General features: G+C 39.0%; 59 protein-coding genes and 2 tRNA genes (1 of these 61 only partly in view). 28 read left to right on the forward strand and 33 right to left on the reverse strand.

Annotation, left to right across the window (positions count from 1 at the left end; genetic code table 11):
* Positions 1-707: ABC transporter ATP-binding protein (locus CAPGI0001_RS00005; protein WP_002665429.1), on the forward strand; the 707-nt coding region annotated here is incomplete at its 5' end.
* Positions 708-734: 27 nt separating this feature from the next.
* Here the strand turns inward: CAPGI0001_RS00005 and CAPGI0001_RS00010 are convergent.
* A complete protein-coding gene (locus CAPGI0001_RS00010; protein WP_040359132.1) occupies positions 735-1,616 on the reverse strand; it encodes an ion transporter in 882 nt (293 codons plus the stop codon).
* A 183-nt stretch (positions 1,617-1,799) separates the two neighbouring features.
* Positions 1,800-2,210, reverse strand: coding sequence for a BrxA/BrxB family bacilliredoxin (locus CAPGI0001_RS00015; RefSeq protein ID WP_002665443.1), 411 nt, complete (start codon positions 2,208-2,210; stop codon positions 1,800-1,802).
* A 162-nt stretch (positions 2,211-2,372) separates the two neighbouring features.
* Between CAPGI0001_RS00015 and CAPGI0001_RS00020 the strand changes: the two genes are divergently transcribed.
* Genes CAPGI0001_RS00020 through CAPGI0001_RS00030 form a run of 3 tightly spaced genes read left to right on the forward strand, consistent with a single transcriptional unit; the run spans position 2,373 to position 5,176 of the window.
* Complete coding sequence (locus tag CAPGI0001_RS00020; RefSeq protein WP_002665453.1) at positions 2,373-2,849, forward strand: hypothetical protein; 477 nt, start codon at positions 2,373-2,375, stop codon at positions 2,847-2,849.
* 37 nt (positions 2,850-2,886) lie between these two features.
* A complete protein-coding gene (gene ribB, locus CAPGI0001_RS00025) occupies positions 2,887-4,014 on the forward strand; it encodes a 3,4-dihydroxy-2-butanone-4-phosphate synthase (protein ID WP_002665448.1) in 1,128 nt (375 codons plus the stop codon).
* Between the two features lies 1 nt (position 4,015).
* On the forward strand, positions 4,016-5,176 hold the full coding sequence (locus CAPGI0001_RS00030) for a GlmU family protein (RefSeq protein ID WP_002665434.1): 1,161 nt from the start codon (positions 4,016-4,018) through the stop codon (positions 5,174-5,176).
* A 73-nt stretch (positions 5,177-5,249) separates the two neighbouring features.
* Here the strand turns inward: CAPGI0001_RS00030 and CAPGI0001_RS00035 are convergent, their stop codons facing one another.
* The 17 genes from CAPGI0001_RS00035 to CAPGI0001_RS00115 all read right to left on the reverse strand — a co-directional run bounded on the left by CAPGI0001_RS00035 (position 5,250) and on the right by CAPGI0001_RS00115 (position 15,193).
* Positions 5,250-5,477, reverse strand: a complete 228-nt coding sequence (locus tag CAPGI0001_RS00035; RefSeq protein WP_155813411.1) for a hypothetical protein — start codon at positions 5,475-5,477, stop codon at positions 5,250-5,252.
* 165 nt (positions 5,478-5,642) lie between these two features.
* On the reverse strand, positions 5,643-6,938 hold the full coding sequence (locus CAPGI0001_RS00040) for an NAD-dependent succinate-semialdehyde dehydrogenase (RefSeq protein WP_002665428.1): 1,296 nt from the start codon (positions 6,936-6,938) through the stop codon (positions 5,643-5,645).
* A gap of 19 nt (positions 6,939-6,957) precedes the next feature.
* Positions 6,958-7,464 (reverse strand): transposase, encoded by a 507-nt coding sequence (locus CAPGI0001_RS13230; protein ID WP_248601274.1) that lies wholly within the window; start codon positions 7,462-7,464, stop codon positions 6,958-6,960.
* A gap of 60 nt (positions 7,465-7,524) precedes the next feature.
* Positions 7,525-7,788 carry a transposase gene (locus CAPGI0001_RS13235; protein ID WP_248601275.1) on the reverse strand — a complete coding sequence of 88 codons (264 nt, stop codon included), beginning with the start codon at positions 7,786-7,788 and terminating at the stop codon, positions 7,525-7,527.
* Between the two features lie 55 nt (positions 7,789-7,843).
* Positions 7,844-8,347, reverse strand: a complete 504-nt coding sequence (locus CAPGI0001_RS00050; RefSeq protein ID WP_002665394.1) for a hypothetical protein — start codon at positions 8,345-8,347, stop codon at positions 7,844-7,846.
* Positions 8,348-8,408: 61 nt separating this feature from the next.
* Complete coding sequence (locus CAPGI0001_RS13180) at positions 8,409-8,879, reverse strand: hypothetical protein (RefSeq protein ID WP_002665460.1); 471 nt, start codon at positions 8,877-8,879, stop codon at positions 8,409-8,411.
* Positions 8,880-9,091: 212 nt separating this feature from the next.
* On the reverse strand, positions 9,092-9,562 hold the full coding sequence (locus CAPGI0001_RS13240; RefSeq protein ID WP_002665421.1) for a hypothetical protein: 471 nt from the start codon (positions 9,560-9,562) through the stop codon (positions 9,092-9,094).
* A gap of 5 nt (positions 9,563-9,567) precedes the next feature.
* Positions 9,568-9,771, reverse strand: a complete 204-nt coding sequence (locus CAPGI0001_RS00070) for a hypothetical protein (protein WP_002665438.1) — start codon at positions 9,769-9,771, stop codon at positions 9,568-9,570.
* 16 nt (positions 9,772-9,787) lie between these two features.
* Entirely contained in the window at positions 9,788-10,252 is a 465-nt protein-coding gene (locus CAPGI0001_RS00075) for a hypothetical protein (protein WP_002665459.1), read from the reverse strand.
* A 2-nt stretch (positions 10,253-10,254) separates the two neighbouring features.
* Positions 10,255-10,473 carry a hypothetical protein gene (locus CAPGI0001_RS00080; RefSeq protein WP_040359141.1) on the reverse strand — a complete coding sequence of 73 codons (219 nt, stop codon included), beginning with the start codon at positions 10,471-10,473 and terminating at the stop codon, positions 10,255-10,257.
* Positions 10,463-10,912, reverse strand: a complete 450-nt coding sequence (locus CAPGI0001_RS00085) for a hypothetical protein (protein ID WP_002665418.1) — start codon at positions 10,910-10,912, stop codon at positions 10,463-10,465. The genes CAPGI0001_RS00080 and CAPGI0001_RS00085 overlap by 11 nt, the downstream gene beginning before the upstream one ends.
* A 2-nt stretch (positions 10,913-10,914) precedes the next feature.
* Positions 10,915-11,133 (reverse strand): hypothetical protein, encoded by a 219-nt coding sequence (locus CAPGI0001_RS00090; protein WP_002665427.1) that lies wholly within the window; start codon positions 11,131-11,133, stop codon positions 10,915-10,917.
* Positions 11,134-11,224: 91 nt separating this feature from the next.
* Complete coding sequence (locus CAPGI0001_RS00095; RefSeq protein ID WP_002665462.1) at positions 11,225-11,734, reverse strand: hypothetical protein; 510 nt, start codon at positions 11,732-11,734, stop codon at positions 11,225-11,227.
* Positions 11,735-11,834: 100 nt separating this feature from the next.
* The gene (locus CAPGI0001_RS00100) at positions 11,835-12,311 is read right to left on the reverse strand and encodes a hypothetical protein (protein WP_002665397.1); all 477 of its coding nucleotides are present in this window, start codon (positions 12,309-12,311) and stop codon (positions 11,835-11,837) included.
* Between the two features lie 174 nt (positions 12,312-12,485).
* Positions 12,486-12,698 (reverse strand): hypothetical protein, encoded by a 213-nt coding sequence (locus CAPGI0001_RS00105; RefSeq protein WP_002665457.1) that lies wholly within the window; start codon positions 12,696-12,698, stop codon positions 12,486-12,488.
* 6 nt (positions 12,699-12,704) lie between these two features.
* Positions 12,705-12,911, reverse strand: a complete 207-nt coding sequence (locus CAPGI0001_RS00110; RefSeq protein WP_002665404.1) for a hypothetical protein — start codon at positions 12,909-12,911, stop codon at positions 12,705-12,707.
* A 134-nt stretch (positions 12,912-13,045) separates the two neighbouring features.
* On the reverse strand, positions 13,046-15,193 hold the full coding sequence (locus tag CAPGI0001_RS00115; RefSeq protein WP_040359144.1) for a prolyl oligopeptidase family serine peptidase: 2,148 nt from the start codon (positions 15,191-15,193) through the stop codon (positions 13,046-13,048).
* A 228-nt stretch (positions 15,194-15,421) separates the two neighbouring features.
* Between CAPGI0001_RS00115 and CAPGI0001_RS00120 the strand changes: the two genes are divergently transcribed.
* Positions 15,422-15,940, forward strand: coding sequence for a hypothetical protein (locus CAPGI0001_RS00120; protein WP_040359146.1), 519 nt, complete (start codon positions 15,422-15,424; stop codon positions 15,938-15,940).
* An 8-nt stretch (positions 15,941-15,948) separates the two neighbouring features.
* On the opposite strand, the gene CAPGI0001_RS00125 is transcribed toward CAPGI0001_RS00120, so the two are convergent.
* The 3 genes from CAPGI0001_RS00125 to mrdA all read right to left on the reverse strand — a co-directional run bounded on the left by CAPGI0001_RS00125 (position 15,949) and on the right by mrdA (position 21,467).
* Positions 15,949-18,102: a prolyl oligopeptidase family serine peptidase gene (locus CAPGI0001_RS00125; RefSeq protein WP_002665395.1), complete on the reverse strand. Its 2,154-nt coding sequence runs from the start codon at positions 18,100-18,102 to the stop codon at positions 15,949-15,951.
* A 225-nt stretch (positions 18,103-18,327) separates the two neighbouring features.
* On the reverse strand, positions 18,328-19,593 hold the full coding sequence (gene rodA / locus CAPGI0001_RS00135) for a rod shape-determining protein RodA (RefSeq protein WP_002665471.1): 1,266 nt from the start codon (positions 19,591-19,593) through the stop codon (positions 18,328-18,330).
* A gap of 8 nt (positions 19,594-19,601) precedes the next feature.
* Positions 19,602-21,467, reverse strand: a complete 1,866-nt coding sequence (gene mrdA / locus CAPGI0001_RS00140) for a penicillin-binding protein 2 (protein WP_002665408.1) — start codon at positions 21,465-21,467, stop codon at positions 19,602-19,604.
* Between the two features lie 818 nt (positions 21,468-22,285).
* Here mrdA and CAPGI0001_RS00145 point away from each other — a divergent pair.
* From CAPGI0001_RS00145 to CAPGI0001_RS00160, 5 genes are all read left to right on the forward strand, one after another.
* Positions 22,286-23,641 (forward strand): RHS repeat domain-containing protein, encoded by a 1,356-nt coding sequence (locus tag CAPGI0001_RS00145; protein ID WP_002665407.1) that lies wholly within the window; start codon positions 22,286-22,288, stop codon positions 23,639-23,641.
* A gap of 157 nt (positions 23,642-23,798) precedes the next feature.
* Positions 23,799-24,125, forward strand: a complete 327-nt coding sequence (locus CAPGI0001_RS00150; protein WP_002665382.1) for a hypothetical protein — start codon at positions 23,799-23,801, stop codon at positions 24,123-24,125.
* Complete coding sequence (locus tag CAPGI0001_RS12865) at positions 24,091-24,246, forward strand: hypothetical protein (RefSeq protein ID WP_002665416.1); 156 nt, start codon at positions 24,091-24,093, stop codon at positions 24,244-24,246. Before CAPGI0001_RS00150 ends, CAPGI0001_RS12865 begins: the two co-directional genes overlap by 35 nt.
* A gap of 498 nt (positions 24,247-24,744) precedes the next feature.
* Positions 24,745-25,248: a hypothetical protein gene (locus CAPGI0001_RS00155; protein ID WP_002665400.1), complete on the forward strand. Its 504-nt coding sequence runs from the start codon at positions 24,745-24,747 to the stop codon at positions 25,246-25,248.
* Between the two features lie 192 nt (positions 25,249-25,440).
* Positions 25,441-26,934, forward strand: coding sequence for a YfcC family protein (locus CAPGI0001_RS00160; protein ID WP_002665432.1), 1,494 nt, complete (start codon positions 25,441-25,443; stop codon positions 26,932-26,934).
* 76 nt (positions 26,935-27,010) lie between these two features.
* On the opposite strand, the gene CAPGI0001_RS00165 is transcribed toward CAPGI0001_RS00160, so the two are convergent.
* Complete coding sequence (locus CAPGI0001_RS00165) at positions 27,011-29,353, reverse strand: penicillin-binding protein 1A (protein WP_002665419.1); 2,343 nt, start codon at positions 29,351-29,353, stop codon at positions 27,011-27,013.
* 228 nt (positions 29,354-29,581) lie between these two features.
* On the opposite strand from CAPGI0001_RS00165, the gene CAPGI0001_RS00170 reads away from it, so the two are divergent.
* The 8 genes from CAPGI0001_RS00170 to efp all read left to right on the forward strand — a co-directional run bounded on the left by CAPGI0001_RS00170 (position 29,582) and on the right by efp (position 36,379).
* Entirely contained in the window at positions 29,582-30,580 is a 999-nt protein-coding gene (locus CAPGI0001_RS00170; RefSeq protein WP_040359168.1) for a glycosyltransferase family 2 protein, read from the forward strand.
* A gap of 141 nt (positions 30,581-30,721) precedes the next feature.
* Positions 30,722-30,795: transfer RNA gene (locus CAPGI0001_RS00175), tRNA-Asn, on the forward strand.
* Positions 30,796-30,939: 144 nt separating this feature from the next.
* Positions 30,940-31,491: a hypothetical protein gene (locus tag CAPGI0001_RS00180; RefSeq protein ID WP_002665442.1), complete on the forward strand. Its 552-nt coding sequence runs from the start codon at positions 30,940-30,942 to the stop codon at positions 31,489-31,491.
* A gap of 505 nt (positions 31,492-31,996) precedes the next feature.
* Positions 31,997-32,323, forward strand: coding sequence for a hypothetical protein (locus tag CAPGI0001_RS00190; RefSeq protein ID WP_040359171.1), 327 nt, complete (start codon positions 31,997-31,999; stop codon positions 32,321-32,323).
* A 218-nt stretch (positions 32,324-32,541) separates the two neighbouring features.
* Entirely contained in the window at positions 32,542-33,204 is a 663-nt protein-coding gene (locus CAPGI0001_RS00195) for a hypothetical protein (protein WP_002665411.1), read from the forward strand.
* 445 nt (positions 33,205-33,649) lie between these two features.
* Complete coding sequence (locus tag CAPGI0001_RS00205) at positions 33,650-34,183, forward strand: hypothetical protein (RefSeq protein WP_002665463.1); 534 nt, start codon at positions 33,650-33,652, stop codon at positions 34,181-34,183.
* 210 nt (positions 34,184-34,393) lie between these two features.
* A complete protein-coding gene (gene fumC, locus CAPGI0001_RS00210; protein ID WP_002665403.1) occupies positions 34,394-35,794 on the forward strand; it encodes a class II fumarate hydratase in 1,401 nt (466 codons plus the stop codon).
* Positions 35,795-35,812: 18 nt separating this feature from the next.
* A complete protein-coding gene (gene efp, locus CAPGI0001_RS00215) occupies positions 35,813-36,379 on the forward strand; it encodes an elongation factor P (RefSeq protein WP_002665415.1) in 567 nt (188 codons plus the stop codon).
* A gap of 61 nt (positions 36,380-36,440) precedes the next feature.
* On the opposite strand, the gene ybeY is transcribed toward efp, so the two are convergent.
* From ybeY to CAPGI0001_RS00230, 3 genes are all read right to left on the reverse strand, one after another.
* On the reverse strand, positions 36,441-36,857 hold the full coding sequence (gene ybeY / locus CAPGI0001_RS00220) for an rRNA maturation RNase YbeY (protein WP_002665424.1): 417 nt from the start codon (positions 36,855-36,857) through the stop codon (positions 36,441-36,443).
* 61 nt (positions 36,858-36,918) lie between these two features.
* Positions 36,919-37,959: a glycosyltransferase family 9 protein gene (locus tag CAPGI0001_RS00225; RefSeq protein WP_002665391.1), complete on the reverse strand. Its 1,041-nt coding sequence runs from the start codon at positions 37,957-37,959 to the stop codon at positions 36,919-36,921.
* 3 nt (positions 37,960-37,962) lie between these two features.
* Complete coding sequence (locus CAPGI0001_RS00230; protein ID WP_002665425.1) at positions 37,963-38,724, reverse strand: exodeoxyribonuclease III; 762 nt, start codon at positions 38,722-38,724, stop codon at positions 37,963-37,965.
* A gap of 139 nt (positions 38,725-38,863) precedes the next feature.
* Here CAPGI0001_RS00230 and CAPGI0001_RS00235 point away from each other — a divergent pair, with 139 nt between their 5' ends.
* Together CAPGI0001_RS00235 and CAPGI0001_RS00240 are read left to right on the forward strand one after the other, a co-directional pair.
* On the forward strand, positions 38,864-39,793 hold the full coding sequence (locus tag CAPGI0001_RS00235) for a sulfite exporter TauE/SafE family protein (protein WP_002665436.1): 930 nt from the start codon (positions 38,864-38,866) through the stop codon (positions 39,791-39,793).
* 20 nt (positions 39,794-39,813) lie between these two features.
* Positions 39,814-40,761: a peptidylprolyl isomerase gene (locus CAPGI0001_RS00240; RefSeq protein ID WP_002665439.1), complete on the forward strand. Its 948-nt coding sequence runs from the start codon at positions 39,814-39,816 to the stop codon at positions 40,759-40,761.
* 107 nt (positions 40,762-40,868) lie between these two features.
* Here CAPGI0001_RS00240 and CAPGI0001_RS00245 read toward each other — a convergent pair whose 3' ends face one another.
* Entirely contained in the window at positions 40,869-41,573 is a 705-nt protein-coding gene (locus CAPGI0001_RS00245) for a ZIP family metal transporter (RefSeq protein ID WP_002665423.1), read from the reverse strand.
* Between the two features lie 120 nt (positions 41,574-41,693).
* On the opposite strand from CAPGI0001_RS00245, the gene CAPGI0001_RS00250 reads away from it, so the two are divergent.
* Positions 41,694-42,725: a quinone-dependent dihydroorotate dehydrogenase gene (locus tag CAPGI0001_RS00250; protein ID WP_002665446.1), complete on the forward strand. Its 1,032-nt coding sequence runs from the start codon at positions 41,694-41,696 to the stop codon at positions 42,723-42,725.
* A gap of 191 nt (positions 42,726-42,916) precedes the next feature.
* On the opposite strand, the gene purH is transcribed toward CAPGI0001_RS00250, so the two are convergent.
* Positions 42,917-44,449 carry a bifunctional phosphoribosylaminoimidazolecarboxamide formyltransferase/IMP cyclohydrolase gene (purH, locus tag CAPGI0001_RS00255; protein ID WP_002665440.1) on the reverse strand — a complete coding sequence of 511 codons (1,533 nt, stop codon included), beginning with the start codon at positions 44,447-44,449 and terminating at the stop codon, positions 42,917-42,919.
* Positions 44,450-44,672: 223 nt separating this feature from the next.
* On the opposite strand from purH, the gene CAPGI0001_RS00260 reads away from it, so the two are divergent.
* The gene (locus tag CAPGI0001_RS00260; protein WP_002665437.1) at positions 44,673-46,868 is read left to right on the forward strand and encodes a RelA/SpoT family protein; all 2,196 of its coding nucleotides are present in this window, start codon (positions 44,673-44,675) and stop codon (positions 46,866-46,868) included.
* Between the two features lie 18 nt (positions 46,869-46,886).
* On the forward strand, positions 46,887-47,384 hold the full coding sequence (locus tag CAPGI0001_RS00265) for a PH domain-containing protein (protein ID WP_002665444.1): 498 nt from the start codon (positions 46,887-46,889) through the stop codon (positions 47,382-47,384).
* Positions 47,385-47,436: 52 nt separating this feature from the next.
* Here CAPGI0001_RS00265 and CAPGI0001_RS00270 read toward each other — a convergent pair whose 3' ends face one another.
* Positions 47,437-49,065, reverse strand: coding sequence for a S8 family peptidase (locus CAPGI0001_RS00270; RefSeq protein WP_002665449.1), 1,629 nt, complete (start codon positions 49,063-49,065; stop codon positions 47,437-47,439).
* Positions 49,066-49,215: 150 nt separating this feature from the next.
* Between CAPGI0001_RS00270 and CAPGI0001_RS00275 the strand changes: the two genes are divergently transcribed.
* The 5 genes from CAPGI0001_RS00275 to CAPGI0001_RS00295 all read left to right on the forward strand — a co-directional run bounded on the left by CAPGI0001_RS00275 (position 49,216) and on the right by CAPGI0001_RS00295 (position 52,704).
* The gene (locus CAPGI0001_RS00275) at positions 49,216-49,776 is read left to right on the forward strand and encodes an L-threonylcarbamoyladenylate synthase (protein WP_002665450.1); all 561 of its coding nucleotides are present in this window, start codon (positions 49,216-49,218) and stop codon (positions 49,774-49,776) included.
* Between the two features lie 71 nt (positions 49,777-49,847).
* On the forward strand, positions 49,848-51,122 hold the full coding sequence (glyA, locus tag CAPGI0001_RS00280) for a serine hydroxymethyltransferase (protein WP_002665396.1): 1,275 nt from the start codon (positions 49,848-49,850) through the stop codon (positions 51,120-51,122).
* 142 nt (positions 51,123-51,264) lie between these two features.
* A tRNA-Pro gene (locus CAPGI0001_RS00285) sits at positions 51,265-51,337 on the forward strand.
* Positions 51,338-51,360: 23 nt separating this feature from the next.
* Positions 51,361-51,876 (forward strand): hypothetical protein, encoded by a 516-nt coding sequence (locus CAPGI0001_RS00290; RefSeq protein WP_002665409.1) that lies wholly within the window; start codon positions 51,361-51,363, stop codon positions 51,874-51,876.
* A 12-nt stretch (positions 51,877-51,888) separates the two neighbouring features.
* The gene (locus tag CAPGI0001_RS00295) at positions 51,889-52,704 is read left to right on the forward strand and encodes an alpha/beta fold hydrolase (RefSeq protein WP_002665393.1); all 816 of its coding nucleotides are present in this window, start codon (positions 51,889-51,891) and stop codon (positions 52,702-52,704) included.
* Positions 52,705-52,781: 77 nt separating this feature from the next.
* Here the strand turns inward: CAPGI0001_RS00295 and CAPGI0001_RS00300 are convergent, their stop codons facing one another.
* From CAPGI0001_RS00300 to ftsA, 4 genes are all read right to left on the reverse strand, one after another.
* Positions 52,782-53,429, reverse strand: a complete 648-nt coding sequence (locus tag CAPGI0001_RS00300; RefSeq protein ID WP_002665398.1) for a rhodanese-like domain-containing protein — start codon at positions 53,427-53,429, stop codon at positions 52,782-52,784.
* A gap of 9 nt (positions 53,430-53,438) precedes the next feature.
* Positions 53,439-54,461 carry a UDP-glucose 4-epimerase GalE gene (gene galE, locus CAPGI0001_RS00305; RefSeq protein WP_002665402.1) on the reverse strand — a complete coding sequence of 341 codons (1,023 nt, stop codon included), beginning with the start codon at positions 54,459-54,461 and terminating at the stop codon, positions 53,439-53,441.
* Between the two features lie 13 nt (positions 54,462-54,474).
* Positions 54,475-55,311, reverse strand: a complete 837-nt coding sequence (locus tag CAPGI0001_RS00310) for a mechanosensitive ion channel family protein (RefSeq protein WP_002665469.1) — start codon at positions 55,309-55,311, stop codon at positions 54,475-54,477.
* Positions 55,312-55,411: 100 nt separating this feature from the next.
* Positions 55,412-56,790, reverse strand: the 3' portion of a protein-coding gene (gene ftsA / locus CAPGI0001_RS00315) for a cell division protein FtsA (RefSeq protein WP_002665472.1). 31 nt of this gene lie beyond the right edge of the window; only the last 1,379 of its 1,410 coding nucleotides appear in the window; the start codon falls outside the window, past its right edge — the gene reads right to left on this strand; its stop codon occupies positions 55,412-55,414.

Raw genomic sequence — 56,790 nt, forward strand, 5'->3', positions numbered from 1 at the left:
ATATTTGGTTTAAGTATGACAACGAATATGTCCTAAAGGATTTTTCTTTGGAAATTCCTAAGGGGAAAACAGTGGCACTGGTAGGACAGTCAGGGAGTGGAAAGAGTACAATTGCAAACCTGATTGCTCGCTTCTACGATGTGGATAAGGGAAGTATCTCTTTCGATGGAATAGATATCCGAGATATCAAGATTCATTCTCTTAGAGACCTTATAGGAATTGTTTCTCAGGATTCTATTCTCTTCAATGACACTATTACCAATAATCTCCTTATAGGAAAGGCAGATGCTTCTTCCCAAGAAATAGAGGAGGCTGCCAAGGTAGCTAATGCCTACAACTTTATCAATGATCTACCTAATAAGTTCCAGACCAATATTGGAGATATGGGTGGAAAGCTCTCCGGTGGACAGAAGCAACGCTTGAGTATAGCCCGTGCAGTACTGAAAAATCCTCCTATTATGATACTGGATGAGGCTACTTCTGCCTTGGATACTGAAAGTGAAAAATTAGTGCAGAATGCCTTAGAAAAAATGATGCTGAATCGTACTTCTGTTGTTATTGCACACCGTCTTTCTACTATTCAAAATGCCGATATTATTGTGGTGATGGAAAAAGGAAAAATCATAGAACAAGGAAATCACACCTCCCTGATGGCCAAAAATGGCACATATCGCAAACTTGTAGAAATGCAATCTTTTAGTGAGTGAAATCTGGAGAATGGAGGGTGAAAAGAATCATTGTTTTGCCCCACATTTATGGCAATATAAGGCATCATCGGGTAGGGGATAGGTTCCACAATGCCTACAGTAACCATGGGTGTGGCTATGGGAATACTTGGTGGGGGGAGTTCTGTGAGAATAATGAGGCTTTTGTTCCTCCTTTTTTCTATAGAAACGCGAGTACTCAGAGGTCACAATACCTGTAGGTACGGCTATGATACCATACCCTAATATCATGATGATCGAAGCCATAATTTGTCCGAAAGTAGTGGTGGGCACTACATCTCCATAACCTACAGTGGTGAGTGTTACAATACACCAATAGATACTACGAGGAATACTTGTAAAGGCCTTGTCATGGGGTTCTATCATATACATAAGTGCTCCTAAAATAACACTGAGTACCAGTACAAAATAGATGAATACCAATATCTTAGTCTGGCTATTCTTCAATGCCTTTCTTAGCTGATTGGCCTGCTGGGTGAACTGCACCAAGTCTAAAATCCTAAAGATACGTAATAGCCTAAGAATGCGGATAATAGATAAAAATTTGGATTCTGCTACAAAGAAAGAAAGGTATACAGGTAAGATAGAAATTAGGTCTATAATACCATAAAAGCTAAAGATATATCGTTTCCACTTGGGGTTACAGATGATGCGCAGGATATACTCTATAGTGAAGAAAATGGTAATCATCCACTCCAATATTACCAGTAGAGTATGTATATGTTTGTCTACAGTTTTGATACTCTCAAAAATGGTTAAAAAAACACTCAAAAGGATAAATCCTAAGAGAATAAGGTCAAAAAGCTTTCCTGCAACAGTGTCTCTACCATAAATAATGGTAAAAGCCTTTTCTTTTAGGAGTTCATATTTTTCTTTTAGTGCTTTTTTCATTTTAGATTGTATAAAGAAAGAGGGTGTCCGAAAAGTCCAAAACATTATTTTTCAAAGTTTAAATCGAATATTTTTCAAATTTTATTCTATTGAAAATCAGTTGTTTTAGATTCTGTTGTAGGGGTGATTTGCAAATCACCCTTCATGAATAAGACTTTTTGGACAGCCTCTTTAATTTCTTATTTAACAAAATTCGTTGTAAGCAGCTACTAAGTTTTCTGCAATTACCTCAGCTACACGTCCTTCTATATGGTGTCTTTCCAACATATGCACGAGCTCTCCATCCTTAAAGAGGGCAATGCTTGGAGAAGAAGGAGGAAAAGGAAGCATATAATCTCTCATTTGTGCAGTAGCCTCTATATCAAAGCCTGCAAAGACAGTCACCAAGTGATCAGGCTTCTTAGCATTTTTAAGGCTTAACACTACTGCAGGGCGAGCATTTCTTGCCGCACAACCACATACAGAATTTACCACAACAAGGGTAGTACCAGAGCGCTTAATAGCCTCATCTACACTTTCTACACTGTGAAGTGATTCAAAACCAACACTTTCAAGCTCCGCTATCATAGGAGCCACTATTTCAGGTGGATACATAATTTTTAGTATTATTTATTCGCAGGGACAAAGGTACAAAAAATTAATGATTAATGGTGAATAGTGAATTGTTAATTTTTTTAGAGAAATAATCCTTTTAAAAATGTAGGGGATTGGAAAAAAAGTTGTACTTTTGCAAGGGAAATCTTTAAAAGGGATTCTATGAGAAAGTTATTATTCTTTTTGTTGTTTCTTCCCTTATGGGCTGGAGCACAAGGTTTTGATGATTTTGAATATTGGGGAGTAAGGGCGGCCTTTACCCATACCAATCGCTCCCATAACTTGGGCTTTGTAGGGGCGTCTCTCAATACAGAGTATAACTGGGTAAGCCGTTCACTCTATGCGGGAGTACATTTGGGGGCACAAAACACTTTTACCGAAGAGGGTCGTAAGCAGTCCAAAATGGAAATAGTGCCTGAGATAGGGTATGAGTTTAGCCTTGTCCTCTTAGGAATAGGTGCTTCGCTCAATACCCATGCCTTCCAACCGCGTGTAGGGCTTTCTTTTTTCAATATTCATCAGGCCTATGTGGGATATTCGCTTCCTTTCCGTCAAGATACCGTTTTCAAGGGACTGACCTTTACACTTGTGCTTAATCTCTCTAATGCAGAAAGCAGTAATGATTTGAGACTGTGGTAATTTAAGAAAATTTCATAATAATATAAATAGTAAATTAATGAACCAAGAAATAAAGCTCAATACCATAGAAGAGGCTATTGAGGATATCAAACAAGGGAAAATGATCATCGTGGTAGATGATGAAGACCGCGAAAACGAAGGGGATTTTATCGCAGCCGCTGAAAAAGTGACTCCTGAAATGATTAACTTTATGACTCAGCATGGGCGAGGCTTACTCTGCGCACCTTTGTTAGAGAAGCGTTGTAAGGAATTGGGCTTGGACATGATGGTGGAGAACAACACCGTACTGCACCATACCCAATTTACGGTTTCTATAGACCTCAAGGGAGAGGGCTGTACTACAGGAATTTCTGTATTTGACCGAGCTAAGACGATTAAGGCATTGGTAAAACCTCAGACCAAGCCAGAGGACTTTGGTCGCCCAGGGCATATATTCCCCCTCAGAGCTAAAGAAGGTGGGGTACTTCGTCGTACAGGCCATACCGAGGCAGCGGTCGATTTGGCTCGCTTGGCAGGACTTGAACCTGCAGGGATTCTTATTGAGATCCTCAACGAGGATGGTTCCATGGCACGCTTGCCACAACTTGTGAAAGTAGCTGAGAAACATAATCTTAAGATTATTTCCATAGAAGACTTGGTAGCCTATCGTATGCGTCATGATAGTCTTATTGTCAAAAAAGAAGATTTTTCGATAGATACGGATTATGGACAATTTCGTCTTCGTGCTTATGAACAAACTACCAATGGACAGATTCACTTGGCTTTTACCAAAGGTACTTGGGCTAAGGACGAACCGGTGCTTACCCGTATTCATGCCAACTTTATCAGCAATGATATTTTGGATCTTTTGTGCAAGAAAGACAACGAACTTAATCGTATCTTCCAGCAAATAGATGCGGCTGGCAAAGGGGCTTTCATAGTCATCAATCAAGGAGCTTATTCTCAAAATCTTCTTCATCGTATCCAAACCATCAAGGAGGCTCAGGAAGGCAAGCAAGCCCCTTCGCAAGTGCCTTCTTCTCAGGTGAAGGATATAGGAATAGGTGCTCAGATCCTTATCGATCTAGGTATCTCTCATATGAAACTCCTTACCAACTCTGAGCCCTCTCGCTATATAGGAATGTCTGGCTATGGGTTGGAAATTACCGATTATGTAAACTACTAAGATGAAAATAGAACGACTTCTCTTTGAGGATAAAAACATTATAAAGGATTTCTTCCCTTTTACCTTTACCCGTCCTTCAGCTGAGTTACGTGCAGGGATCTTAACTTTTTCCGAACGCTGGCAACGGCTCTTGGGGATAACACAGGTGTCTTACCTCACTGCAGATTACCTCCAAGGAAAGTACCCTTATACAGGTGTATCAGAAGAGGTGACTCTCTCTATTTATGCAAATTTCTTGCCTACCCCTCGACTTTTAGAGCAATTGCGTTCTCTTGAGGTAGGGGAATCTATTACGTATCAAGGGAGGACCTTGGCTTTCGTGGGAAAAAGTATTACACTTTCATCTATACCTCCTATAGAGTGGGAAGAGCCATTGGTGCTTTTTGAAAAACCTACTGACCTTTTTACCTATAACGATAAGGCGATAGACTTCGATTTTAAGCTACTTACCCAAGGACGTACCTCAGCACCACTTTCGCCAACCAATGGCTTCTTGGGCGATAAGGCAGACCTCTTCATAGAAGAAGGGGCTAAGGTTGAGTTTGCTACCCTCAATTGTCAAAAAGGGAAAATCTACATAGGTAAGGATGCTGAAGTGATGGAAGGGAGTCACCTGCGTGGGCCTATCGCCCTTTGTGAGCACGCTACTGTGAATATGGGTGCTAAGCTCTATGGAGCTACCACTATAGGTCCTTATAGCAAAGTAGGAGGAGAGATTTCTAACTCTGTTATTTGGGGGTATTCTAACAAGGGACACGATGGCTTCTTAGGAAATTCTGTATTGGGGCAGTGGTGTAATCTCGGTGCGGATACCAATGTCTCTAACCTGAAAAACACTTATAATACCATACAGCTATGGGACTACCAAAAAGGGGGATACTCTTCTTCAGGATTACAATTCTGTGGGGTGCTGATGGGAGACCATTCAAAAACGGCTATCAACACTCAGCTTAATAGTGGTACTACTGTAGGGGTTTTTGCTAATCTCTTTTCTGCTGGATTTCCAAGCAAATATATCCCCAACTTCGCTTGGGGAGCTTCTGCTGATAAATATCGTTTGGACGAGGCTTTTGCCGTAGCCGAGCGTGTGATGGCTCGTAGGGGGATTGCTTTTGACCAGAAGGAACAAGATATACTCCAGTGGTTGTTTGATAACCAATAGGTAAGTTTCCCGTTTTATAGATTATATTTCCCCTTGTAGGTATGAAGGATATACTTACAAGGGGATTTTATTACTATCCTATAACCCCACGAGTCATTATATATACCCAAGGCGCGATTTTGATAATGAAAATACTGAGATATAATAAAGCATAAGTAAAGGGTGCTTTATTGGTAAAGCACATCACAAGTGCTATAGGGATTGTCAGTAGCTCCAGAGCCCCTCCATACATAAAGTTCAACCACAAAATAGTATCCCCTAAGTAGTCAGAAAGTATCTTTCCTATATCTGTTCTTCCCAAATCAAAAAGATATAATATAGAAAAGAGCAAGAAAGGACTGAGTGATAGTAGCTCTAAGATGTTTAGAAATGTAAAAAATCGCTACATAAAGTTAATGTTTGGAACAAGGGTGGGCTAAGTCTTTGTCTATAGGAAAGAATTGTTCATTATAGAATTTAGAGTCTATTATTTCACCACTACAGTTTTGATATTGGCAAACTCCCATACACCAAAGTAGGAGAGCTCACGGCCATAGCCTGAGTTTTTGATGCCGCCAAAGGGCAAATGTGGATCACTGATGAGCATTTCATTGATATATACCGCACCTTCGTCAAAGCGAGGGGCTTGTGATTTTACAAAATCTACATTCTGGGAGAAGATGGACACTCCTAAGCCGAAATCAGATTGGTTGCTCAGGGCAATGGCCTCTTCAAAATCTCGGAAGGTAGAGATAACCGCTACTGGGCCAAAGGTCTCTTCCCTGAATACCCGCATACTAGGAGTGACATCTGTAAGCACGGTAGGAGTGTAGAAAGCACCGGTACGTTTGCCTCCACAGCGTAGTGTAGCTCCCTCGGCAAGGCTCTGCTTGACCATTTCTTCTATTTCTATTGCCAAGTCTTCCCTTGCCATAGCACCTATTTCGGTATTAAGATCGTATTTGTCGCCTTGTTTGAGCCCTTTTACTTTTTCGGTAAAGGCTTCTATAAAGGATTGGGCTATGGATTCTTGCACTAAGATACGCTTACCTGCAATACAACTCTGTCCAGCATTCTGCATACGGGCATTGACGGCTGTGATAACGGCTTTTGTGAGATCTGCATCTTCACAAACGATAAAGGCGGCACTGCCTCCGAGTTCCAAAACAGATTTCTTAAGGTGCTTACCTGCACACTGAGCTACCGACCTACCTGCAGGCTCACTTCCTGTAAGAGTAACGCCCTTGATAGCAGGGTGAGCGATGATTTCCTCTACATATTGGCTTGGCAAAGATAGGTTTTTATAGATAGGAAAACCTAAGGATTCATCAAGGAAGATTTCTTCTAACAATGCTGCAGCGGTAGGGACATTGGAGGCGTGTTTTACCACTAATACATTTCCTAATAGCAGGTTGGGAATAGCTACACGGAATACTTGCCAAAAAGGGAAATTCCACGGCATGACCGCCAAGAGTACCCCTAAGGGATCTAAGCGTACATAACTCTCTGTCCAGCTGCTTTGCAGGGGTTGAGGGCGGAGAAAGTCGTCTATGTGGGTTAGGTAATAATCACATAGCGTAGCACACTTCTTGACTTCAGCGAGAGATTGTGCCAAAGGCTTATTCATATCAGTGGTGATAGCTTTGGCGTATTTTTCACTATGAGCAAGGAGCTTTTCCTTGATACGAACAATACTTTCTTTGCGCGAAGCTAAAGGGCGTGTTTTCCAAGTGTGGTAAGCGTTTTCTACTTCGCTTACAGCAGTAAGGGCTTTATTTATCATCTTTTATAATTAAACGTGTTTAAACTTTTTTGAGGAACTTGGAGATAAACCCTAATAGGAGCATTCCTATCCAAGTTACATCAAGATACTCGTATCTCATTATCAAACCTTTATATCTGTCAAGCCAACCATTTGCTTGTTCAATCTTAAACCTATTTTTGTACAATTCTTCATCAAAATAAACATCTGGTTGCTCTCCATTTCGGGGATTAGGTTTAATATTTGCTATAATTTCTTTGCTTTCTAAAAACTCTCTAAGAGATTTGCTATCAAATCCCGCATCAGCATTGAGAAACAGACCTTTATGCTCTATTGCTGCTTCTTCTAACAAAGCTAAGATTTCTTTTAGTACTACTTCTTCTATTTCATATAAGTCATTGTGATTTCCTGCTTTAGGGCTTCCCATTGCTATCATTTGCCCTTTATTATCACACAAAAAAATACTATTGGTGGTTACAGCTTTTTTCCTTGCTTGATAACCTGCTGACGCTCCTTTTTGGCGACAACGTGTATGACTACCATCCAATTGAATGCAAGATATATCTAACTTTCTTTTCTTCGTCCTTAATAGATTCAACCATACTCGCTAAAAGCTACCATCTTTACTCCATTTGTTGAAGTAGTAATAGACATTTTGCCAAGAGATTTCACCTTTTTCAAAATAACTCCCAATAGGAAGTTCTCTCCATTGCACCCCTGTTTTTAATCTCTTGAGAATCAATAAAAATATTGAAGCCAAATCAAAATTACTTTTAAATCCTCTTTTTCCTACACTTAAAAAGGGAATAATCCGTTTATTTATTGTATCTTTGCCCAAAGTTCTTGAATTTTGGTGTTCTTTTTTTCTCAAACACAAAATTACTAATTTTCGGGAACTTTTACTTCTCTAAAAAGTTTAAACAGTTTCAGTATCTACTTTTTAATCTGAAAATGAATTCATATGTATCAATATTAAAAAAATAATGATAAATACACGGACTTCGTTCATCTTCCCAAACCCACACCTCTAAATGATTCTCAAATTCTCTAATAAAATTATTCTTATTTGAAATTATCTTATTTATTTGTAAAAAACCTCCTCCTTTTTTACCATTAGGTAATATAGGCGTTGTTAGTACCTTCTCTATTTCTGCTGTAGGAGTGTATATTACAATGTTATTTGGAGCAGGAAAAGATGCTTCTGCCGTTTGATATTGAATAAAAATCTTATCTTTTTCTATAAGAACATCCCCAAATTCTTTTCTTTGAAAACATATCTCATATTTCTTATTCTTATAATTCCATTCAATAGCATCGATTGCCATTCTATTGCCAAATCGTAATGCTTGATCTTTTTCATTAGGATTTTCATAATTGAAATAATAATCTTTATTATTTTCTTTTTTCCTACATAATACATTAGTAATCATATTATTCTAAGATTTTTAGATAAGGTTCTCTCTATTGTATTATTTATTCACTTTTTCTGCTCTAATGTTCAACTAACCAGATACTATTTTTCTTGAGATAGAGAATAGGTTCTTCCTCAAATTTAAACCCTTTTATGGGAGTTCTTTCTTCCCATACATCGGTAACTTCAGTTACAAACTTATCATAGGGAACATCAACACTATTGTCGTTATAAATATGAAAACCTATTTTACGTTTTGTTTCTAAATCTGGAAATAGAATAACTGTGTTATCTGCAATATTAGATAAATCATATTTCCCATCTTTATAATTACAGTATGTTCTCACTCTATAGGCTGGATAATCATATTTTTTACCATACTCTAATTTTAATACATAAGCATTATAATCTCTCACAAATCCTTCCTTCAAAAATTTAGAATTACTTGTATAAATATTCCAACAAGGAGGATCTTGTATATGACTATAACAAAGGTTCATCTTCTCTTGATCAAATGAAATGAATTGCCCATTATTTAGTTTTAACTGCATAAATTATTTATTCTATAATTATAAAACTATTATTTTTATAAACTCCTCTTAATCTTTGAGCCCTATCATTAAACACTTCCCAAATTTCGTCGCCATCTGTAAATTTAATCTTTTCAGGAAGATTCCATTCAGGAACACTTAATATACCATTATTCCCAGAAGTAAAAGGATAATTCCACAGATAAGGTAGACTCGTAGTGCATTTCCTCTTTCTAATGTTCAACTAACCAGACACCATTTTTCTTGAGATAGACAATAGGTTCTTCCTCAAATTTAAACCCTTTTATGGGAGTTCTTTCTTCCCATACATCGGTAACTTCACTTTCTTTTATTTCGTATATAGGGTCATAACCTTGCTTTGGAAAATCATTAAAGAAAATCATAGCTTCCTCTAAAGGACGTAATATAAATATATCATCTTCTATTACATTCTCTACAAAAAACTTTAATCTTTTATAAAAGACAAAGAAAAATACAGAATAAGCATTGTCAATTTCCTCATAAGAGACCAATTTATACATTTTATCTTTTAAATTATTGTCTTCATATTTTTTAAATTGTAACCTTTCTAAAATCTCATTATCAAGCAGTGTTTGCAAATGATACTTCTCTTTAGATTTCCAGAATCTACAACATACTCCAAAATAGTTAGTGTAATCTTCTAATGATTTTATTCTAATCATAAATCCTATTTTTTGATTTGTACAAATTTTTCTTGCTCTTTTTCAAAGATAGCTATTAGTTCCTCAGTTTCATCTGATTTAATTCTCCAAATCTCTGATCCTTCAGTCGGTTTTACGAATATTCCTTTTTCAAAAACATATTCTAGTATACCTAATCTGCCATTATTCCTTAAAATAAAAGGATAATTCCACAGATAAGGTAGACTCATAGTGCATTTCCTCTTTCTAATGTTCAACTAACCAGACACCATTTTTCTTGAGATAGACAATAGGTTCTTCCTCAAATTTAAAATCTTTTATGGGAGTTCTTTCTTCCCATACATCGGTAACTTCAGTTACAAACTTATCATAGGGAACATCAACACTATTGTCGTTATAAATATGAAAACCTATTTTACGTTTTGTTTCTAAATCTGGAAATAGAATAACTGTATTATCTGCAATATTAGATAAATCATATTTCCCGTCTTTATAATTACAGTATGTTCTCACTCTATAGGCTGAACTTATTTTATTTTTAGATACATCTATAAACATTTTATCTTTGAGTTCTACTTCATCATAGTTTTTAAAACCTAATAAGTTTTTTCTTTTCTCTACTTGAATACGGTATATTCCTTTTTTAACTTCCCAAAATCGACCATCAGTGTCCAAGTACTTTGCATAGAAATCATTTTTAATTTTTAGCATATTTATTTAGATATAAATTTTCCCAAATCTTCATTATAAACTCCTCTTAATCTTTGAGTTCCATCATTAAATACTTCCCAAATTTCATCTCCATCTGTAATTTTAATTCTTTCAGGAAGATTCCATTCAGGAACACCTAATCTACTATTATTCCCAGAAGTAAAAGGATAATTCCACAGATAAGGTAGACCCGTAGTGCATCTCCTCTTTCTAATGTTCAACTAACCAGACACCATTTTTCTTGAGATAGACAATAGGTTCTTCCTCAAATTTAAACCCTTTTATGGGAGTTCTTTCTTCCCATACATCGGTAACTTCACTTTCTTTTATTTCGTATATAGGGTCATAACCTTGCTTTGGAAAATCATTAAAGAAAATCATAGCTTCCTCTAAAGGACATAATATAAAAATATCATTTTTTATTACATTCTCAACAAAAAACTTTAATCCTTTATAAAGAGCATAATAGTAAATACTATAAGCACTTATTATTTTTGTATTTTTGATAACTAACCCATAATAATAGTCATATTTCTTAAAATGATATTTATTTATCAAAGAAGTATCTTCTGTTATAAATAACCAATCTTTCTCTTTCTGAAGACTTAGTAAATTATCATTCAAATAACCAAAATCTCCTTTTCTTCCTATAGTTGCCATAATTATTTTATTTTGTAAAATCTTTCAATATTATTTTCTTCTTTAAACACTCCTATTAGTTCCTCAGTTCCATCTGATTTAATTCTCCAAATCTCTGATCCTTCAGTCGGTTTTACGAATATTCCTTTTTCAAAAACATATTCTGGTATACCTAATCTGCCATTATTGCCTGATGTAAACCCATTGGCGTGTTTTTGCATCATATAAAGAAAATCATCCATTGTAAGTCCTTCTTTCTTCAGTAAACAAGACACTATCCCGTAAACTCTCTACTTGAGAGAATAGCTATTTTATCCTCCCAACAATTTATAATTATTCATAAGGCTTATCCAAGAATAATTGATACATCTTTTTGTATTCCTCGAATAATTCATCTAATCTATATTGCTTGTACTCTTGAGTATCTTTTACTTTCTCTATTAAAGGTTCAAAAATTTCGAAGGGGATATGACCTATTCTTTTAAAGCTTTCATATTGATTTACAAGTTCCTTTTCACAAAAAAGCATCGATTTTATTCTAAAGAAAAAACCTTCAAAAGAACTAATATCTGCCTCTATAATATTTAACGAATCCTTTATCTTTAGATATGTTTGAAAAACTAAATTTTCATATAAGAAAACTCTTTCTCTCTTTTCATTGTAGATAAAATATTTTTCAAAATCAAGTAGGTATTTTTTCCGCTTTATAAGTTTTTGGTCATCATCTAACAAATTCCATTCTTTTTGTTTAAGTAATAGATTTATAATGGATTCCTCATTTCCCGAATCTTCAAACTCTAATCGATACTGATTATAAATCTTATTAATTGATACTATATCCATTTCATTTTTCTTTTATAGTGTATTGTGTTATTTTTATTGGTTTAGTTCCTTCTAATTACTTGTTGATAAAAAGTTTTTATAAGTAATTTCATCACCAATCTTATTCTGCATTTTTCCAAACTTTTTCAAACAGAATTAAATAGTTATCAAGATTAAGACTCCTATATTCTTGAGAATCCTTTTGCTTTATCTCTTTGAATAAATTTTCTATGATATTTATATCTACTTTTCTTATTTTATAAAGATTTTTTATACCCATTTCATCTATAAAATCTTGTTGTATATTAACTAATATGCAAAGTCGTTTCAGATAGATTTTATCTGTATACATTGTATTATGAATAATATTCTCTCCTATATCATATAGGTTAATAATATTTTTTTCATATTCTATATTGATATTTTTATGAGATTCTCTTTCTAAAAAAGATATTGCAAATTTTCGTTTGTTCTGTTTCTCCTTTTTTGACAACAAATTCCACTCTTCTTCTTCTTTTAAAATTTCAAGGAGTCTAATTTCTTCTATAGGAACCTTTTGTTCCTTTAAAAACTTTATTTCTTGCTCTAAATTCATCATTATTCAATTTCTTTTAGATAAATTTCTTGAATCAAAGGATCTGATTCATAAAATCGTGGCTTAAATGTTTTATTCTCTATTATAAATTGGGTGGTGCTTCAAAAAGTATAATACAACTTTAGATGTGCCCATAATTGATATAAAAGAAAGCTAAAGCAAAGGCGACACTATCCCTCAAAGTGTGTAAGTTTCCAAAATCAAGAGTTGTTTTTTAACCCTTTTATTAAACTCTAATTCTAAATAAGGTATTTTATTAGGAATCTCTCCAAAAGAAAGTCTTTTATCGGAGAATGGAGAGCCCAATACACAATTTTCTGTTGTAGATACTTGTGGATATTCTCCAATAATATCTAAGTCAATAGACTCGTCTATAGTAAAGTATTTCATTTAAGTTCATCCCTGAGTTTTCGCTTTAATAATTTTTTCCTTTAAATCAGGAATCAATTCTTCTTGTAAGAACTTATTAGCTTGTTCAGGAGTTAAACCTATTTTATTAAATCTATCTAATTGCGTTTTTACATATTTATCATAGGCAGGATGATTTCCATGTATACCTTTTCCGATAAGTTTAGTATACTTTTCCAGTCCTATACCATTCATTGTCAATTATTAATTATTAATTATTAATTATTAATGACTAATGACGAATCCTCCTAAACTTTAGAAGAGATTCGTCATTTGTCTTTTATCATTTGTCATAGGTTGATCACTGTTCACTGATTACTGATCACTGACTACTGTTTAGGTAGTTCCTTATATCCCATATTCCAGAGGGAGAAGGCTTGTTCGTCGGCATATCCTTCGATCATCTTGCTTACTGGAGTACCAGCTCCATGTCCTGCATTGGTTTCTATACGGATAATGATAGGTACATTCTTGCAGGCTTGTTTCTTCTGTAATTGAGCGGCAAACTTGAAGCTGTGAGCTGGTACTACACGGTCATCATGGTCAGCTGTAGATACCATAGTAGCAGGATAGCATACTCCGTCTTTTACATTGTGTATAGGAGAATAGCCTTTTAGGTACTGGAACATTTCCTTACTATCATCGGAAGTACCATAGTCATAAGCCCAACCTGCTCCTGCGGTGAACTTGTGGTAGCGAAGCATATCCATCACCCCTACATCGGGCAAGGCTACACGCATAAGGTCAGGACGCTGGGTCATCACCGCTCCTACCAAAAGACCTCCGTTGGAAGCTCCTTTGATAGCCAATTTCTCTTTGGAGGTGTATTTTTCTTTGATAAGGTATTCTGCGGCAGCGATAAAGTCATCAAACACGTTTTGTTTTTGGAATTTGGTACCTGCATCGTGCCATTTTTTACCATATTCACCACCTCCGCGAATGTTAGCAGTAGCGTATACTCCTCCATTGTTCATCCATATAGCAGTGCTTACCCCGAAGTAAGGATAAGTAATGGCATTGAAACCACCATATCCATAGAGTAGGGTAGGTGCTGTACCATCGAGCTTGGTCGTCTTCTTATAAGTGATAGTCATAGGCACTTTAGTACCATCCTTGGAAGTATAGAATACTTGTTTGGATTCGTATTCATCGGAGTTAAAGTTGATAGAAGGTTTCCAGTATTGGGTCGTTTCTCCGCTTTCTAAGTTGAGCTTGTAGATACTTGTAGGGGTACAAGTGTTGGTAAACCAGAAATAAGTATCTTTTTGGTTTTCTTTGGCAGAGAACCCTCCTGCTACTCCTATAGAAGGGAGCTTGATATCGCGGATGAACTTACCTGTGAAGTCATATTGTTTCACTTCAGTAAGGGCAGCTACGGTATATTTGGCAAGGATATAGCCACCAGCGGTGATCACATCCAATACGTTTTCTGTCTCAGGAATAAGGTCTTTCCAGTGATCAGGAGTAGGAGTTTTGATATCGGTGACTACCACTTTTCCGTTAGGCGCATTCAGGTTGGTGAAGAGGTAGAGCTTGTCTCCTTTTACATCAATCACAGAAGTGTCGGAAGAATAGTCGTTAAGGATAGTTACCAAAGGTGCTTTAGGATCTTTCAAGTCTTTGATAAAGAGCTTGTTGCCAGAGGTAGCATCTGCACCGAAGATAACAAGATATCTTTGATCATCGGTTACAAAAGCATCGGTATAGCGATTTTTTTCCTCAGGAGTTCCTCCGAAAATAAGCACGTCTTCTTTTTGGGAAGTACCTAACTTATGGTAGTATACCTTGTTTTGGTCTGTTTTTTCAGAAAGTTCACTACCTTTTGGTTTGTCATAGGAAGAGTAGTAAAAACCTTCGTTGCCACGCCAATTACCACCTCCAAATTTGACGTCGACAATAGGGTCGCCTATTTGTTCTTTGGTTTTAGCATTGAGCACAATCGCCTTTTTCCAGTCGCTACCAGCCTCGGAGATTAGGTAGCATACCAGAGAACCATCTTTTGAAAAGTTGATTCCAGCCAAGGAAGTAGTTCCATCAGCTGCAAACTTGTTAGGGTCAAGGAAAACTTCTTCCTTACCCTCCTTGTCCTTACGGTAGAGGACGCTTTGATCCTGCAAACCATTGTTACGGTAGTAGTAGGTATAGTCTCCTTCTACGAAGGGTGCTCCGGATTTTTCATAGTTCCAGAGTTTTTCCAATTGTTCCTTGATCGTCTTGCGATAAGGAATAGCGTTGAGATAATCAGCAGTGAATTGGCTTTGTGCTTTCACCCATGCTTCTGTCTCGGCGCTTCTGTCGTCTTCAAGCCAGCGATAGGGATCAGCTACTTTTTCACCAAAGTAGTCATCTTCTACGACTTGTTCTTTGGTCTGAGGGTAGGCAAAGTCTTTCATCTCTTCTGTTTGGGCAGGTTGGGTGTTGTTCTTACAAGCTGAAAGAGCAAGCAAGCAACCCATGGGAATAAAAAAATGTCTCATAGATGTAATAATTAAATTAACAGCTTTTAATATTTCTGTTAAAACCGCTACAAATATACGACTTTTTTTTGAAAAAACAAAAAAGGTTTTAGATTTTAGTTGTTGGGTTGTAGCATTAATCATTGATCATTATTCTCGTTTCTCCTCTCACTTCTCATGGGGTGTCTTCTTGACTTTGCCCCTTGGGGGATTGTACCTTTGCCTCAGAAATCTAATTTATACACCATCATGAGAGAACAAGCCATACAAATACTCTTCGAGATAGCCCAAGGAACTGCTCAAAAGCAAGGAGAAAAAACTGTTTATCCTACCATACGAGAGAGATTGGCCGCTATCAAGCTCTTGGCTACTATGGAAGGTTGGAACAAACCTCAGAAGAAAACAGCCGAAAAACCTCAACAAAAGATCAGTACTCCTCCTGCAGAGAAAGAGGTAATTTCTTCTGCTTCTAAGGAAGTAACTACTACCCCAAAGGTTTCAAGAAAAGAGGAACCAGTAGTACAAAAACAAACACCTATTGCAGAGGAAAAACAAGCGACTGAAATGAAGGAAAGCCCTAAGCCTAAGATAGTGCCGATACTTAGCCAAGTTGTTATAGAAGAAGATATACTATCCCCTCGTGATAGATTGCTTGATAGTGGAGGGCGGTTTTTACAAAAAGATACTTCCTTCTTCCCTACAATCCTTTATAGAAAAGGAAATAGGCAAAAAGGAAGTATTCCTAAAATCAACGTATATGCCTGCTAAGAGAAGAGTTATTTCTCGTTAGGCAGTTTTTTGTATCCCATATTCCAAAGGGCAAAGGCTTGCCAGTCGGCAGTTTGGTCTATGATCTTACTTACAGGAGTACCAGCACCATGACCTGCATTGGTTTCTATTCGTATAAATACGGGGTTCTTGCAGGATTGTTTGCTCTGCAATTGCGCGGCAAACTTGAAGCTGTGGGCAGGTACTACACGGTCATCATGGTCTCCAGTAAAGATAAGGGTAGCAGGATAGCAAGTACCTTCTTTTACATTGTGTACAGGGGAGTAGCCTTTGAGGTACTCGAACATCTCTTTGCTATCGTCGGAAGTACCATAGTCATAAGCCCAACCAGCACCTGAGGTGAACTTGTGGTAGCGGAGCATATCCATTACCCCTACATAGGGAAGGGCTACTCGTATCAGGTCTGGTCGCTGGGTCATTACAGCGCCTATAAGCAGACCTCCATTGGAACCTCCTTTGATAGCGAGTTTTTCCTTGGAAGTATATTTGTTATCTATCAAGTACTCACAAGCACCAATGAAGTCGTCAAATACATTTTGTTTTTGGAACTTGGTGCCCGCATCATGCCATTTCTTACCATATTCGCCACCACCACGGATATTGGCTACTGCGAATACGCCACCATTGTTCATCCATATAGCATAGGTAACGGCAAACCATGGGGTGTAGCTGATATTGAACCCACCATAGCCATAGAGGGTTGCAGGGGCAGTACCATCCAAGGGGGTACCTTTTTTATAGGTGATGATCATAGGTACTTTGGTTCCATCCTTGGAGGTGTAGAATACTTGTTTGGATTCAAAATCATTGGGGTTGAAGTCCATTTTGGGAGCCCAATAGAGCTCGGTGTCTCCTTTTTCCAAGTGTAGTTTGTAGATACTGGAAGGAGTATAGAAGTTTTCAAAAGAGAAGTAGCTTTCATTTTCTTCTTCCTTAGCACTTTCCAGGGTTACAGTGCCCAGAGCAGGAAGTTTTATCTCACGGATGAACTTCCCTTCGAAGTCGTATTGTTTTACCTCAGAAATGGCATCCTTCATATAGTGAGCCAAGATATATTTTCCAGCTACTACAGGGGTGATGACATTTTCTGTTTCAGGGATAAGGTCTTTCCAGTGTGTGGGAGTAGGGTCTTTCAGATCTGCCACCACGATTTTTCCATTGGGAGCATTTAGGTTGGTCTGGAAGTAGATTTTCTCTCCTTTGATGGCAAGTACAAAAGTATCAGAAGAATAGTCATTAAGGATGTTTACCAAGGGACTATTAGGTTTTCTAAGATCTTTGATCCAAAGCTTACCTCCAGAGGTAGTTTCTTCTCCACGGATGATAAGGTAGTTTTCATCATTGGATACATAGCCTCCTACGAAGCGGTTTTTCTCCTCTGGTTTGCCTCCAAATATGAGGGCATCTGAAGATTGTGGAGTGCCGAGCTTGTGGTAATAGAGCTTATTTTGATCGGTTTTTTCGGAAAGCTCACTTCCTTTTGGCTTGTCATAACTACAATAGTAGAAGCCTTCGTTTTTGTACCAATAGCCTCCTGAGTATTTGATATTTACAATGGTATCGCCTACTTGCTCACGGGTTTGGGTATTCATGACAATAGCCTTGCGCCAGTCACTTCCTCCTTCCGAGATAAGGTAGCATACAAGAGAACCATCTTTGGAAAAATTCACCTCTGCGAGCGAAGTAGTACCATCAGAAGCAAAGCCATTGGGGTCAAGGAAGAGTTCTTCTTTGCCATCTTTGCCTTTGCGGTAGAGGACATCTTGGTTCTGTAGTCCATTATTCTTATAATAATAAGTATACTCACCTACACGAAAGGGGGCGGTGAGCTGCTCATGATTCCATAGCTTTTCGGCCTGTGCTTTGATTTTGTCACGGAAGGGAATAGAATGTAGATACCCGAAGGTTACCGCATTCTGGGCTTTTACCCATGCCTCGGTCTCAGCACTTTGGTCGTCCTCGAGCCAGCGATAGGGGTCTATGACCTTTTCTCCAAAATAGGTGTCTTCCACATTTTCCTTTTTGGTTTCAGGATAGGTTATCTGCTCCCATGCCTCTTGAGTGTTCTCCTCTTTTTGAACCTTGTCGTGACAGGCCGAAAGCACTAATACACAACTTAGGGGAATAAAGAATTGTCTCATATGTATAGTAAATTAATATTATTCTTTTAAATAAGAAATAAAAATTCCTCCACCTTTCTCTCTTGCATTCAAGCAAAGAAGAAAGGTATTAGAAAACACAACAAATATACGTTTTTTTTCTATATGTATGAGAGAAAAAGAAATTTTTTTAGAATAGTGAGCAGTGAGCAGAGAACAGAGCTTTAGCATATCATTGATCATTGAACATTAATCATTAATCATTGCTCAGTGTTTTTCCTTATTCATATTCAGCCTTAGGAAGATAAATAGTAGCATGGTAAATCCCCATAGTCCAGAACCTCCATAGCTGAAAAAGGGTAGGGGAATCCCTATGGTAGGCATGATTCCTATGACCATACTGATATTGATAAAGAAGTGAATGAAAAAGATAGCTGCTACACAATATCCGTAGATACGGTAAAATTTGCATCTCTGGTTTTCAGCCAGATACCATATTCTTAGACAGAGTATAGCAAAGAGTAGGGTCACAGTTGTGGTACCATAGAAGCCCCATTCCTCACCCAAGGTGGTGAAGATATAGTCGGTATGCTGTTCTGGAACAAAGTCCCCTTTGGTGAGGGTACCCTCCAAGAAGCCTTTTCCTGACAGTCCACCGGAGGAGATAGCCGATTCGGCTTGAAGGGTGTTGTAGGCCACAGTCTGGCGTAGGGTCTGGCTGTCAGTAATCTCATTCTCCAAGCGCAACCATAGGCTAAAACGATCTCGGTGGTGTTGTTTGAAGACATTGTAGAAGATAAAATTGGCTGAAAAGGAAGTCAGCACACATAACAAGACCAATAAAGACACATTCTTATAGGGAATATGTCCCTTTTGTTTCTTGACCCAATATCCATATATACAGGTAAGTAGCGAGAAAAAGGTAATTGTATTACCCATGCCAAACTTGAGAGTGGATAGAAAAACACTCAGAAACAATAACATCAGAAAGACAAAGGACGAACTCATTCCCTCGCGGTTCAGGGCAAAGATAAAAGCCCCATAGACCAAGGTACTCCCAGGGTCTGGTTGTAAAATGATCAAAAAACAAGGAACTACAATGATTACTAACACGTTAAGCAAATCCTTAAAACGACGAATATCCGTCTGGATATGGCTTAGCTGTTTGGCAAAGAGCAGTGCTGTAGCCGTCTTGGCAAACTCTGCCGGCTGGATCGTCACTGGCCCCAAAGCATACCACGCCTTGGCTCCATTGATCGTCTTCCCAAAGATGAGTACTCCTACCAAGAGCAGTATAGCAAAAATATAAAAAATCTCTGCCGAATTCTCATAGAATTGGGCTTCTATAGCCAAAATGAAGAGGATAAGTAACACACTGGTACAAACAAAAAATAGCTGCTTGCTCGCATGTTGCGAAAAATCCATCAGGTTGGTCGTATGTTCATTATAGCCTGTGGCATAGATACAGACCCATCCGATGGTCACCAAAGCAAAGTATAGTAAGACACTGATCCAGTCAAGATGTTTGAGCATAATATTGTTTATTGGTTAATAGAAAAAGGTCGTCCTGAGTAGGGCTTAGCATATTCCTCTTCTAAGCTCTTCTCAATCATTCGTTTCTCGAGGTCTTTTCTTTTCACATTCTTAGTGAGGTATTTCTCTATCATAAGTGAGGCTATAGGTCCGGCAATACGGGCGCCGAAGTATCCGTTTTCTACCACTACGACGATAGCTATTTTAGGATCTTCTATAGGGGCCATGGCCATGAATATAGAGTGGTCTGTAAGCTGCATACGCTTGCCATTGACACGGATGTAGTTCTCAGCTGTTCCTGTCTTGGCAGCCACATTCACACTATCTATCTGAGTGCCTCGGGAGGTACCTCCTGTGTAGGAAAGATTCATCCCCTTGATGATAGGGTCGAAGTATTGGGGAGCCACACCGGTATGCTTCACTTCTGTATATTGGGTGAAGGGGGTGGTTTTCCCATCTATCTTTCGGACAATGTGAGGGGTGTAGTAGTCCCCCTTGTTGGCAATAGCCGATAAGGCATTGGCCAGCTGTAGCGGAGTGACTAAGACTTCTCCTTGTCCTATCCCGTTGGAGATATTGGTGGTGGCGCGCCATCCGTTCTCTCCATAGTGACGATTGTAGAAGGCGGCATCTGGGATATATCCCTTACGCCCTATAGGGAAGTCACTGCCTAAATATTCCCCAAAGCCGAAACTCCTTAGGTCATTCCCCCATGCGGTAATCCCTTGTGCTGGGGTGGGGTATTTCTCTATGATTTTGCGATATTCGTGTGCAAAATAGGCGTTGCAAGAGGTGGCAATAGCATGTAGCATATCCAGTGGCGAGGCATGAGCGTGGCACTTCATTACTCGGTTTCCGTAGTGATAACCACCATTACAAGAGACTACTGATTGTGGCGTCATCACCCCTTCTTGTAAGCCTAAAAGGGCAGTGAAGGGCTTGAAGGTTGATCCCGGTGGATATTCCGCCAAAAGGGCTCTGTCAAAAAGAGGTTTGGCTATGGAGTCATTGTATAGTAGGGTGTAGTTCTGTGAACGCTTGCGCCCCACCAGTAGGTTGGGATCATACGAAGGAGCGGAGACAAGGGCTAAGATCTCCCCACTCTTGGGCTCTATAGCGACAATACTCCCTCGCTTGCACTGCATGAGGATCTCTCCATAGCTTTGTAGATCGTCATCTATGGTCAGTTCTAAGGATTTTCCCGCTACAGGAAGGGTGTCGTAAGCCCCGTTCTTATAGGAGCCTATCACTCGGTTGAACTTGTCTTTCTGTAGGTAGCGAACCCCTTTTTTCCCTCTTAGGAAATCCTCATATTGTTTTTCTACTCCTTGGCGACCGATGATCTCTCCAGCTAAGTAATAGGGGTTATTCTTGAGCTCCCAATCATTGACCTCACTGATATACCCCAATACGTTGGCTCCACTATAGGTCTCATAGTGCCTGAGCAAGCGTTTTTGTACAAAAAAACCACTGAACTTTCTCAGCTTCTCTTGTAGGGGAGCATATTCTTCCTTTGAGAGTTGGCTGACAAAAACCGAAGGCTTGCGGTAGGAATATTTCTTTGCTTTGTCAAGCTCTTCCCTAAAGCGTACAATATCAATACCTACAAGGTTACAGAACTCCAAGGTGTCTAAGGGTTTTACTTCTCTGGGAATAACCATGATATCATAGGCAGATTGGTTGGTCACCAGTAGCTTGCCATTGCGATCGTATATGTAACCACGCTCGGGATAGTCATAGGACACTTCGATGGCTACATCACTGGCTATGCTATCTTTACGGGATTCTTTTTCAAGTACTTGCAAATAAAAAAGTCGGGCTAATATAGAGAGGGTTCCCACACAAATAACAAATGGGAGAAATATCTTTTTCATCTTATCTAAGGGTGCTAATTCAGCGTGGCAAAAATAAGCATTATATCTGAAAGCTACAATATAAAAAACGGTAAATTATAGGGTGGCTCTTCACATTTCCTTGATAAGAAAAAAAGAAAGTGTTTTTTCTGTCTATTTATGTGAAAAAATAGAAGATATACGTAAAAATGTATGAATCGGATAGTTGATGTAAAATATTTTTCTAAATTCTGTACAAAATACAAAGAACGAAATAGGGTAAAATACCTCTTTTTTTTAACTTTTTATGAGGCTATTCATAAAATAATAACCCTTTAGGTAGATGGAATAAAAAAGGATACAAAATAATACATCGATATAATCTTTTTACAAAAATGATAAATAATTGTTATATAATTGCTTTATATATGACAAAATTAAGACAATCTTTTTCTTATTCTATTTATAAATTATTAGGGATTATTTTTTTAAAATAGTTATATTTAGTTAAATATAATTTTAACTTTTATTTTATTTTATTGATAATCAATTTTATTATATGTATATGATATATAACAAAGGACTGTTAAGTGTTTTAATAGATTGTGAATTAAAATAAAAAACGTATATTTGCAAAAAAATAAAGATATCTACTGATTCTATACTATTTTACTCTAATGCAAGAAGAACAATTTTTTTAGCTGAACAATTATAGAGACTAAAAACGTAATGTAGAAATTTAATAACTATTTAGGATGAAACTGATTTTACCAAGAGTAAAACAAGCTTTACTCTTTACTTGTTTTTCAACCTTTCTTTTTGCATAACAAACGGGTAAGAAAGATTACAAAAACACTTTGATGGGGAATGTCAAGAGTGTACGTATCACCACTTATGTAGCCTTAGACAAAGGAGGTGGGAAGTTTGGAAAGGGAAGTGTGGCCAAAGGAATGGACAACTTTCTGATTTCTTATGACAAAAAAGGAAATGTAACCGATAGGGTAGCTTATTACACCAATGGAAAGGTGTGGTATACCAAAAAGTATGTATATGAAGGGATTGATATCCCTAAGGAAGTGCCAGAGAAAATGGTGGTACAGCCTAAGGAAAAGGTTGCCTTAGAAAAAACAGAAGAAGGATTCCGTGGTAAGGTTGTTTACCGATACGACAAAAAAGGACAGAAAACTGAAGAATCTTCTTTTGACTCTAAAGGAACGCTCCTCTGGCGCTATGTATACCGTTATAACAATAAGGGACATCTCTTGGAAAAAGATAACTTTGATACACAAGCCAACTTGATTTTTCGTGAATCTTATCGCTATGATACCAATGAAAAAGTCTTGGAAAAAACCATTACCATGAATAACCAAACCGCTTATAAGTGTGTATGGCAGTATGATGACAAGGGGAAAGTTGTTGAAAAGGAGGAATATTTTACCGAACTAATCACTCCTGAAAAACTTGATAAGCTCGTCATTGATGAAATCAATACTCAGGGAGTACTCTGGAAAAAGATAAAATATTCTTATGATAACAAGGGAAATCGTGTAGAAGTCAATGTCTATGACGCTCAGAAAAAGGAAGCTCCTAAGTATGTTGGAGGTGCACAACAGCCTAAAAAAGAGCAGCCTAAACAACCTTCTTATGATGAGCTACCCAATCCTAAGCTCCTTTATACAGACGAACATGACAACTTGGGCAATCTTTGGAAAAAGGATACTTATGTGTATGATGACAAAGGTCAGATTATTGAGGTGAAAAGTGTCGATAATGAAGGGAAACCACTCTTCCGCTACACTTATAAGTACGATGCTAAGGGCAGAGAAATAGAGCGTATCAATTATGACAAGAGTAATGAGATGATTCAAAAGACTACTCATTTGTATGACCTCAAAGGTCACCTCTTGGAACGTGCTGAGTATGACGCTTATGGGGAACTGATTCAGCGCAATACTTATAAATACAATGACAAAGACCAGATCATAGAGCAGAAAGGGCACAATACCAATGGTTCACTGGCTTTCCTTATTAAGTTCTCTTACAATCACTTGGGCGAATGTGTAGAATCTGTAACCACCAAGCCTAAAGGGGAACAGACTTCCAAACTGGTTCAGGAGTACAAATTGGATGACCATAACAATTGGATAAAACTTACTCAATATGCTGAGGGTAAGGCTACTTATATAACAGAATGTACTATAGAATATTATCCATAAAATTGATTTTTGTACACAAATTAAGGACAAAAATCACAGACTTTCGAAAGACTACTTTTTAAAGTAGTCTTTTTTATGTTAAATAAATGTTATTCTTATGTTTTCACTAAATAATTTTATACTTTTGTACCTCGGAAATAAGTAAATATATTATAAGATGAAACAGTCACTTCTCTCTATTGCAGGGTTGGTGTGTTGTGCAGCTTTTGCACAAAGCATTGGAAAAGAAAATTATAAGAAATCTCTCAATGGACCTGTAAGTAGTATCTGTGTGATTACTTACAAGGCTTTGGATAAGGGAGGTGGAAATTATGGCAAAGGAGAAATAGAAAAAGGAATGGAAAATTTTCTGATCTCCTATGACAAAAAAGGAAATATGACCGAGAAAATCGCCTATTATCCTAATGGAAGTGTGTGGTGGACAGCAAGCTATATACGGAGGGAGCGATGTGAAAAAAGTAGCTCCTGTAAAAAAGGAAATTAAAAAAGCTGCTCCATTAGAGAAAGGAGAAGAAGGTTTCAAAGGGAAAGTGGTCTATCGCTATGATAAAAAAGGCCAAAAAACCGAAGAGGCTTCCTACGATGATAAGCAAATGCTCCTCTGACGCTATGTATATCGCTATGATGACAGGGGCAACCAGTTAGAGCGTGATAGCTTCGATGCTCAGGGAACACTCATCAGTAGAGAATCTTGCCGCTATGATACCGCCAATCATATGGTGGAAAAAACAATTACAGTCAAAAACTAAACAGCTTATCAGGTCAAGTGGGAGTATGATGACAAAGGAAAAGTTGCTAAAAAGGAAGAGTTCTTTACCGAACATATCACACCTGAAAAAATCAATAGCCTCATAGAGGATGAGCTACGTATCAAAGGGGTACTCTGGAAAAAGTTCGTCTATACCTATGATAACAAAGGAAATAGAACGGAGGTTAATGTATATGATGCCAAGGCAAGTGAGCATCCTACTAAGAATCCTTCGGCTGGTACTGAAAAACCTAAAGAAGAGGAACCTAAAAAACTCTCTTATGATGAGATTCCTGACCCTAAGCTCTTCTTTGTAGAAGAGTATAACAATGCAGGAGTACTCTGGAAAAAGGATGTGTATGTTTATGATGATAATGGCAAAATCACTCAGGTGAAAAGCATGGACAACAAGGACAAACCTCAGTTTAACTATGTGTATACCTATGATGAGAATGGCAATGAAACCTCTCGTACTACCCTTGATAAGAATGACAAGCAAGTACAGAAGATTTCCTATACTTATGATACCAAAGGAAATGTAACTGAAATGGTAGAGCATGATGCACAAGGGGCACTCGCTCAGAAGGAAACTTATAAATATAATGAAAAAAATCAAAAGGTAGAGCAACAGGGGGACAACTTCAATGGAAGCTTAGCGTATACTTTTAAATATTTCTATAATCCTAAGGGAGAACTTATTGAGACCCGTACTTTCAATCCACAAGGGGATCTTACCTCCAAGCTCACCCAGCATTTCAAAACGGATGCTTACAAAAATTGGGTAGAGCGTATCCAATATACTGATAGTAAAGGATCTTATATAACAGAACGTACCATAGAATATCACAAGAGTAATTAAAACGGTTATAGTTGTTTATTTTTATACAAGAGACTATCCTAATAGGGGTAGTCTTTCTCGTTTGAGATTAAGATAAAGATAATTTCGTTTTTTTGTTGATTATACTCTATTTTTTTACTATCTTTGTACGATTGTAGTGGGCTATATAAGTTGCTCTAAATGATTCTTATGCAAGAAAAATTATTATAAAAGATGAAAAAAATAAAATTTCCGACACCCTACACTGTCCTTGTGATAGTTATGATTTTTGCTGCAACCCTCACTTGGCTCTTACCCTCAGGTGGCTATGATACACTTTGGTATGATAAGGGTAAAGATGTTTTTGTGATTCAAAGTGTAGATAAGACTCAGGAAGTACCCGCTACTCAAGAGGCGCTTACCAGCCGCAATATCTCTATTACTCTTGACAAATTCAAAGAGCAGAAGATCAAGAACCCAATCTCTATTCCTAATACCTACCAAGAGCGCAAAGCAACTCCACAAGGGATCACAGAGGTACTTTTTGCACCTATCAAGGGAATATATGAAGCGGTGAGCTTGATTCTCTTTGTACTCTTTATAGGGGGCTTTATAGGAGTATTCAATAGCTCAGGGGCGCTCAATCAGGGGGTGGGCTATCTGGCACATCGCTTCAGAGGGAAGGAGGGAATTCTCATTATCGTGCTCTCTACCCTGATGGCACTGGGGGGGACTACCTTTGGGTTGGCAGAAGAAACACTGGCCTTTTACCCTATGTTGGTGCCTATTTTCTTAGCAGCTGGCTATGATCTATTGGTGCCTTTGGCGGTAATTTTTGTAAGTGCCAATGTGGGGTCTTTGGCATCTACAGCCAATCCTTTTGCGGTGATTATCGCTTCGGATGCTGCGGGAGTCGATTGGACTTCTGGACTTACCATACGTGCTGTGGCTTTGGTACTTTGTTTGGTCATTAGTATTGTTTACATCATTCGCTATGCAGAAAAAGTAAAGAAGAATCCTGAAAAATCCTTGGTATATGGAACTACTGTACCTGAAATATATGCCTCCAATACACCGGAAACAACCCATAGTTTGAAATTTTCTACCAAGATACAGTTATTTATCTTTGCACTTACCTTTGTAGTAATGATTGTAGGAGTTTCCCAGTGGGAGTGGTGGTTTCAGGAGATGACGGGCTTATTCTTGGTAGCAGCTATCGTGATAGCAATTCTTCAGCGTACAGGCGAGGAGAAGTTCATAGAGCATTTCCTCACAGGGGCTAGAGATCTTTTGGGAGTAGCCTTTATCATAGGTATAGCCAGAGGGGTTTCTTTTATCCTGAACGAAGGACAGATATCAGGTACTATACTCTACTATGCGACAGAACTTGTTCAGGGGATGTCTCCTATGCTTTTCTTACCTATACTGATGCTTATTTTTGGGGTATTGAGTTTATTTATCGCTTCCAGTTCCGGTATGGCTGTGCTCACTATGCCTATTATGGGTGCTTTGGCAACAGTTGTAGGGGTAGAGGGGGACAATGTGGTGACCGCTTACCTCTTCGGTATGGGAATGATGGCGCTGATCACTCCTACAGGGATGACACTTCCTTCGCTGACTATGGTCAATGTCAATTATAACCAATGGCTTCGATTTGCTTGGCCTTTGATGGTTATTTATGCCGTTGTCCTTACCCTTCTGCTATGGATAGATAGTGGACAGTTATAGTAAGGATAAATATATTATAGAAAAGAGGAGATAAGCTCAAGAGCTTATCTCCTCTATCTTGAAATATAAGTATTTCTTAGAAGTTTATTTCAGAGTCATCACCTATAGTCTCTACAGGGTCATTGCCCTTACAGTCAAGGTCTGAACTGCTAATCATACTTGCACCGTCTTTGTCCTTAGGAATAGGGAAGGGGGCAGTGGATACCTCTAAGTCTTTGTTTTCATAGATTTTCTTCATGTAGTAGCCCCATATAGGCAGCGCCATAGTAGCTCCTTGTCCCAGTTGTATCCCCTTGAAGTGGACAGACCTATCTTCACCACCTACCCATACGCCAGTTACTAAGTTAGGCACCATTCCCATGAACCATCCATCGGATTGGTTCTGTGTAGTTCCCGTTTTTCCTGCGATAGGGTTCTTAAAGGCATAAGGATAGCCAGTGATAACATTCTTATAAATATTGTTATACCCATCAGCTCCTTTGGTGCGCAATCGAGCCCCAGAACCAGACTGAGTAACCCCTTCCATCAGCTTCACTACGGTATAGGCTTTTACAGGGTTGATAGCATTTCTTACCTCTGGAGTATATTCATATAATATACGTCCGTCCTTATCCTCTATACGGGTGATAAATACCGGTTTTCTGTAGTTCCCTTGGTTGGCAAAAGCCCCATAAGCGCCTACCATTTCGAATAGGGTAATATCAGCAGAACCTAAAGCGATAGAAGGTAGTTCAGGGATATTGGAAGTGATCCCCAAGTCCTTGATGAGTTTTACTACAGGTACAGGCCCCACATCGTCCATGAGCTTGGCTGTGATTGAGTTGATCGAGTTGGCCAGTGCTGCTTTTAGGGTCATCATTTTTCCACTATAGCTACCATTAGTATTGTGAGGGCACCACTCTTTTCCATTGCCAAATTTGCCAGCTTCTATACAGGTTTTTACATCAGGAATCTGGGTACAAGGGGTATAACCGAGTTGGTCAATAGCTGCTGCATATACAAAAGGTTTGAAGGCAGACCCTACCTGACGAGCCCCTTGGTATACTTGGTCGTATTTGAAATTGTTATAATCAATTCCTCCTACCCACGCCTTGATATGTCCTGTCTGTGGTTCCATGGACATGATAGCTGTACGCAAGAAAGCCTTATAGTAACGGATAGAGTCATAAGGAGTCATGATTGTATCAATAGTGCCATGCCAAGAAAATACCTGCATAGGTGTTTTCTTATAGAAGGAATCACGGATTTCCTTTTCAGAATGGCCTAAGTACTTCATCTGTGCCCAGCGCTCGGAGTTCTTCATGGCACGTTCCATGAGCTTATCGATCTCCTCTTTGGAAAGTTTTACAAAGGGGAAAGTCTTGTTATTCTTTATGTTATTCTCCTTGAAGAAAGCCTTTTGTAGGTTTTTCATGTGATTCTTTACCGCTTCCTCCGCTATGGCTTGCATACGAGAATCTATAGTGGTATATATCTTAAGTCCATCGGAATAGATGTCATACTTAGAGCCATCAGGCTTGAGGTTTTCTTCCTTATTAACCCAGTCCTTCATGAAGGAACGTAGGTGTTCACGAAAATAAGTAGCAATCCCCTCATTGTGCCCTTCTGGATTGAAGTTCAGTTGTAAGGGGAGTTTTTGTAAGGAATCCTTTTCCTTTGTTGTGAGGTAGTGATTCTTTTCCATCTGGGCGAGCACCACATTGCGACGGTTGATGACCCCTTGAGGGTTTTTTCTTGGGTTGTATAAGGACGAGTTCTTGAACATACCTACCAGCATAGCCCCTTCCTCTATTTTGAGATCCTTGGGCTCTTTGCCAAAATAGATACGAGAAGCCGAGCGGATACCATCGGCATTGTTGTTGAAGTCATATTGGTTGAAATACATTGTAAGTATTTCTTTTTTAGTATATTGTCTTTCCAAGCGAATGGCGATAATCCATTCTTTTATTTTCTGTAAATAGCGTTCACTCGTTTTTTTAGAACCCTCACGGTGGAAGAGTAGCTTGGCCAGCTGTTGTGTAATGGTAGAAGCTCCTCCTCGCCTACCGAGGAAGACAATTGCTCGTAGTGTACCTCGCATATCGATACCAGAGTGATCCTCAAAACGCTCATCCTCAGTGGCTATCAGCGCATTGACTAAGTGTTCGGGCAGATCCTTGTAAGTGACAGCCGTACGGTTGTCATTGAAGTAGAATTTGCCCAATATCTTACCATCAGAAGAGTAGATACGAGTAGCGAAATTTGTCTCAGGGTTTTCTAATCCCTTGAAATCAGGCATTTCTCCAAAAGCGCCCCATGAGGCTAATAGGAAGACAAATATCACTGCGGTTATTCCCACAAGGATAGTGCCCCAAAAGTATTTTAACAATCTCTTTCTCGAAAAAACTCCTTTGGAGGGTGTTGCTTTTTTAGTTCCCATATTCAGTGCATTAAGACTTTTCAAATTTGTGGCAAATGTACAATAATATTTACAATTATAGTTCTTAGGTGCGGAAATTATGATTTATTTAAAGAATGATTTTGGTAATTTAGTGATTTTTATATACATAATTGTTTATAAAAAAAAATATTCCTCAAAAGCCTTATAAAAACAAATGTTTTTACTACCTTTGTCCTTGAGAAATAACCTTAACAAAAAGAAATGTCCTTGAAATACTCCCTGATCATACCTGTATATAACCGTCCAGAAGAGGTGAAAGAACTTTTGGAGACCATAGCTGCACAGACATTTGCAGGTGATTTTGAAACAATAGTTATAGAAGATGGCTCTACCCTTTCCTCCCGAGAAGTGGTGGCGGAGTATACCTCAAGGATAGCAATTACCTATTTAGAAAAAGAAAATTCAGGACCAGGTGATTCTCGGAATTATGGCATGGAGAGAGCTTCTGGAGATTACTTTATCATATTGGATTCCGATTGTCTGTTACCGGATCATTATTTAGAATCGGTGGATGAGTTCTTGGGAAGGCACTATGTAGATTGTTTTGGGGGTGCGGATGCAGCGACAGAACACTTTACCCCTATCCAGAAGGCGATTAACTATGCGATGACTTCGCTACTGACCACCGGAGGGATACGAGGGAATAAGCGAGCTGTGAGTAAGTTCGAGCCTCGTAGCTTCAATATGGGACTCTCTCGCAGGGCTTTCCAGGCTACAGGAGGCTTTGGTCGTATACACCCTGGGGAAGACCCCGATCTTACAATACGCTTGTGGGAGAAAGGTTTTGAAACAGCCTTTGTAGAGGAAGCTTTTGTATACCATAAAAGACGTATCTCATGGGAGAAGTATTTTCAACAAGTTAAGAAATTCGGACAGACACGTGCGATCCTTAACAGGTGGCATCCCCAGTCAAGGAAGATAGTACATTGGTTTCCTACCCTTTTCCTCATAGGCTTTCTCATATCTTTACTTTTATTATTTGTAGGAGAATGGGGATTTATATTTATATATATAGCCTATTTTATCCTAATTTTCTTTGATAGCAAGCGAATCAATCACAGCAGCCAGATCGGATATTTATCAGTTTGGGCGGTTTGTTTGCAATTTTACGCTTACGGAACAGGATTTTTAGGCGCGACTTTGAGGATTTTGAGTAGTAAAAAGTCTCCCGAAGAGCTGTTTCCTAAATTATTTTTCAAAAAATAAATATTGAAAATCAATTAGTTGAAAAATATTTTCAAGAAATAAGAAAAAAAGTACAGAAAAAATTTGTCAGTATCAAAAAATGTTGTAATTTTGCACTCGGAAAATTGATAAAGAAATCAGGTTTTCCAAATAAAAATTCATTCCTCCTTAGCTCAGTTGGTTAGAGCATCTGACTGTTAATCAGAGGGTCACTGGTTCAAGTCCAGTAGGGGGAGCAACAAGGTAATACTTTGATACTCAAAGTGTTACCTTTATTTTTTTACCCTAAAATTAGATTTGTAAATTTACGAATCGGCAAGGTAAACGACATGGTAAAAATTACAAGTAAAATTTCCAATAAATAGATTTATAAAAAAGCAATGAAAGAAGAGTCTGATATTCCTTTGTTGAAGTCTTATAATAAAGATACAACTGTTATTGAGACAGATCCTTTTATGGAAAAAGAGATAGAAGAACTCATACGAGCTTATGCCCAACCTCAAGAGATTATAAGAAGACTAAGAGATGTAGGTTATTCGGAAGAAGAAGTAAGGCAAAGTTATAAGTTTCAATTTTATTGTGAAATATTAAAACAAATCCAAAAAGATAAAGAAGAAGAGAAAGCAGAATTGCGCCTTTCTATACCCTTTATTATTTCATTAGTAGTATTTTCTTTATTTTCTTTGGCTGCGACAATAGGAATTTTCTTTTCGGTATATTTCATATTTTTAGCACTTCCTCTATGGGTTCTTACCTATGGTTTTTACAAACTTAATAAGCTTTCTATTATCATATGGGGAATACTTTTATTGATATTATCTATACTTGGATGTATTGCTTTATTCTCTGGTTCAGGGAAGGTCTTCGCTGCTTTCGTTCCAGTGGGGACTGCTTTGTTAAATTATTTGGCTGATCTTTTAAAAAGGAGTTAAGTTAGAATCTATTTTTATAATGAAACTGTATAGAATTATATTTTTATTTTGGATTTACAATATTTTTGCGATATTTCAGTTTTCTTGGATGGCTGGAGTCTGGTTTGATTCAGAAGATTTGATGCAACGATCAGATTATGAAATATATAAACCTCCTCTGTGGCAATATCAATTGTATTACATATTGTTTGGAGTGTATGTAGTGATTAGTTCTTTGTTATTATACCTTTGGCAAAAGAAGATTAGAAATACTGAAGGAGGAATAATTGTATGGGTGTTACATATTATATGGGTGTTATTTTTTATATTAGGCTGGATGATTTCTATTTGAAAAATGTTTTTTTATATTGTGAAGTTTCTGATTTTCAGCAACTTTACCGAAAATAAAGCAACTTTATATTAGGTCAAGGGAGATTAAGGCATGAACAACGCACTCGCCCCACTGGTGAATATGTATATAAATCAAGACCCGATAAGGTTAATACTGAAAAACTTGCTAATAACTATGAGAAAAGAAGTTTTAGAATTAAAAAATATTGGGCGAATGCCCACAGAAACATTAGAAGATACAGAGGGTATTTTGTCTCTAATAGAAAAATATGACTCTTTGATTTCTAACATAGAAAGTCCGATTAGTCTTGAAGAAGCAAAAGTAATAATTTCTATTTTCCCTGAAGGTTTTTTCTATGACTTACATTGGGACTTAGTAAGACTCATTGAAAGTTTTTTAATACAAAACGAACAACAATATTTGGAAATTATTAACCAATGTCCAAGTGAAGAATGGAAAGAAGTACTAAACACGCGATATATTAACTGGAAAAAAGGGTAATGTCTTAGGTGTGTTGTTAAAGATTCAATGTGTTACCAATCAGTGAAATACAAAAGAGCCAAAGTTTTATTTCTACTTCTTGTTATAGGAATGTAAGAGATGAGCTACAAAAAACCAGCGGTGTGAGCCATATCGGCAATTATCGGAGTAATGGGAAACTAAAAAGGTTATATATGGCTGATATAGGAGCAAGAATAAAGGAATAAATTGTATTTGGTATGGAAAAATATGTGTTAGATTATAGTGAAACCTCCTATTTTAAAGGACTTAGAATATTATATCCGTATATAGAAGAAGGTCTTTTATATGCACAACAAAATAATATAAAAGATATTTGTGTATGGACTCAAGGTGATTGGACAAAACAAAATGTAAATTTTGATTTCCTAAATGGGAAAAGTTTTATTGAAACATTTCACTGGTTGGTTCCAATGTCAAAAAAGACAGATGTTACTGGAATATACAATTTGCTCAATTTAAAAGAATTGAGATGGGGCTTCTATGATTTGGATCTTTCCTATTTTAAAGAACTTGAAAGACTTAATATAACATATAGCGCTAAGATTTTAGGTTGGAATTCTCTAAAGAAAGTAACACATCTTACTATTGGGGGAGTGAAAACTCAAGATTTATCCTTTTTAGAAGATATGGATAACTTAGAGTATTTGCGTATTATAAAAGGAACTTTTTCTACAATAAAAGGTGTTGATAGATGTAATAAACTGAAAACTATTTTTATTCAGGGATGTAATTCTTTATTGGATATAAAAGATACTCTAATAAATAATAAAAATATTGAAAACTTACTTTTAGAAAGATGTAAGAATGTAATTTTAGAAGGTATAGAATCTTTAGGTTTAAAGAATTTATCAGTAATATAGAGAAGGCATAAAGGACACGAAACACGCCAATGGGGAGGAGTAATTCATAATACACTTATATTTAATATTTTAAAATGATAAAAGCAGGTTTAGAAATTTTTTTCACAACGTTTCCATTTTTTATTATTTTTTTATGGTTTTGGATATTCAAATGGAATAAGCATAGTTCTTTTGTGGGGGCTATTATTTATCAGTATTTGCTTATTGCCATTCTATTCTTTTTTGATTCATTACCTATAGAATTTTATCAAGAATTGGAAGGAAATCAGAGTAAACTTGCGGGAGTTTTTCAAGGAGTATTTCATCTACTACTTATCTCTATAGCAAAGATATTCTTATTTATTTCATTGTATAAAAACAAAGAATTTAAGCTTCTTATAATAGATAGTATCTTATTTGTATTATTGATCTTATTTGTCTATCTATATTATTAAAGAAAAATAATATGTACAACGAACTATTGACTATAGAGAATGAAATAGTAACTATTAGTGATGATTTAGATTCAAGTTATCATATAGGTAATTGGGCTATTCCTCCTTCATACTATGAGTTTTGCAAAGAGTTGGGATATGGGCTATTGTTAGAGCTTTTTCTAACTTATATTCCAATGGGGAAAGGGAATCCGTTCTGTGATTCTTTGGAGAATCAAAATATTTATTTGAAAAATATTTTAAAGAAATACCTTGAGACCCCTCTTATGATGCTTAAAAATGCTGATAACTATAATCTGATTGCCAATGCAGAGCCTTTTATGTTTGGCGAGAATGGGGAAATTGTTTTTTGGGATATAAGAGAGTCTAAGGAAGGCGAATATCCCATATATTTAGCAAATTTTCCTGTAGGAGTGTATTATGCTGGTGGGAATTTTAGAGAATTTATCATCAACCTTACGGATAAAGATACCTATAAAAAGATTCTTACTTTTTATGAAGAACCTTTGTTGCCTAAGTTTAGACCTCTGAAAATGGTACAATAGCTAATATGTCAGCTATGTTGAAAAAATCAATTAGGAACTCGAGAGATGGCTTCTCTTAGAAACTCTATAGAGGTAGGGATCGGTTTGAAAAATCTTCGTTTTGCGGAAAAAAAAAATTTGGTAGTCTAAAAAAAAAGATATACTTTTGTACGTGGAAAAGAAAAGTTCTTTTCCCCCAAGTGGAAGAACCATTAAAACTTATATATCAAGATGGAATATCGTATAGAAAAAGACACCATGGGCGAGGTGAAAGTACCCTCTGACAAATTGTGGGGGGCACAAACAGAGCGTTCCCGAAATAATTTTAAGATAGGAGAACCAGCCTCCATGCCCAAGGAGGTAATTTATGGTTTTGCTTATTTGAAGAAAGCTGCTGCGTATGCCAATTGTGAATTGGGAGTGCTTTCTCAGGAAAAGCGTGACCTAATCGCCAAGGTATGTGATGAGATTTTGGAAGGAAAACTTGATGATCAGTTTCCTTTGGTTATCTGGCAGACAGGTTCTGGTACACAATCCAATATGAATGTGAATGAGGTTATTGCCAATCGTGCACAACAGTTGGCAGGAAGAAAGATAGGAGAAGGAGAAAAAGTACTTCAGCCAAATGATGATGTGAACAAATCTCAATCCTCCAATGATACTTTCCCTACAGGCATGCACATAGCAGCTTACAAGATGGTAGTAGAGGTGACCCTTCCAGGCTTGGAGAAACTCCGAGACACCCTACAGAAGAAGTCTGAGGCCTTCAAGGGTGTAGTGAAGATAGGTCGTACTCACCTGATGGATGCTACTCCACTTACCTTGGGGCAGGAGTTTTCAGGATATGTTTCCCAGATAGAACATGGTATCAAAGCCTTGAAGAACACACTGGCACACCTTAGTGAACTGGCCTTAGGGGGTACCGCAGTAGGTACAGGAATCAACACTCCACAAGGATATGATGTATTGGTAGCTAAGTATATAGCACAGTTTACCGGACTACCTTTTGTGACAGCGCAGAACAAGTTTGAAGCCTTGGCGGCACATGATGCCATGGTGGAATCTCACGGAGCGCTCAAGCAGATAGCTGTCTCACTCAATAAGATAGCTAATGATATACGCCTAATGGCTTCAGGTCCTCGCAGTGGTATTGGAGAAATCTTGATTCCTGCCAATGAGCCAGGAAGTTCTATCATGCCAGGGAAGGTAAATCCTACTCAGTGTGAAGCGGTAACCATGGTAGCAGCTCAAGTGATGGGAAATGATGTGGCTATAAGTGTAGGAGCTACTCAAGGGCACTACGAACTGAATGTCTTCAAGCCTGTGATCTGTGCGAACTTCTTACAATCAGCACGCCTTATAGGAGATGCTTGTGTAAGTTTCGAAGAACATTGTGCGTCAGGCATTGAGCCTAATTATACTCGTATCAAAGAGTTGGTGAATAACAGTCTAATGCTTGTGACCGCTCTCAATACCAAGATAGGATATTATAAAGCAGCAGAGATAGCCAATACCGCACACAAAAACGGCACCACGCTCCGCGAAGAAGCTATTCGTTTGGGCTATGTAACCCCTGAAGAGTTTGATGCATGGGTACGTCCAGAGGATATGGTGGGAAGTCTTAAGAAATAAATTAATTATATAAATAGTATGGCAAGTACAGCTGATATTAAGAAAGGATTGTGTATCCGTTTTAATCATGACATTTACAAGATTATTGAATTTCTTCATGTAAAGCCAGGCAAAGGGCCTGCTTTTGTGAGAACCAAGCTCAAGAGTGTAACCACAGGAAAGACTATTGACAATACTTTTTCGGCAGGGCACAAGATAGATGATGTACGTGTAGAGACCCGTTCTTTCCAGTACCTCTATCCAGAAGGAGACGAGTTGGTATTCATGAACGTAGAGGATTTCAATCAGGTACACATTCGTCGTGATATGTTGGATTATCCTGATTTGCTCAAAGAAGGCGAAGTGGTGATGATCATCTTCAATGCTGAGGATGAGACCCCACTTTCGGTAGAAATGCCTGCCAATGTGATACTTACAGTAACCCATGTAGAACCAGGAGTAAAGGGTAATACCGCTACCAATGCTACCAAACCTGCTACTGTGGAGACAGGGGCTACAGTGAATGTACCTTTGTTCATCAACGAAGGAGATCGTATCAAGGTAGAGACAGAAAAAGGTACCTATGTAGAGCGCATGAAGGATTAATTTCCTTCTCTTTCCAAGAAATAAAAAAACCTTTGAGGGGCGAACCACTCAAAGGTTTTTTCTATTTTAGGAAGAGTGCCATTTTCTCCTCTTCCTTTTGGCGCATTTGCTGTGATTGTTCAGGAGTCTTATCCTTATAGCCGCATAAGTGAAGAATACCGTGGGACATCACCCGAAGCAGTTCGGTGGAGAAGTCCACCCCAAATTCTTGGGCATTCTCCCTTACCCGCTCGATAGAGATATAGATATCACTGGCCAGTAGGTTGTCCTTACCATAATCAAAGGTAATAATGTCTGTCAGGGTATCATGCTGGAGATAATCAACATTGATTTTGTGCAGATACTCATCATTACAGAAGATGTAGTTGATATCTCCCTCCTTTTTGCGTTCGGAGGCTATAATAAGCTGAATCCAACGCTGAAAGTCTTCCTCATCATTGGGTAGAGAAAAAGGAAGCTCATAAAAAAAATGTATCATGGAGTAACTTAGATTTTTTTACAGGGACAAAAGTATAAAAAAACAAATAAAATAAGGCAGTTTATTTTTCTAAAATAGAGGTTACTTTGTCTAAAATGTTATGTAAAGAGATGGTTGTTATAGATTTTTCGTATCCTTCGGGATATTTATTACCAAAGACCGAGGTAGGGATTAGGGGGTATTGTTCTCTGTCAGCCATCAGTGTGTAGTCTGAGGGCTGACCATAAGGAGCAAAGCCAGCATAAGGATGCGTTACCCCCCAAAGGGTCAGGGTAGGAACTCCATACATAGCTGCTAAGTGAGCATTGCCACTATCCATAGCAATCATTAAGGAGAGGTGTGCAATAAGCGCAAGTTCCTCCTCAAACGAAAAACGCCCTATCACACATTCCACATTCTCCAGTGTAGGAAGGGTAGCTGTAAGCTCCTTCTCGCGCCTTCCCCCTCCGAAAATAAGGATTTTTCCCTTGGGGTATCTTTGCGAAAGAGATAGGATTACCTCTTTCATCTTCTCAAAAGGATATTCCTTTCCCTTATGAGAGGCAAAAGGAGCAATACCTATATTGAGCGTATTGGATAATAGCTCTTTGAGAGGCTCAGAGAGCACTGGCTTGGGAGCAAAGAAAGGTCTGTCTAAAGCAATAGGAAGGTCTAAAGCCTCAAATACCTTGGCATAGCGCAGGTAGGTAGGGAGTAGGGGAGTGAAGACTTTGTTTTTAGCACGTGTAAGCGCTTTTTTCTCTTTCCTTCCTTTGTCGATCTGCTGAAAAGGAATAGAAGAGAAAGCGAAAAAGCCCCTCAGTATATGTGTTCTTAGCACCCCATGCAGGTCAGCTACCTTGTCAATTCCCAGTGCTTTGAGCTCTCGGAACAGGCGGTACAGTCCCCTGAGCCCCTTATGCCGTCCCTTAGGATCGATAGGGAAGACCTCTGTATTGGGCAGGTGAGCAAAGAGCGGGGCAAAGAGTGGTCGGGTGAGTACCGTGAGCCTAAGCTCAGGATACTGCTGGGTAAGCGCCATCAGTACGGGTACACTGATGGCTACATCTCCCATGGCAGAAAGGCGTATGACCAGTAGATGATTGGTAGGTTTCTTTGCCATAGATTATTGTATTTCTACTAAAATAGGACAATGATCGCTATGCTTTGCTTCGGGGAGAATGGCCGCTCTGAGCAATCGATTTTCTAAGGGCTGAGCTACCAAGCAATAGTCAATACGCCACCCCTTGTTGTTGGCTCGGGCATTGGCACGATAGCTCCACCAAGAATAGTTGTGAGGTTCCTTGTGAAAGAAGCGGAAACTATCGATAAAGCCACTTTTGAGGAAATCGTCCAACCACTTGCGTTCTACTGGAAGAAAGCCCGATACATTAGCATTGCGCACAGGATCATGAATATCGATAGCCTCATGACAGATATTATAATCCCCACAGATGATCAGATTGGGATGAGTCTTTTTGAGTTCGTTGATATAATTTTGAAAATCCGCCATGAATTGTAGTTTGTGATCTAAGCGGTCGATATTGGTTCCTGAAGGTAGGTACAAGCTCATGATGGAGAGATCCCCATAATCAGCCCTTAGGATACGTCCTTCCCTGTCCATATAATCGATACCAGCACCTACTTCTACCTGTGTAGGAGCCGTCTTGGAGAGGATAGCCACGCCACTATATCCTTTTTTTTCAGCGGAATGAAAGTAATGATAGGTATAGCCAATCTCTTCTAAAGCGGGTAGGTCTATTTGACTCTCTAAGGCTTTGATTTCCTGAAGACAGATTACATCAGGGTCAGCTGCTTTGAGCCATTGAGTAAAGCCCTTGCTCATGGCTGCACGGATACCATTTACATTGTAAGAAAATATTTTCATTGCATTGCGAAATAAAGTGCAAAAGTAGTAAAAATAATGGAGAAATGATAGGGATATTTTTCTTTGGAATAAGTGCCGATTAATGAGAAAAAAGTTATACCTTTGCCCCTTGATTTATTATCTACTAATTAATCATTAGATGAAGCATATCAAAGAGGGTGAAGAGCACAATGCCCCACAGGTACATCTGCTCAAGAGACAGAAGCGGAATCGGCTGTTACTGTTTTTTAGCTTTTTACTTCTTATAGGGATAGTATTCTACACCATATATATAAGTGAATCACTTCTTCCGCTGAGAGAGGCCTTGTCACGAGACAATTATATTTTCTATTGGATGATATTGGCCGGATGTGGGGCAGAGATAGTAGCTGGTTCCATGGGCATGGGATACGGGGTGATCTGTGCTACCATATTGCTAATGATGAATATAGATCCACGGGCTATCAGTGGGAGTATCCATGCTTCGGAGACCTTCACCTCGGCAGCGGGGAGCATCAGCCACTTCAAGCTCAAGAACATGGATAAGGAGCTGATCAAGCGGCTATTGGTGCCAGCTATTATAGGAACGGTAGTAGGAGCTTTGTTATTGCTCTATCTGGGAGACGAAGGCAGTCGCTGGGCGAAGTTTACTAAACCCTTTATCGCCGTTTATACAATTGTCTTAGGAGTGAAGATCTTAGCCAATGGATTTAGAGGTAAGGTAGAGAACAAAGAAGTGAAGACTATTCCTTTGGGACTATTTGCCGGCTTTGTTGATGCCTTTACTGGAGGCGGTTGGGGGCCATTGGTTACCAGTTCGTTTATCAAAAACGGACACACCCCCCGCTATGTAATAGGAGTTTCTACCTTTACCAATTTTGCCATTACAGTAGTGAGTACCTTGATTTTTATCACTGTACCCGAGGCGATAAATTGGCGTATTGCCTTAGGGCTTGTCATAGGCGGAGTGCTTACTGCCCCTATATCAGCCTTGATTACCTCCAAGCTCCATACCCGAAAGATATTCTTTATCATAGGCTCCCTTATTATCATCATGGGGCTTACTACCATTTATAAAGCTATTTTCTAAATCAAAACACCCATTTACTTATGGATATAACAAAATTAGAAGAAGGGATTTACGCACAAATCCATACGGCTAAGGGAGATATACTCCTACGCCTTACTTATGAGAAAACCCCTGCTACAGTGGCCAACTTTGTCGCCTTGGCAGAAGGGAAAATGAAAAATAGTGCCAAACCTATAGGAGTACCTTTCTATGATGGGTTAAAATTTCACCGAGTGATTGCAGACTTCATGATTCAGGGAGGATGCCCTCAAGGAACAGGGACAGGCACGCCAGGATACCGCTTTGATGACGAATTCCATCCAGACCTCAAGCATGACCGCCCAGGGATACTCTCCATGGCCAATGCTGGAGCTAACACCAATGGAAGTCAGTTCTTCATCACCCATCGTCCTACTCCTCATTTGGACAACAAACATACCGTATTTGGCTATGTAGTAGAAGGACAGAAAGTAGTAGATACCATCTCCCAGAATGACAAGATAGAGTCTGTAAAGATTATCCGCGTAGGTAAGAAGGCAGAAGAGTGGGATGCTTTAGCTGCTTTTGAGAAGTTCAATGCCGAAAAGCAAGCCCGTATAGAGGCCGAAAAGCGCAAACAACAAGAGGCCTTGGCACAGCTTACAGAAGGATTCGAGAAAACTGCTTCTGGACTTTACTATAAAATCACAGAAAAAGGCAATGGGAAAAAGCCTAAGAAAGGTGATCAGGTAGCGGTACACTATACAGGGATGCTTCTGGATGGAAAGGTATTTGACTCCTCCCTATACCGAGGACAACCACTTAACTTTGCAGTAGGTATAGGCCAAGTGATAGAGGGGTGGGACGAAGGAATACTTCTTCTGAATGAGGGAGATAAGGCACGCCTTGTGATTCCTTCCGACCTTGCTTATGGCTCTCAAGGAGCAGGAGGGGTGATTCCTCCTAATGCTGCTCTTGTTTTCGATGTAGAGCTGGTCAGAGTCTTATAGAGTGAAGAATGAAGAGTGAAGAATGAAGAGTGAAGAGAGAAGAATGAAGAGAGAAAAGTGAAGAGAGTGAAGAATTACAAGGGGTAATTCTTCACTCTTTGTTCTTACTATAGGGTGAATGCTAAGGCAAATCCTAATATGATTACGCCCAATTTCTGATAGTTGAACTTATGACCTTCGGCTGTTTCAAAGAGGATAACCGAAGAGATATGTAAGAAAATCCCTATGACAATAGCACTCATCTGGGTGTGATAAGCTACCAACTGAGGGACAGTATTGGCTAAGAAAGCCCCTATAGGAGTCATCAAGGAGAACAGGAATAGGAAAATAATTGTTTTTTTGATACCTATGCCAGAATCCAAGAAGAAGATAGTCAGCACCATAGCGATAGGCAGGTGGTGGATAAAGATTCCATATACCATATTGCTATGTGCATGTAGGGGGAATCCTTCCAAAATGGAATGAATGCTTAAGCTAACAAAGAGTCCCCAAGGAAATTGTTTTCTGAGCCCCTTGGCAGGAGAATGGAAATGTCCATGCTCTGCCCCATGAGAGAAAAATTCCAAGACGATCTGAAGGAGGATTCCTATAATAATCCAAAGTCCTATATTCTTAATATCCTCATGAGAATGCTCTCCTTCCAATAGGCTATGGTACACCTCAGGAATAAGGGTGAAGACTGTCATGCCTAATAAAAAGGCGCCACTGAAAGCCAAAAGCAGCTTGATACGATTTTTGTTATTGGGTTTGAGCCAAAGAACTATGCAAGTTCCTATGATGATAGAAAGAAAAGGGAGTAGGTAATTTCTCATTTTCAATAGCTTAAAAAAGCAATTCTTAGAAAGTGCAAAGATAATTCATTTGTAGCAAAAAAGAAACAAAAAAGCGGATAAAATTCAACTAAAAGTTGTATATTTGCAAGAAAAATCGTCATGTACAAAAGCATCATACGCCCTTTGTTATTCCTCTTTGATCCAGAGAAGGTACATCAGTTCACCTTCCGCTGGCTTAAGTTTGTCAATAAGATTCCTTTTATTCCTGCTTTACTTCGAGCACGTTATAGATTGAAAGACAAGCGCTTGGAAAGGGAAGTTTTTGGAATAAAATTTCCTAATCCTGTAGGCTTAGCTGCTGGACTGGATAAGAATGCGGAGCTTTTTTCAGAACTTTCTTCTTTGGGATTTGGTTTTATAGAGATAGGTACTGTCACTCCTAAGCCCCAACCAGGGAATCCTCCTAAGCGTCTTTTCCGTTTGGTAGAAGATGAAGGAATCATCAACCGAATGGGGTTCAATAATGAAGGAGTAGAAGCAATAGTTGCTCGCTTAAAGAAGAATAAGAATGTTATTATAGGAGGGAATATAGGAAAGAATAAATGGACAGAGAATGACAAAGCGCATGAGGATTATCTGTATTGTTTTGAGCACTTAGCTCCCTATGTGGATTATTTTGTAGTAAATGTCAGTTCTCCTAATACGCCCAATCTTCGCTCTTTGCAAGAAAAAGAACCATTACAAAAACTCCTGACTCTCTTGCAGGAAGCCAATGGGAAACTTCCCAAATCTAAACCTATACTACTGAAGATAGCCCCCGACCTTACCGATGAGCAGCTGATGGATATTATTGATATAGTGGAGCAGACACGTATAGCAGGGGTGATTGCGACCAATACTACCATAACAAGAGAGGGACTTACTTCTGAAAAAAAGGTGGAGACAGGCGGACTCAGTGGAAGACCCCTCACCCAACGCTCTACAGAGGTCATACGTTTTCTGGCAGAAAAGAGTCAGCACCGCTTTCCTATTATTGGGGTAGGAGGGATACACACTCCAGAGGATGCATTGGAAAAACTTCGTGCAGGAGCTTCTTTGGTACAGATTTTTACAGGTTTTATCTATGAAGGGCCTTCACTGATAAAACGGATTAATAAGGCAATAATAAAGAGAATGAAGAGTGAAGAATGAAGAGTGAAGAATGAAGAGTGAAGAATGAAGAGTGAAGAGTGAAGAGTGAAGAACGAAAAGTGAAGAACGAAAAGCAAGCTGCGCTGACAAATGGATAAAAGCTACATGAGTGAAGATGTCAGCCAGATAAATAAAAGAAGAGTGAAGAATTACAAAGAGGGTAATTCTTCACTCTTTATTTTACCTAAAAATCAGTGTTTGAAATGTCGGATGCCGGTCATCACCATAGCTACTTGGTGTTCGTTGCAATAGTCTATACTCAGGTTGTCCTTGATGGAGCCACCGGGTTGTATAACAGACGTGATACCAGCCTTATGAGCAATCTCCACACAGTCAGGGAAGGGGAAGAAGGCATCACTGGCCATGGCAGCCCCTTGTAAAGAGAAGTTGAATTCCTTAGCCTTTTCAATAGCCTGTTTTAGCGCATCTACACGGCTGGTTTGTCCAGTACCAGAAGCTAATAGCTGTTTGTTCTTGACAAGAACAATGGTATTGGACTTGGTATGTTTGCATATCTTAGAAGCAAAAAGCAAGTCCTCCAAGGCAAGCTCATCAGGGTGTTTTTCAGTTACAAAGGTAATATCCGCAAGAGTATCTGTCTTTAGATCTTTGTCTTGCCATAAGTAGCCATTCAGGCAAGAGCGCAAAGAGGTAGTAGGTAAGGAAGTTTCTTTCTGTTGTAAGAGGATACGATTTTTCTTACTTTCTAATATAGTTAAAGCCTCAGGGGCATAGCCTGGTGCGATGACCACCTCGCAGAATAAAGGGTTAATGGCTTCAGCTGTATCTTTGTCGATAGGGCGATTGGCGATGAGGATGCCTCCGAAAGCCGATACAGGATCACAAGCAAGAGCTCTATTATAAGCTTCTAATAACGTAGGGCGGGAAGCTATACCGCAAGTATTGTTATGCTTGAGGATAGCAAAGGTAGGCGCTTGGTCAGCAAACTCACTCATGAGGTTCACTGCTGCATCTACATCTAAGAGGTTATTATAAGAGAGTTCCTTGCCGTGGAGCTTGGTGAAGAGCGCTTCAAAGTCGCCAAAGAAGATACCCTTTTGGTGAGGATTTTCGCCATAGCGAAGCACCTGAGCTTCGTCCTGACTTACTCTGAGCAGTTGGGTCGTATTGTCACTATTGAAGTAGTTGAATATAGCAGTATCATACCTGGAAGAAGTAGCAAAAGCACGGAGGGCGAAGGATTTTCTTTCAGAGAGAGAGGTTTCCCCATTGGCTTCTGTAAGGATTTGTAGCAGTGCAGGGTATTCCTCCTTGGAGGATACACAGAGTGTGTCATTGAAGTTTTTCGCAGCAGCACGGATGAGAGAGATTCCTCCAATATCGATTTTTTCGATAATATCCTGCTGAGAAGCTCCACTGGCTACTGTTTGCTCAAAAGGATAGAGGTCAACTATCACTAAGTCAATCTGAGGAATCTGATAAGAAGCCATCTGCTCTTGATCCGTAGGGTTATCCTGTCGGTTAAGGATACCGCCAAAAATCTTAGGATGGAGTGTTTTGACCCTTCCCCCAAGAATAGAGGGATACTGAGTGATATCCTCGACAGGGATTACAGGCACTCCTAAGGATTTGATAAAGGATTCAGTACCTCCAGTAGAGTATAGAGAGATACCCAACTGATTCATTTTTCGGATGATAGGTTCCAGACCGTCTTTGCTAAATACAGAAACTAAAGCCGAATGAATGCGTTTTTTTTGTTCCATGGTGTGTTATAATATATGATTGATAACAAGGTACAAAAATAAAGATTTTTTTGGAAAACGCCAAACCTTTTTTAATGATTAATGAATAATGATCAATGAATAATGATCAATGAATAATGATCAATGAATAATGATCAATGAATAATGAATGATGATTTTTTGTTAAAAATCTTGTTTTATAAAAAAGAAAAACGTAATATAGCCCTTGCTTTAAAATGATTATATGGAAACAGAATACTATACCGCAGAGGAGAGTAAGGAAATAGCCAAGCGATATAAAGATTTGCTTAGGGAGAGCTACCAAACACTGAGTGAGGAAGACAAACGCCTGATCCGCAAGGCGTTCGATGTGGCTGTGGATGCCCATAAGGAACAGCGACGCAAGAGTGGAGAGCCCTACATCTATCACCCAATAGCCGTGGCTAAGATAGTAGCCTATGATATAGGTTTGGATGCAGTCTCCATTGCTTCGGCATTGCTACACGATGTGGTGGAAGATACACCTATTACTATAGAAGAGATTGCACAGCAGTTTGGAGATACCATTGCTAAAATAGTCAAAGGACTTACCAAAATATCGGATCTGAGCCGAGATACCGATGTGTCCTTTCAGGCAGAGAACTTTAGAAAAATGCTCCTAACTCTCAATGATGACGTACGGGTGATCCTTATCAAGATAGCCGACCGCTTGCACAATATGCAGACCATGGATGCTATGCCTACCTATAAGCAGCAAAAGATAGCTTCCGAAACCCTCTTTATCTATGCACCACTGGCACACCGTATAGGTCTATACAATATTAAGACCGAGCTGGAAGACCTGGGTCTGAAGTATACCGAACCAGAGCAATATTACGCCATACTGAGCAAGATAGAAGAATCCAAAGAAGAGCAACTTCAATATATAAAAGAATTCTCCGATACGGTGAAAGCCGCCTTGGACAAGGAAAAGATAGACTACTATATCAAGGGACGGCCTAAGTCCATCTATTCTATTTATAAGAAGATGACTTCCAAGAAGATACCTTTCGAGGAAGTGTATGACAAGTTTGCCATACGTATCATCTATAAGAGTAGCGATGAGGAAGAAAAGTTCTTGGCATGGAAGATTTATTCCATCGTAACCGACTATTTTCGTCCCAACCCCACACGCCTTAGGGACTGGCTTTCCTCCCCTAAGAGTACTGGCTACGAAGCCCTACATATCACAGTGGTAGGTCCTAAGAACAGATGGGTAGAAGTACAAATACGAAGTGATCGTATGCATGAAATAGCCGAAAAGGGGTATGCAGCACACTTCAAGTACAAGCATGGACAGCAGAAGGAACGAGGTATAGAACAGTGGCTCAACAGGCTACAGGAAGTCTTGGAAGACAGTGAAGCCAACGCGGTAGAGTTTGTCCAAGAGTTCAAAATGAATCTCTATGCGGATGAGATCTTTGTTTTCACCCCTAATGGAGAGATAAAATCATTGCCTAAGGGAGCTACTCCGCTAGATTTTGCTTTTTGTATCCACACTCAGGTAGGTATGCATACACGTGGGGCAAAGGTCAATGGAAAGCTCGTCCCACTGAACTATAAACTTAGGAGTGGAGAACAAGTAGAGATCATTACAGCGGAGAATGCTACGCCTAATTCGAATTGGCTCGATTATGCTACCACTAGTAAGGCTATAGCCAAAATCAAGAGTGCACTAAAAGAGAACCGTAAGAAGATAGCCGAAGAAGGTAAGGAAATCCTCCGCAGAAAACTCAAGCAGCTCAAAATAAATCTGGATGAGAAAGTAACCAATGATATGGTAACTTACTTCAAGACCAAGACAAGCCAAGATATCTTTTATCAGATGGCTACAGGAGAGATCAATAACCAGATGCTTAAGAACTTTGTAGCCAGCCGAAGCACTACTTCAGCTTTCTTCAACTTCTTCCGTAAGAAGCCTACTACCTATGTAGCTCCAGAGAAAAAAGACCAATACGATATGATTGTCTTTGGGAAAGATGAGCAAGTACTGGATTATACTTTTTCCAAATGTTGTACCCCTATCCCAGGGGATGAGATCTTTGGCTATATAGCGGTGAATGGAGGTAGTATCAAGGTACATAAAAAGGATTGCCCCAATGCGCTCTCTATGTTCTCAAATTATGCCTATAGAATAACTCCTGCTAAGTGGGTAAAATCCACCGAACGCGAGTATGAAACTACTATTAAGATTATAGGAGTGGATAGAAAAGGATTGGCAGCCGAGATTACTAATCATATTACCCATAAGGGATTGGGAATGAATAATATACAGCTCATGAGTCAAGGAGGAATCTTTGAGGGAGAGATTACCCTTTTGGTATCGAATACCGAGGCGCTGAACTCGCTTTTGGATAGCCTAAGAAAGCTCAATGGAGTAGAGAAAGTGTTCAGAGAATAGTATAAAAAATTACAAAAAATGGAACAAAAGATCAATGTACATTGGAGTTGGTTTACAAGAATTGTTACTATTTTAGTAAGTCTTGTTTTTGCAAGAATAATATGGGAGGAGTTTAAGGATTTTCAAGCAAATTCTCTTAATCGTGGAGTTTTGCTATATGTGATTTTCTTTATCCTCATTTCTGTAGTATTTGCGATCAATGCTCCTATTTCGGTAAGACTGACTCCCCAATATTTTGAACTAAGAAAGTTAGTTGGGCGAATAAGGATAGAGTATACAGCTATTACCCACGTAGTGCGTTACAAACCTTCTTTTTGGGATATGAGAGTTTTTGGTTCAGGAGGTTTTTTTGGTTATATAGGCTTCTTTCAAGGGGACAAGATAGGTCGCTATAGTGGTTTTTTTGCAGATAAAAACCAGGCTTTTTTGATACGAACTAAGCGAGGTAAACTCTATGTATTCAGTACCGAGGCGCCTGATAGGACTGTAGAGGAGTTGAAGAAGAGGATTCAATAAAAAAAGGGAGAGACTGATTAAAGTCTTTCCCTTTTTTCTTTTATAAAATCACTTATTTGCTACGCTTAGCTGCTAAGATAATAGCGTTGTAAGCATTGAGTATTTTTCCAGATTTGCTAAGAGAGGAGAAAGGCATACGCTGAGCTTCTTGTTCTTCGCCGCGGCCACCCACAAGCACCTCTTTCACGGTAGGAGTAACCCCTGATTCCATAAGTATTTGTTTTACTTCACGTGCTTTTAACTTAGGGAAGTAAGCGCGGATAAGCGCCGCAACCCCAGCCACCTCAGGAGCTGCCATGGAAGTACCACTTAGGAACTTATATTTGTTTTCAGGCACTGTAGCATAGATTTCCACTCCAGGGGAAAATAAGTCTACATTATTCTTTCCATAGTTAGAGAAAGAAGCTACTAAGTTTTCATTGTATTCATAGTTAAGAGCCCCTACAGTAATCATAGTGTCGGTGAACTCTTTTCCACCAATATTATCATCAGGGAAAGTAAGCTGTACATCTACATTTTTGGTATCATTCCCCGCAGCATTTACGATAAGGACATCTTTTTGAGCTGCATATTTCAGTGCATCATATACCCACTCTTTGTGAGGAGAGAACTCCTTGCCGAAAGAAGTGTTGATCACCTTAGCTCCATTGTCAATAGCATAGCGTAAGGCGAGGGCTACGTCCTTGTCATACTCATCACCATCAGGGACAGTACGTACAGGCATGATACGCACATGGTCAGCGACTCCATCTATACCTATATTATTATGGCGTACAGCGGCGATGATTCCCGCTACGTGAGTACCATGTAGAGCCCCCTCGGCAGTAGGACCTACTACATTGTTATTTCCATAGTACTTGTCGTTGATATCATCAGGATTGTCCTTAAGAATTGTCTTTCGAGGAGAGAAATCCTTATTGAGTCCATATTGTAGGCGTTCCTCAAAGTGCTTAATTCCATCGGTGAGTTCTTCTAAAGTTTCTTTTACAGAAACCTCATTGCTAAGAAGATACTTCATACCACGGATAGCCCCTTGTAGTTGTTCGGAAGAAGTATTAATTTTCTCCAAATCCTCTAAGGTATATTCCTTTTTTCCTAAGTGCGCTTGGATAAGAGCATCACTCTGAGCAATTCTCTCTTTGATCTGGGAGTAGAAGTCTACTTTACCTTGTGCATCTTGGTATTCCTTATTATATTTATCCAAAGCCCTTTGATAGTCAGGGTTTTTGGTATCGCCACTCTTGAGGATACGTACATACTCAAGATTTTCTTGGTTGATTTCTCCTAAGAAATTCCAGCCATGTACATCGTCCACATAGCCATTTTTATCATCGTCGATACCATTGTTAGGAATCTCTTTAGGGTTTGTCCAAATAATAGATTTAAGGTCTTCGTGGTTGATATCCACTCCAGAATCCACTACCCCTACGATTACCGTTTGAGCCTTTCTTCCCTTCAAGGCATTGTAAGCCTTTTCCAACGAGATACCAGGATACCCTGAGGTAAGCAAGTCACGGTGCGGCCAAGTCTTCAGATCATCTTTGTTCGGTTTTTCACTAATAGAAGGGATATTCTTACCTTCTAAAGTTTCCAATGGCAAGGAAGCTATCTTAGAAGTTCCCCCACAGGCCACCAAGAGCCCAGAGAATGCCATATAAAAAATAGGATTTTTACAAATCATTGTATGAAATATTTTAAATGCCGCAAATGTACAGTTTTTTTTTGAAACGAAGTTTAAAATCTTAAAAAAAAGATAAACAGAGACCTTTTTATAGTATTTTTGGGCGAAAAAAGTTATCTTTGCTTCGCTTAAAGAAAAGGTTATAAACCTATGGAAATCAATGAAATAGTAAAAGAAACACTTTCATTTTTGCGAAGCGGGAAGGTCATTCTCTATCCCACAGATACTATATGGGGATTGGGTTGTGACCCCTATTCAAGAGAAGGAATACAACGTATACAGGCGATCAAGCAGCGAGATATCCGCAAGAGCTTTATCCTGCTGGTCTCCTCCTACCAGATGCTACAGCGCTATGTGGCAGTATCGCAAGAGACTCTTGCCTTTTTAGACAAGCAAGAGCGGCCAACCTCAGTGATTTATACTCAGGTATATGACTCTCATTTGCCAGAGGCTGCCGACCATTCTTTGGCTTTCAGGGTGGTAAAAGACCCTTTTTGTAAGGCACTAATAGATGCCTTCGACGCCCCGCTTGTCTCCACCTCCGCCAATATAAGTGGAGAAGAGAGCCCTAAGAACTTTTCCCTGATAAGTGAGCAGATCAAGAAATCCGTGGATTATATAGTCCCTTACCGAAGGGAAGAACAGGGAGCAGGACAGCCGTCGCAACTACTAAAGATAGAAGATAATCAGGTTATTTTTCTTAGAAAATAAATATAGAAAAAAGTTTTGATAATTGGGGGAAAAGAAGTATATTTGCACCACCTATTAATAAATTATTTCCTATGAAAAGAGACCAACGAATTTTTGATCTCATCCAGCAAGAAAAAGAAAGACAACTCAGAGGGATAGAGCTTATTGCCTCAGAGAATTTTGTAAGCCCTGAGGTAATGGAAGCAGCTGGCTCCGTACTTACTAATAAGTATGCTGAAGGATACCCTGGAAAGCGCTACTATGGTGGATGCCAAATAGTAGATCAGGTGGAACAACTCGCCATAGATCGTGCTAAAGCCCTTTTTGGAGCGGAATATGTAAATGTACAACCCCACAGTGGGTCTCAGGCGAATGCTTCTGTATATGCAGCTTGTCTTTCTCCTGGGGATAAGATCTTGGGATTTGACCTCTCTCATGGAGGACACCTTACTCATGGTGCTTCTGTAAACTTCTCAGGAAAGCTCTTTCAGCCTGTTTTCTATGGGGTAGAGAAGGAGACAGGGCTCTTGAACTATGATAAGATAGCGGAGATAGCCCATAAGGAAAAACCTAAAATGATTATAGCAGGGTATTCTGCTTATTCAAGAAATATTGATTTCAAGCGCTTTAGAGAGATAGCTGACAGTGTAGGAGCGTTTCTTATGGCCGATATAGCCCACCCTGCGGGACTTATTGCTAAGGGATTGCTCAATGATCCAATTCCTTTCTGTCACTTCGTAACAACAACTACGCATAAGACTCTTCGCGGGCCAAGAGGAGGGATGATTATGATGGGCAAGGACTTCGAAAATCCATTTGGACTAAAAACACCTAAAGGGGAAATTCGTATGATGTCCTCTCTGATAGACCTATCCGTGTTCCCAGGTAACCAAGGAGGGCCTTTAGAACACATCATTGCGGCTAAGGCAGTATCCTTCGGGGAAGCCCTCTCCGATGCCTTCTTGCTCTATGCAGTACAGGTACAGAAGAATGCTAAAAAATTAGCCCAGCTCTTACTGGAAAAGAACTACAATATCGTATCCGGAGGTACCGATAATCACCTAATGCTTATAGACTTAAGAAATAAGAATATCAGCGGTAAGGAAGCTGAGGCAGCTCTTGTAAAAGCCGATATTACAGCCAATAAGAACATGGTGCCTTTTGATGATAGAAGTCCTTTTGTAACCAGTGGTATTCGATTGGGTACGGCAGCTATCACCACACGAGGACTTAAAGAAGCCGATATGGAAGTGGTAGCAGGCTATATAGATGAGGTAATCAACCATGCTAATGATGAGAAACTGCTTGAGAGTATTGCTAAAAAAGTGAATGAATTCATGCATGGAAGACCACTTTTCAATGATTAATGAACAATAATTAATGATAAATAATGAATGACAAGTGACTAATTATTAGTTGTTTTTCATTCATTATTTATCATTGAAAAAAAGTTTTTTTATTTAAAGAAAAATACGTACTTTTGCATTCGCAAAACAGTGATGTTTTTCTCGGGATGTAGCGCAGTTGGTAGCGTTCACGTATGGGGTGCGTGAGGTCGCTGGTTCGAGTCCAGTCATCCCGACTATTTTTTTAATCTACTTTTGGATGTTTCACAGATACATTAAGATAGCGCTGGCGGTGCTTATTTTTGCCTTTGCTATTTATCAATTTACCTTAGGAAATATTGGGAATGGGATATTTTTGATACTGCTTTCTCTTTTCCCTATACTCTTCTATTTTAAAAATGAATTTTTATTATTGGCCTTCCTAAGACTTCGCAAACAGGATATAGCAGGGACAAAGAAATGGCTTGACTATATCAAAAATCCAGAAACAGCTCTTATTCCTAAGCAAAGAGGTTATTATAACTACCTCTATGGTATTGTCACTTCTCAGACCAATCTTACTCAAGCAGAAAAATATTTCAAAACAGCACTCAAGTATGGGCTTAATATGAGTTATGATGAGGCAATGGCAAAACTTAGTTTGGCTGGAATTTCTATGCAGAAAAGGCGTAAAAGAGAAGCTCAAGAGTACCTAACCCAAGCTAAGAAATTAGACAAACAAAACTTGCTAAAGGATCAGATCCGAATGATGCAAGAGCAACTCAAGAAAATATAAATATTTCTTCATATGAAAAACATTTCTATTACTTTCCTTTTTTTCCTATTTATATCACCTTTATTGAGCTTTGGGCAAGCCTCTTTCTCAGTGCAAAAAATAGGAAATAAAGGAAATTCTATTTTATTTATTCCTGGGCTTGCCTGTTCTGCAGAAGTATGGCAAGATACAGTTAAGGAATTTAGTCCCAATCATACTTGCTACCTTTTTACTATGGCAGGATTTGCAGGAACTGCTCCAGTAAAAAATCCAAGTTTGGATAATTGGGCAGAAGCGATTATTTCTTATGTCAAAAAGGAAAAAATCAAGAAACCTATTATTATTGGACATAGCTTGGGAGGTATGCTTGCTATGAAAATAGCCGCAAAAGAGCCTAAACTACTTCAGAAAATAGTAATAGTAGATGCACTACCAGCTCTTGCAGCTCTCTCCAATGGTGACTTTAAGGTGGATCCTAATAAGGATTGTACTCCTATAATTAAGGAATTTGTGGGGATGCCCAAAGAAAATTTCCAACAGGCACAGACATCATCAATGGTCTACTATACCGAAAGCAAAGATAGAATCCCTCAAATAATACAGTGGAGCATGGATTCAGATAGAGAGACAATCGGGAAAATGGTTTGTGAATTATCTAATACAGATCTTAGAGAGGAGATACAACATATAGAAGTGCCTACATTAGTATTGTTAGAGTCTGTTTTTAGCTTCTCAAAGGATAAAATAGAGCAACAATATGCAAAGCCCCTAAAAAGGAACTTAGATATGCGAACAAGGGATTGCACTTCGTTATGTACGATGACTTTGATTGGTATATCAAGCAACTAAAAGAGTTTATCTCTAAATAATATGATTTTAATAGAAAAAGCTGTCCGAAAAGGACAGCTTTTTTATTTATAATGTATTTACTCCTTGAAATACTTGGACTTGGTAAGGATGAATAAGTTTTCATCATCGACACCTATAAGTTCATGCTCTATTTCTGCAGGAATATTGTAAGTATCCAAAGCCTTTAGTAGGATTTCTTGTCCATTGATCAAGAAGCGAATTTCCCCTTTGACAACCACTAAGAAAGCAGGTACATCGGTAGTGTGTTTCTTAAGGATAGCTCCTTTGCCCAACGCTACGGCAACTTGTTTGACACCTTCTCCATTTTTGATAACCGATACAGTTTGTTTGTCCGTACGATAAGAGAGCCTATCCATAAGGTTTTCTTTTTGCAAGGTTTTCACCTGTTGGTAAGTGCCACCATTGATTGCTTTTATATGGTGTTTTTCCAATAGTTTTCTAGCAGCTTCTGCACGTCTTCCAGCCCTGCAGAATAGGATAATATTGGACTTACCCTTGAACTGATCAAGTTCCTTTTCTATCTTGTCCACAGGGATATTGACAGCATTGAGGGCAGAGCCTTGGTCAAATTCCTTTTCTGAACGTACATCGACTAAGAAAGCATCTTTTTCATTGACCAATGTAGCCAAAGATTTTTCTTGAGCTTGTAGCGCCCCTCCCAAGAGAGAGAGCGCGGTGAAGGAGAGTATTTTTGTTATTTTCATCGGATAAAATTACTTATTTCTCAATTTCTTTTCCCAATTCCAGGCTGAGAGGAGTGCCTCCTCAAGAGTCTGTTTAGCCTTCCATTTCAATACTTCATTGACTTTATGGGTATCGGCATAGGCAGCCACTACATCTCCGGCGCGGCGGCCTACAATTTTGTAAGGAAGTGCTTGCCCTGTGACCTTCTCAAAAGCCTTGATCACCTCGAGTACTGAGCTACCCTTACCTGTACCTACGTTGAACACCTCATAGTTACCCTGAATCTTACCCTGAAGGATGTATTCGAGTGCCGCCAAGTGTGCTTCGGCCAAGTCTACTACATGGATATAGTCACGAATACAAGTTCCATCGGGGGTAGGGTAGTCATCACCATATACAGAAAGAGATTCCCTTAGACCAATAGCTGTTTGGGTTATATAAGGGATGAGGTTTTGAGGTACTCCATTGGGTAGTTCTCCAATAAGGGCTGAAGCGTGAGCCCCAATAGGGTTGAAGTAGCGAAGGGATATTGCCTTGATGTTTTTAGCTATAGTACAAGTATCACGGATAATCTCTTCATTGATCTGCTTGGTATTGCCATAGGGGCATTCCGCTTGTTTGAAAGGTGCATCTTCTGTGACAGGGAGCTTGTCCGCTTGGCCATATACAGTACAAGAAGAACTAAAGATAAAAGCAGTATTCTTTCTCTTCTGAAGCTCCTGAAGTAGGTAGATAAGTGATGCAATGTTATTTTCGTAGTATAATAGTGGTTTTTCTACACTTTCGCCTACCGCCTTAGAGGCGGCAAAGTGAATCACTCCATCTATATTGGGGTAGCGAAGGAAGAAATCCTGTACTTTATCCTTTTCTCTAAGGTCTATTTGTTCAAAGATAGGAGCTCTTCCTGTGATTTTTGCTATTCTATCCTTGACTTCGATAGAGGCATTGGAGAGATTATCAATAATAATAACCTCATGCCCTGCTTGTTGTAGGGCTACGGTAGTGTGTGAGCCAATAAAGCCCAAACCACCTGTGACTAAAATGGTTGCCATATATTAAAATATTTTATTTAGAGATAATATGTACATCTCTTTGAGGGAAAGGAATTTCGATACCTTCCTTATCAAAGGTCAGCTTTATTTGTTCTATTAGGTAGAAATGAGTATTCCAATAGTGCTCTGTTTTAGACCATACACGTAGGGTGAAGTTTACCGAGTTATCTGCTAATTCATTTACAAAAACCGCAGGAGCAGGGTCTTGTAGCGCAGTAGGGCAGTTCTTTGTAAGGGTATAGAGAATTTCTTTAGCTTTTTTTAGGTCAGATCCATAGCCAATGCCTACAATAATATTGTCACGACGCGTTTCTGACTCGGAGTAGTTGATAATATTGTCAGAGAAAAGAGGTCCATTAGGAATCATTAGCTTTTCGTTACCGAACTTAATAATGGTGGTATAGAACATACCGATACGTTCCACAGTCCCTATATGACCCTTAGCTTCGATGGTATCACCTATGCGGAAAGGCTTGAGGATAAGAAGCATAATTCCTCCAGCAAAGTTCGAGAGAGAACCCTGCAAAGCCAAGCCTACGGCTACCCCTGCAGCAGCTAAAGCCCCTAAGAAAGAGGAAACTGGCACTCCCACTTTTTGGATAACAGCCAGCCCTAATATGATGTAGAGTACCCATCGTAGTAGCTCATTGACAAAGTTCTGAATAGTAATATCTACCGCACGCCTTACCATGATACGCCTTACAAACTTTCGGATAAGGCGGCATACCCATATTCCTACAAAAAGTAAGATAATTGCCCCAATAAGGTTAGGTGAGTAAGAAATCATCTTATCGGCGAATTTGTCTGTAAAAGACTGAAGATTATTGATATAAGTATCTTTTTCGTTCATAAAAAATTATATATTTTTACTTTAAGCCACAAAAATAAGGATTATAATTGTGCTGTACAACTATAATCCTTTATTTAACATTTGATTGAATATAATAGGCTTAATCCATGGACTTGAAGAAGTCTGTGAACTTATCCGAGATAGTTTTGAGAATTGTTTTCTTTTCAGGTTTTACGATTTCTTCCTCCTCTTCTTCTTTTTTTGGGGTGACTACAGGGGTTGGTTCTATAGCCACAGGAGCTGCTACTTCAGGAGTGGTGAGAGGGGTTGGTTCCTGATGTGAGTGAACTTCAGGTTGAGGGGTATCTTTTAGGTGAGAAAAGTCAATACGTTGTCCTTCGTTTTGTTCACGCTCAATTCCATCAAGCAAGAGTCCTATAGCGGTGGCATAGATAGGAGAAGAAAGCTCTGGAGGGGTATTATTGGCCAAGTGTTCGTTGGGGTGACCAATGCGTGTAGGTAATCCAGTGATATACTCCACTAACTGAGGAAGGTCTTTTAGCTCACTTCCTCCACCGGTGAGGACAATCCCAGCGATGAGTTTCTTGCGAGGCTGGTCATAGCCATAATTCTTGATTTCGTTGAATACAGCTTCAATGATTTCCTCCATACGGCAGCGGATAATGCGAGCCAAGTTGGTCACCTGTATCTCCTGAGGTTCCCTTCCCTTGAATACCTGAATATTGATTACCTCATTCTCCTTGGTATATTCCGGTAGGGCAGATCCAAACTTGATTTTAAGCATTTCAGCCTGTTTGTCGAATACTCCACAACCTTCCTTGATATCTTTATCAATGATATTTCCTCCGAAAGGCACTACCGCAGTATAGCGGATATATCCTTCCTTGAAGATTGCCAAATCAGTAGTACCGCCTCCTATATCTACAAGGGCTACCCCTGCATCTTTTTCAGCCTCACTGAGCACAGAAGCAGAAGAAGCAATAGGCTCTAAGGTAAGCCCCTTGAGCTCAATGCCCGACTTGGTGACACAGCGCTGGATGTTCTTGATAGGAGCTACCTGCCCAGTCACGATATGGAAAGTTCCTTCCAAGCGAGCCCCCACCATCCCTACAGGATCATGGATATCTTCCTGATTGTCTACCTTATACTCCTGAGGAAGGATATGGATTACCTCCTCGCCAGGGTAGCGATTCTTACTGCTCATCACACAATGACAGAGAGCATCCAAGTCCTCCGAGGAAATCATCTCATCAGCATTCTCTCGTGTGATATAGTCAGAAGCTTCGTTACTCTTGATATGTTGTCCAGCTATACCTACATAAGCCTCAGAGATCACTACCCCTGCTTTGGCTTGTGCTAGATCTACAGCTTGTTTTATAGAATCGATAGTTTTTCCTATGTTTCCCACCATACCACGGGAAATACCTTGACTCTTGGCCTTACCATAGCCTAAGATCTCCAATTTCCCGTATTGATTTTCACTACCAACGATTGCCACAATCTTGGTAGTACCTATAT

The organism is Capnocytophaga gingivalis ATCC 33624, assembly GCF_000174755.1.
GTDB lineage: Bacteria > Bacteroidota > Bacteroidia > Flavobacteriales > Flavobacteriaceae > Capnocytophaga > Capnocytophaga gingivalis.

What these genes read in the sequence shown, in the direction of transcription:
- CAPGI0001_RS00010 (WP_040359132.1), bottom strand. Translation starts at nt 1,616, where the DNA reads ATGAAAAAAGCACTAAAAGAAAAATATGAACTCCTAAAAGAAAAGGCT.
- CAPGI0001_RS00015 (WP_002665443.1), bottom strand. Translation starts at nt 2,210, where the DNA reads ATGTATCCACCTGAAATAGTGGCTCCTATGATAGCGGAGCTTGAAAGT.
- CAPGI0001_RS00020 (WP_002665453.1), top strand. Translation starts at nt 2,373, where the DNA reads ATGAGAAAGTTATTATTCTTTTTGTTGTTTCTTCCCTTATGGGCTGGA.
- ribB (WP_002665448.1), top strand. Translation starts at nt 2,887, where the DNA reads ATGAACCAAGAAATAAAGCTCAATACCATAGAAGAGGCTATTGAGGAT.
- CAPGI0001_RS00030 (WP_002665434.1), top strand. Translation starts at nt 4,016, where the DNA reads ATGAAAATAGAACGACTTCTCTTTGAGGATAAAAACATTATAAAGGAT.
- CAPGI0001_RS00040 (WP_002665428.1), bottom strand. Translation starts at nt 6,938, where the DNA reads ATGATAAATAAAGCCCTTACTGCTGTAAGCGAAGTAGAAAACGCTTAC.
- CAPGI0001_RS00050 (WP_002665394.1), bottom strand. Translation starts at nt 8,347, where the DNA reads ATGATTACTAATGTATTATGTAGGAAAAAAGAAAATAATAAAGATTAT.
- CAPGI0001_RS13180 (WP_002665460.1), bottom strand. Translation starts at nt 8,879, where the DNA reads ATGCAGTTAAAACTAAATAATGGGCAATTCATTTCATTTGATCAAGAG.
- CAPGI0001_RS13240 (WP_002665421.1), bottom strand. Translation starts at nt 9,562, where the DNA reads ATGATTAGAATAAAATCATTAGAAGATTACACTAACTATTTTGGAGTA.
- CAPGI0001_RS00070 (WP_002665438.1), bottom strand. Translation starts at nt 9,771, where the DNA reads ATGAGTCTACCTTATCTGTGGAATTATCCTTTTATTTTAAGGAATAAT.
- CAPGI0001_RS00075 (WP_002665459.1), bottom strand. Translation starts at nt 10,252, where the DNA reads ATGCTAAAAATTAAAAATGATTTCTATGCAAAGTACTTGGACACTGAT.
- CAPGI0001_RS00085 (WP_002665418.1), bottom strand. Translation starts at nt 10,912, where the DNA reads ATGGCAACTATAGGAAGAAAAGGAGATTTTGGTTATTTGAATGATAAT.
- CAPGI0001_RS00090 (WP_002665427.1), bottom strand. Translation starts at nt 11,133, where the DNA reads ATGGATGATTTTCTTTATATGATGCAAAAACACGCCAATGGGTTTACA.
- CAPGI0001_RS00095 (WP_002665462.1), bottom strand. Translation starts at nt 11,734, where the DNA reads ATGGATATAGTATCAATTAATAAGATTTATAATCAGTATCGATTAGAG.
- CAPGI0001_RS00100 (WP_002665397.1), bottom strand. Translation starts at nt 12,311, where the DNA reads ATGATGAATTTAGAGCAAGAAATAAAGTTTTTAAAGGAACAAAAGGTT.
- CAPGI0001_RS00105 (WP_002665457.1), bottom strand. Translation starts at nt 12,698, where the DNA reads ATGAAATACTTTACTATAGACGAGTCTATTGACTTAGATATTATTGGA.
- CAPGI0001_RS00110 (WP_002665404.1), bottom strand. Translation starts at nt 12,911, where the DNA reads ATGAATGGTATAGGACTGGAAAAGTATACTAAACTTATCGGAAAAGGT.
- CAPGI0001_RS00115 (WP_040359144.1), bottom strand. Translation starts at nt 15,193, where the DNA reads ATGAGACATTTTTTTATTCCCATGGGTTGCTTGCTTGCTCTTTCAGCT.
- CAPGI0001_RS00120 (WP_040359146.1), top strand. Translation starts at nt 15,422, where the DNA reads ATGAGAGAACAAGCCATACAAATACTCTTCGAGATAGCCCAAGGAACT.
- CAPGI0001_RS00125 (WP_002665395.1), bottom strand. Translation starts at nt 18,102, where the DNA reads ATGAGACAATTCTTTATTCCCCTAAGTTGTGTATTAGTGCTTTCGGCC.
- rodA (WP_002665471.1), bottom strand. Translation starts at nt 19,593, where the DNA reads ATGCTCAAACATCTTGACTGGATCAGTGTCTTACTATACTTTGCTTTG.
- mrdA (WP_002665408.1), bottom strand. Translation starts at nt 21,467, where the DNA reads ATGAAAAAGATATTTCTCCCATTTGTTATTTGTGTGGGAACCCTCTCT.
- CAPGI0001_RS00145 (WP_002665407.1), top strand. Translation starts at nt 22,286, where the DNA reads ATGGGGAATGTCAAGAGTGTACGTATCACCACTTATGTAGCCTTAGAC.
- CAPGI0001_RS00150 (WP_002665382.1), top strand. Translation starts at nt 23,799, where the DNA reads ATGAAACAGTCACTTCTCTCTATTGCAGGGTTGGTGTGTTGTGCAGCT.
- CAPGI0001_RS00160 (WP_002665432.1), top strand. Translation starts at nt 25,441, where the DNA reads ATGAAAAAAATAAAATTTCCGACACCCTACACTGTCCTTGTGATAGTT.
- CAPGI0001_RS00165 (WP_002665419.1), bottom strand. Translation starts at nt 29,353, where the DNA reads ATGGGAACTAAAAAAGCAACACCCTCCAAAGGAGTTTTTTCGAGAAAG.
- CAPGI0001_RS00180 (WP_002665442.1), top strand. Translation starts at nt 30,940, where the DNA reads ATGAAAGAAGAGTCTGATATTCCTTTGTTGAAGTCTTATAATAAAGAT.
- CAPGI0001_RS00190 (WP_040359171.1), top strand. Translation starts at nt 31,997, where the DNA reads ATGAGAAAAGAAGTTTTAGAATTAAAAAATATTGGGCGAATGCCCACA.
- CAPGI0001_RS00195 (WP_002665411.1), top strand. Translation starts at nt 32,542, where the DNA reads ATGGAAAAATATGTGTTAGATTATAGTGAAACCTCCTATTTTAAAGGA.
- CAPGI0001_RS00205 (WP_002665463.1), top strand. Translation starts at nt 33,650, where the DNA reads ATGTACAACGAACTATTGACTATAGAGAATGAAATAGTAACTATTAGT.
- fumC (WP_002665403.1), top strand. Translation starts at nt 34,394, where the DNA reads ATGGAATATCGTATAGAAAAAGACACCATGGGCGAGGTGAAAGTACCC.
- efp (WP_002665415.1), top strand. Translation starts at nt 35,813, where the DNA reads ATGGCAAGTACAGCTGATATTAAGAAAGGATTGTGTATCCGTTTTAAT.
- ybeY (WP_002665424.1), bottom strand. Translation starts at nt 36,857, where the DNA reads ATGATACATTTTTTTTATGAGCTTCCTTTTTCTCTACCCAATGATGAG.
- CAPGI0001_RS00225 (WP_002665391.1), bottom strand. Translation starts at nt 37,959, where the DNA reads ATGGCAAAGAAACCTACCAATCATCTACTGGTCATACGCCTTTCTGCC.
- CAPGI0001_RS00230 (WP_002665425.1), bottom strand. Translation starts at nt 38,724, where the DNA reads ATGAAAATATTTTCTTACAATGTAAATGGTATCCGTGCAGCCATGAGC.
- CAPGI0001_RS00235 (WP_002665436.1), top strand. Translation starts at nt 38,864, where the DNA reads ATGAAGCATATCAAAGAGGGTGAAGAGCACAATGCCCCACAGGTACAT.
- CAPGI0001_RS00240 (WP_002665439.1), top strand. Translation starts at nt 39,814, where the DNA reads ATGGATATAACAAAATTAGAAGAAGGGATTTACGCACAAATCCATACG.
- CAPGI0001_RS00245 (WP_002665423.1), bottom strand. Translation starts at nt 41,573, where the DNA reads ATGAGAAATTACCTACTCCCTTTTCTTTCTATCATCATAGGAACTTGC.
- CAPGI0001_RS00250 (WP_002665446.1), top strand. Translation starts at nt 41,694, where the DNA reads ATGTACAAAAGCATCATACGCCCTTTGTTATTCCTCTTTGATCCAGAG.
- purH (WP_002665440.1), bottom strand. Translation starts at nt 44,449, where the DNA reads ATGGAACAAAAAAAACGCATTCATTCGGCTTTAGTTTCTGTATTTAGC.
- CAPGI0001_RS00260 (WP_002665437.1), top strand. Translation starts at nt 44,673, where the DNA reads ATGGAAACAGAATACTATACCGCAGAGGAGAGTAAGGAAATAGCCAAG.
- CAPGI0001_RS00265 (WP_002665444.1), top strand. Translation starts at nt 46,887, where the DNA reads ATGGAACAAAAGATCAATGTACATTGGAGTTGGTTTACAAGAATTGTT.
- CAPGI0001_RS00270 (WP_002665449.1), bottom strand. Translation starts at nt 49,065, where the DNA reads ATGATTTGTAAAAATCCTATTTTTTATATGGCATTCTCTGGGCTCTTG.
- CAPGI0001_RS00275 (WP_002665450.1), top strand. Translation starts at nt 49,216, where the DNA reads ATGGAAATCAATGAAATAGTAAAAGAAACACTTTCATTTTTGCGAAGC.
- glyA (WP_002665396.1), top strand. Translation starts at nt 49,848, where the DNA reads ATGAAAAGAGACCAACGAATTTTTGATCTCATCCAGCAAGAAAAAGAA.
- CAPGI0001_RS00290 (WP_002665409.1), top strand. Translation starts at nt 51,361, where the DNA reads ATGTTTCACAGATACATTAAGATAGCGCTGGCGGTGCTTATTTTTGCC.
- CAPGI0001_RS00295 (WP_002665393.1), top strand. Translation starts at nt 51,889, where the DNA reads ATGAAAAACATTTCTATTACTTTCCTTTTTTTCCTATTTATATCACCT.
- CAPGI0001_RS00300 (WP_002665398.1), bottom strand. Translation starts at nt 53,429, where the DNA reads ATGAAAATAACAAAAATACTCTCCTTCACCGCGCTCTCTCTCTTGGGA.
- galE (WP_002665402.1), bottom strand. Translation starts at nt 54,461, where the DNA reads ATGGCAACCATTTTAGTCACAGGTGGTTTGGGCTTTATTGGCTCACAC.
- CAPGI0001_RS00310 (WP_002665469.1), bottom strand. Translation starts at nt 55,311, where the DNA reads ATGAACGAAAAAGATACTTATATCAATAATCTTCAGTCTTTTACAGAC.